The sequence below is a fragment of the Methylobacterium mesophilicum genome, assembly GCF_022179445.1.
In the GTDB taxonomy this organism is placed as follows: domain Bacteria; phylum Pseudomonadota; class Alphaproteobacteria; order Rhizobiales; family Beijerinckiaceae; genus Methylobacterium; species Methylobacterium mesophilicum.
In genome coordinates, this window is record NZ_BPQU01000007.1 from 110,776 (window position 1) to 165,962 (window position 55,187).

The following is a 55,187-nucleotide window of genomic DNA, read 5'->3' on the forward strand; positions in this document are numbered from 1 at the left end:
CTTCTGCCGATCGACCTACTCACCGCGGTGCTGGCCACCAGCCCGGGCGGGCTTGATTCCGTGGCGATCATCGCGGTTGGCTCGAAGGCGGACGTGTCTTTCGTGCTGGCGGTGCAGACCCTGCGCCTGTTCGTGGTGCTGCTGACCGGGCCGCTGCTGGCCAAGTGGATCAGCCGGTCGGTCCCGGAGGGCGCCGCCCGATGAACGCCCTCGTCCTCGCCTTCCTCAATTCCTGGCGCGGTCTGCGCCACGGCGCCCGCACCGAGCGGGCGGTGCGGCAGGAGCTGGTGCTGCTGGCGCTCGGCGTGCCGGTGGCCCTGCTGCTGGGCGCGACCCTCTGGGTCCGGGTCGCCCTGATGGTGAGCCTGCTGCTGATGCTGGCCGCCGAGTTCCTCAACACCGCCGTGGAGAAGCTCTGCGACCACGTCCACCCCGGCCACCACCCGATGATCGGCACCGTCAAGGACTTGGCCTCCGCCGGGACCTTCATGGCGCAGATGGCGGCCTTGCTGGTGTGGGTGGCGGCGCTCGTGGAGCGGGTGGGTTAGCAGGCGCGCGGTTCACCACGATCCGATGCGGTGGATGCGCCCAGCGGTGTCGATACGTATCACGCCGCCGGGCTTCCGCAGCGCCTCGTCCGCCGCTTTGAGGAGCTTTCGGAACAGCAAGCTTGTCTGGCTCGGCGGCAATGACGGCAACAGGATCAATCCGGGATGGGCCGGCATCCGCGCAGCGAGGGCCAGGAAATCGCCCGCGTTCACCGTAACAATGATGGCTCCGACCGCACACCCGAAGGCGAAGATCGCTGCATCTGTCGCCTGCCGTCCAAGCTCGGCCACCGCGACGGTGCGTTGTGCCGTGTGGCCCAAGCCTTCAGCGATGCCAACCAGGGATTTCGGGCAGCATTCGTCAAGAAGGAGGTACAACGCTGCGCGCCTTCCGGGGCGGGCGGCCCTGACGCGGGCTGACGCGGTCGAACAGGATCGCCGCGGAGACCTGATCGGACGTCAGGTCGAACTCCTCCGCCAACGACTCCGGGGAAGCGCCGTGCCTCACCATGTCGGCGACGTGCCGCGCCGGGATCCGTGTCCCGCGTAAAACGGGTTCGCCGCCCATGATCTCGGCGTTCTGTTCGATCGCCTCGTTGCGCAGCCGATCGAGGATTTGCAGCCGGTCCGCAAGTTCGGCTTCCACCGCATCGAGGGCGACACTGAGATGGCTGACCTGAGCTGTGTTCCGCCGCGCATCGTGCGCTGCGGCGATCGCATTGCGCAGGCGCTGCCGCAGGGCCGGGGTCAGATCGACACGCAAGTCGCGCACGGTGGCCAGATAAAGCAGATCCGCGCTGCCGATTTCGCGCACGGGCTTACCATGCCCTGAGACGATCCCGGCATCGATCTCACTGTTCACCCCACGCACGCTGGATTGCGTAACGAACGCGGCTTCCGGGACTGTCAGGGCAAGGCGGGCCAGAGGCATTGAAACGCATCCACACTCGTGGATGAATTTAAGGCGCGCCCGACAATGGCGCAACATCATTCGGATGCCCGTGCCACCCCTCGGACGGGGGCGCTAGGGCGAAAATGAGAATGTTTGCCATGCTGGATCGGAATAGAGACCGTTCGGCATGGCGACCATGAACGTATCGTTGCCCGATGCGCTGAAGGACTGAGTCGAGTCTTAGGCTGAGACTGGGCGCTTCAGCAGCGCCAGCGACGATGTCCGCGACCTGATCCGCCGCGAGCAGGAGCGCAGCGACGGCCCTGCACAGCTTCAGACGCCGATTGCCGAAGGGTTCGACAGCGGCCTCGGTGACCGGTCATTGGTAAAGTCCTGGCTGAGGCCTGGGAGCGCGTACGGGCTTCCGCAAATCTGTGACCATCCGGACGACGCGATAGGCGGATCGCGATCAGTTCGCGATCTACATGGCTGGCGCTGCCGCCTTCGGCAGCGACCGGGCCGAGCGGTCCTGTGCAGGGCTGAAGGCGCTGTTCGCCCTGCTCGCTGAGAATCCGCTGATGGCGCGCCTGCGGGCTGACATCGTGCGGCCGGTGCGGCTGTATCCGTATCGTGCACATGTCGTCGCGTCTGTCGAGCCAGCGGACAGCATCCTGATCGTCCGCGCCCTGCCGGGCCGCCAGGATTGGGCGTGGTATCTGACCTGACAAGACCCCCGCTCGCATCTCGCGGCGCGAAGGTCTATCTCCGGCCAACCGCGTCCCGCGACCCAAGTCCCAAAAGAAATGACCGACTACATCCGTAAGATCCTGACCGCCCGCGTCTACGACGTGGCGATCGAGAGCCCGCTCGATCCGATGCCGCGGATGACGCAGCGGCTCGGCCGGCCCGTGCTGCTCAAGCGCGAGGACCTGCAGCCGGTCTTCTCGTTCAAGCTGCGGGGCGCCTACAACAAGATGTCGGGGCTGACCCCGGACCAGATCGCCCGGGGCGTCGTCTGCGCTTCGGCGGGCAACCATGCGCAGGGCGTGGCGCTGGCTGCGGCCAAGCTCGGGGCCCGGGCGGTGATCGTGATGCCGCGCACCACCCCGTCGATCAAGGTCGATGCTTGCCGAGCCCGCGGCGCCGAGGTGCTGCTGCACGGCGACGCCTTCGACGAGGCCCTGGCCCAGGCCAAGATCCTGGAGGCCGAGCAGGGCCTGACCTTCCTGCACCCGTTCGACGATCCCGAGGTGATCGCCGGCCAGGGGACCATCGGCAAGGAGATCCTGGAGCAGCATACCGGGCCGATCGAGGCGATCTTCGTGCCGGTGGGCGGCGGCGGGCTGGCGGCCGGGATCGCGACCTTCGTGAAGTACCTGCGGCCGGGCACCAAGGTGATCGGCGTCGAGCCGGAGGATGCCGCCTGCATGGCGGCTGCGCTCGCCGCCGGCACCCGGGTCAGCCTGCCCTCGGTCGGGCTGTTCGCCGACGGCGTCGCCGTGCGCCAGGCCGGCGAGGAGACCTTCCGGCTCTGCCGGGAGCATCTCGACGAAGTCATCACGGTGGACACCGACGCCATGTGCGCGGCCGTCAAGGACATCTTCGACGATACGCGCGCCGTTTCCGAGCCGTCAGGCGCCCTGAGCCTGGCCGGGGCCAAGCTCTACGCCGAGCGCGAGGGCGGAAACGGCACCCTGATCGCGATCTCGTCGGGGGCGAACCTCAACTTCGACCGTCTGCGCCACATCGCCGAGCGGGCGGAGATCGGCGAGCAGCGCGAGGTCCTGCTCGGCGTCTCCATCCCGGAGCAGCCCGGCGCCTACCGGGCGTTCATAAGGGCGCTCGGGCCGCGGGCGATCACCGAGTTCAACTACCGCCACGCACCGGGCTCTGAGGCGCAGATCTTCGTGGGCATCAACATCGCCGGCGGCAAGCGCGAGAAGCAGGGGCTGATCGGCGACCTGCGTGAGGCCGGCTACCGCGTGCTCGACATGAGCGACAACGAGATGGCCAAGGTCCATGTCCGCTACATGGTCGGCGGCCGGGCGGTGGGCGTCGCGCACGAGCGGCTGTTCCGCTTCCAGTTCCCGGAGCGGCCGGGGGCACTGATGAAGTTCCTGGACGCGCTGGGGCCCGGCTTCGACATCACCCTGTTTCACTACCGCAACCACGGCGCCGATTACGGCCGGGTGCTCGCCGGCATCGCGGTGCCGCCGGCCGAGCGTGCCCGGTTCGATGCGGCGATCGAGGCGTTGGGCTACCCGGCCACCGACGAGACCGAGAACCCGGCCTACCGGCTGTTCCTCGACGGCGAGGCGGCCTGACCGTCAGCCGTCGACGGTATCGACCGAGACCACGTCCGCCGTCGCGCGCAGTTTCGTGGCGATCGCCTCGAAGCTCGTGCGCGACAGCCGGACGAAGGTGACGGTGACTTCGTCGAGATTCAGGTCGGAGGCCGGGCGGGTGGTGAACTGGCGAACCCGCGAGGCGCGCTCGCCCGTGACCTCATGGAGCGTGTCGATCGACATCGTGCCCCTGCGGACGGTCATGCGCAGGGTCTGCGACCGCATCCGCTCGCGCCAGCGCTCCTCGAACGGCTTGATCCCGGCCAGGATGCCGACCACCAGGGCCGTCGTGGCCAGAGCCGGCACGTAGAGCCCGCTGCCCACCGCCAGGCCAATGGCGGCCACGCCCCACAGGCTCGCCGCCGTGGTGAGCCCCTTCACGACCTCGCCGCGCAGCAGGATCGTGCCTGCCCCGAGGAAGCCGATGCCGGACACCACCTGCGCGGCCATGCGCGAGGGATCGAGCACGATGTCCTTGGTGCCGAGCACGTCGCTGAAGCCGAAGGCCGAGACGATCATGATCAGGCAGGAGCCGACGCAGACCAGCATGTGCGTCCGCAGGCCCGCCGCCCAGAGCAGCCGCTCGCGCTCCAGCCCGATGACGCTGCCGGCGAGCGCCGCCAAAGCGAGCCGGGCCACCATCTCCGCGTTGCTGATCAGAATCGCCTCCGTCTACCCGCCTCGCGCGGAAAGTTTCTGGAGAATCTGGCAGGGCGGATCAAGGCGGGTCCCGGGGTTCGATCGAGGTTCGATCGCGCACCCTGTCTTTCCGGACTCCGCTTCGCGGCGCCCCGGAATGACGACGCGGTTCGTTACGACGACATCGATCCTGCCGACCGCAAGGTTATTTCGCGATCTTCTCGCACTCAGGCGACCCCGAGCGCCGCCTTCTCGACTTCGTAGGCCGCCCGCACGGCGGCCGCACCGTAGGCCCGCTCCAGCCGCCGGACCGTGAAATGCGCCCGGGCGGTCGACTGGAAGTGGCTCATGAAGGCGGTGTTCACCGCGGCGCCGCCGAAGGCGCCCAGCACGGGGACGGCCTGAGCCGCGACCTTCTGCGAGACCACGAGGCCGAACCGGGCCGCGATCTGCGCCGTGAACCGGATCAGGGCAGGAGCCGACTGGTCGAGCAGGGTCTTGCTTCCGGCGTAGCGGGCCGCCTCCGCCAGGGTCTTGGCCAGGGCCGCCCGGACCGCGAAGTAGCCGCTCTCGGTCAGTGCCGAGCCCGCCTGGGTCTCGGCCGCGGTGCGACCGCCCAACGCGAAGACCTGTACGCAGGCGAGCGCACCTTCCGGCGTTTCCAGGTCCTCGCCCTCGTCGCGGGCGATCTCGGCGATGGAGCGCAGCATCAAGGTGGTCGAGACCGGCAGCTCGACGGCCAGGGTCGCCAGCCCGAACGCGCCGCCCAACGCCCCGGACAGGGCCGCGAACGCCTTGTGCTTGGTGTCGCCCGAGCCGAGCAGACGGGTCAGCCGGCTGTCCGCCTTGGCGACGCCCGCTTCGATCTCGGTCCCGGCCGCGGGCACGACGTCCCTGCGCGGCAGCGTCGCCAGGGCGACTCGCAGGGCCCCACGCATCGCCGCCTCGGTGGAGCGGCCGACCGCCTCCGTCACCGGGGCGGGCAGCGAGCGGCCGATGATGTCGAGCGGAGCGCCGGCCGCCGAGGACAGGCGGGCGGCGAGGCTCGGCCGCTCCAGCACCGCCACGGCCCGGCGCAGGGCGGCGAGGTCCGCATCGCTCAAAGCGATTTCGGGGATCGGCGCCGGCATCGTCGCGTCGGCGCGAGTGAGGTCGCTCGTGCTCATCCGTAAATTCCTGGATCTGATCGCATCACGCGGTGCCGGAAGCCCGCGCCGTGGAAGGAAGGTCGGGCGCCGGGATGCGGTTCCCCGCCTCCTCGGCCGCCCGCGCCGCGGCTTCGTCCTGTCGCTGCCCACGCCGTCCGACCGCGAGGCAGAGGATCAGCACCGGGATCCCGACCAGGGAGGTCATCACGAAGAAAGCCGGATAGCCGATCGCCGCCACGACGAAGCCGGACGAGCCCGCGATCAGCTTGCCCGGCAGGGCGTAGAGTGAGGAGAACAGCGCGTACTGCGTCGCCGCGTAGGCCGGGCTGGTGAGGCTCGACATGTAGGCGATCAGCACGATGCCGGCGAAGGAGCCGCAGAAGTTCTCGATCGAGATCGCCACCGTCAGGCGCCAGATCTCGGGGGCGCCGGCCGACAGCCAGGCGAAGGACAGGTGCGAGGATGCAGCCAGGAAGGCGCCGAGCAGCAATGTCGGGAACAGGCCGAGCCGCGCCAGGGCCCAGCCGCCGGCGAAGCCGCCCGCGATGCCGACCCAGATGCCGTACAGCTTGGTGACGGTGGCGATCTCTTTCAGATCGAAGCCCAGCGTCCGGTAGAGGGGGCTCGCCATCACGCCCGACAGGAAGTCCGGCAGGCGGTAGAGCGCGACCAGCAGCAGGATGCCCCACAGCGCCCCGCCGAAGCGGCCGTGCAGCTCGGTCAGCGGCTCCAGCACGGCCCGGCGCATCGACCAGAACCGGGAATGCCCGGTGGCGTCGGCCTGCACCCGCGCGGGCGCGTCGAAGGCCGGTGCCAGCAGCGCCGCGATCATCCCGACCAGCATCAGGGCCGCCATGATCAGGTAGGCCAGCGTCCAGCCCCCGGAGGACGCGATGAACAGGGCCCCGGCGCCGGCCGCGATCAGCCCGAGCCGGTAGCCGAGGTTCGAGGTCGCCGCCAGGATGCCCTGGAAGTCGCTTCCGGCGGCGTCGATGCGCCAGCCGTCTACCACCACGTCCTGGCTCGCCGCGCAGAACGCCACCAGGAAGGCCCCGAAGCCGAGCAGCGCCAGGTTGGTCTTCGGGTCCGAGAAGGCCATCAGGATCAGGCACAGGGCGACAGCCGCCTGCGTGGTCACCATCCAGGCCCGCCGCCGGCCGAGCAGCTTGCTCAAGCCCGGCACGTTCAAACGGTCGATCGCCGGGGCCCACAGGAACTTCAGCGAGTACGGCAGCGCGACGTAGCTGAACAGGCCGATCGCCCGCACGTCGATATCCGAAAAGGCGAGCCGGAGCGTGAAGGTCCCGAGCACCAACAGGAGCGGGAGCCCGGAGGAAAACCCGAGCGCCAGCATCAGCAGGATTCGGCGATCCTCGACGATGTCGCGCAGGTGAAAGCGGCGCGCAGCCTGTGGCGGGTTGGCCATGGCATGGAACTCCTGAGCCTTAATGGCCTTGATCCCGCGAAATCGTGGCAGCCTTGCGCCGTTCGGGTCTTGGCTGAATCGGGGGGCCGTGCGCCTAAATCATGGTCGATGCCTGCTTAACGTGGTCTCCACGTCCTGCATGCGCGGGGCGTGATCGGTGCCGCCGCATCGCAGAGCCAGGTCGATCGAGTGTGGAATGATGCGTTGAGTGCCCGCCCCGAGCCCAGTCCGCCCCATGCGATGCTGGTCGATGCCTTTGCCCGTTCGCCATCCCCGATGGTGATCACGGACGCGCGCGCGCCGGACAACCCGATCTCCTGGGTCAACGACGCGTTCGTCGAACTGAGCGGTTTCGCCGTCCACGAACTCGTCGGACGCAATTGCCGCATGTTGCAGGGGCCGGGAACCGACAAGGCGGAGGTCGCCCGGATCCGCGCCGCCGTCGAAGCCGGCGATTCGATCAACTCCGAGCTGTTGAACTACCGTAAGGACGGCACGCCCTACTGGAGCGCGATGACGATCACGCCGGTCCACGACGCGGCCGGCCTCGCGTATTTCTACGCGGCGCAATCCGACATGACCCACACCCGCGAGCGCGAGTTCACCATGCGGGTGAACAACGACGAGTTGGAGCGCTTGGTCGCGGCCCGCACCCACGATCTGAGCGCCGCCCTGGAGCAGAAGACCGCCCTGCTCCACGAGGTCGATCACCGGGTGAAGAACAATCTTCAGGTGATCTCCTCGCTGATGCTGCTCAAGGCCCGGCGTACTCCGGAGGGGGAGGCCCGGGACGCACTCCAGGGCATGGCCGAGCGGATCGGTGCGCTCTCGACCGCGCACCGGATGCTCTACTCCGAGGGCGACTGCACCCACTTCAACCTCGGCGACTTCGCGGCCGAGTTCCTGTCCGACGTGAATGCCGGTCTCGATCACGGGACGCGACGGGTCGAGGCCGAGGTCGAGCCGATCTCGGTGGCGGCGGCCATGGCGGCACCGCTCGCCCTGCTCATCCATGAATTGACCGCGAACGCCCTGCGCCATGCCTTCCCGGATGCGCGCGAGGGCCGCGTCTCGATCACCGCCCGCCGCACCGAGGCCGGGATGCGCCTGACGATCCGCGACGACGGCGTCGGCATCGCGGCGGCGGCCCCGAACCCCGCCGGCTTCGGTCGCAATCTCGTGGAGATGGTGGTGCGCCAGCTGCGGGGCACCATCGCCTGGGCCGATGCCGGACCCGGCACCCATGTCGAGATCGATATCCCGCTCCTGGCGCCGGCTTGAGTCTTCGGCTCAAAGGCTTCAAGCTCAGCGCCCCTGAACACCATCCCGAAAGCCGGTGCCGGCTCTCGGACCACGTCGAGCCTCGATGAAGAACCTGGAGCCTTCCCGGATCTGCGATCCGCAAGTGGGCCCTGCAACGGGATGGGGACAGCGCATGAGGGGCGGGAACGCCGGCACGGACGCTGCGCTCCGCATCCTCGTGGTCGAGGACGAGGTGCTGATCGCCCTCGAACTCGAATGCCTGCTGGACGATCTCGGGCACGTCACCGTCGGCATCGCCGGGAGTTCGACCGAAGCCATCGCGCTGGGGCGCTCGGCCACCCCGGACGTCGCCTTCGTGGATATCCACCTGGTCGACGGCCCCACCGGCGTCGAGGTTGCCCGGGCGCTCTCGGCGGATCCGCGGATCACTGTGGTGTTCATGACCGCCAATGCGAAGCGCATCCCGGACGACTTCGCGGGCGCCATCGGGGTGATCGCCAAGCCCTATTCGGAGCGTGTCGTCGCCAGCATCTTGGACTGGGTCGCCGACCGCAGGGCCGGCCGCGCGCCGGAGCATGGCGCGCCGGACGGCTTTCATTTCGCGCCGGCGCCGTAATTTTTTGGAGACCCCATTCTCCCGTCAAACGCCCTCATCGTGAGGTGCCGGAGCGAAGCGGAGGCCTCGAAGGTATCTTCCTGGGATCGCGCGGGCGGCTGGAGGGCTCCTCGTGGCTGCTGCGCAGCACCTCACGATGCGGAGGGGGGTGGTGGGAGACGCCGGTTACACCGCGATCACCGCTTCTCCGCCCGCTCGCGTTTGAGCCGATAGAGCGCGTCCAGCGCCTCCCGGGGCGTCAGCGCGTCCGGATCGATGGTGTCGAGCAGCGTGCCGATCGGATCCTCGGCCGGCGGCTCAGGCGGCGGTGGCGGGGCGAGCGCCGCGAACAGGGGCAGGTCGTCGATCTTGGCCCGGGCCGGACGCCCGCGCTCGGCCTTCTCCAGGCTCTTCAGGATCGCCCCGGCCCGGGTGACCACGCTGGCCGGCAGCCCGGCGAGCCGCGCCACCTGGAGGCCGTAGCTGCGCTCGGCGATGCCGGGCACCACCTCGTGCAGGAAGACCACGCCGTCGCGGTGCTCGGCCACCTTCAGGGTCGCGTTGTCGAGCCGTGCCAGCCGGTCGCCGAGCGCGGTCAGCTCGTGGAAATGCGTGGCGAACAACGCCCGGCAGGCATTGGCCTCGTGGAGATGCTCCAGGCAGGCCCAGGCGATCGACAGCCCGTCGAAGGTCGCGGTGCCGCGGCCGATCTCGTCCAGGATCACCAGGGAGCGCCGGCTCGCCTGATTGAGGATCGCGGCGGTCTCGACCATCTCGACCATGAAGGTCGATTGCCCGCGCGCCAGGTCGTCTGCGGCGCCCACCCGCGAGAACAGGCGGTCGACCCGCCCGATCCGCGCCGACGCCGCCGGGACGAACGCGCCCATCTGAGCCAGGACGGCGATCAGGGCGTTCTGGCGCAGGAAGGTCGACTTTCCGCCCATGTTCGGGCCGGTGATCAGACGGATCCGGCCGCGCGTCTCGCCCGACAGGTCGCAATCGTTGGCGATGAACGGTTCGCCCGCCCGACGCAGGGCGGCCTCAACCACCGGGTGACGACCGCCGACAATCGCGAAGGCCAGGGAATCGTCCACCTCGGGCCGCCGCCAGTCCAGCTCGACCGCGAGTTCCGCGTTGCTGGCCGCGACGTCGAGAGACGCCAGAGCTTCGGCGACGCGCGCAGTCTGCGAAGAGAGTTCGACGATACGGCCGGCCAATTCTTCGAAGATCGCGGATTCGAGCGCCAGCGCGCGGTCCGAAGCGCCGGAGATCCTACGCTCCAGGTCGCCCAGTTCGACGCTCGTGAAGCGCATGGCATCGACCATGGTCTGGCGATGCACGAACTCCCGCTGAAGGCCCTTGAGGCAGGCCTCCCCCACCGATTGCGGAACCTCGATGAAATAACCGAGCAGGTTGTTGTGCTTGATCCGCAGCGTCCGGCAACCGGTCTCCTCGGCGTAGCGGGCCTGGAGTGCCGCCACGACCTTGCGCGAGTCCTGGCCGAGCAGCCGGGCCTCGTCCACCTCCGCGGAAAACCCCGCCCTGACGAAGCCACCGTCCCGCCGGGACAGGGGCAGCTCGTCGGCCAACGCGGCCTGCAGCGACGTCGTCAGGGCCGGATCGGCCGCCGCCAGGGCCTCGGCGATCTCGGCGAGTTCCGTTGTGGCCGCGGCGGCCTGCGTCAACACCGCCCCGAGCCCGGCGGCGGCCGTCAGCCCGTCCCGGATCGCGGCGAGATCGCGGGGGCCGCTGCGCCCCAACCCGACCCGGGAGAGCGCCCGCGCCAGATCGGGGGCCCGGGCCAGCGTCTCGCGGATCGCCTTCCGGAGGCCGTGGTCCTCGGCAAGATACGCGACGGTCTCGTGCCGGCGCGCGATCCGCTCGAGGTCGGTGAGCGGCCCAGCCAGGCGCTCGGCCAGCAGGCGGGCGCCGTTGGCGGTGACGGTCCGATCGATCGTGTCGAGCAGGCTGCCGGTACGCTCGCCCGAGAGCGTTCGGGTCAGCTCCAGGTTGGCGCGGGTGGCGGCGTCGATGGCGAGCGTCGACCCGGCCTCCTCGCGGCTCGGCACCGAGAGGGGCGCCCGGGCGGCGAGTTGCGTGCGGGCGATGTACAGGAGACCGGTCCCGGCGGCCTGGATCTCGGCCCGGGTGAAGCTGCCGAAGCCGTCCAGGGTCGAGACGCCATATTGCTCGCGCACCCGTCGCTCGGCCGCGGCGGGCTCCAGTTCCGCCTGGGCCAGGGGGACGATCGCGGCCCGGCTCTCCTGCCAGATCCGCGCCAGCGCCTGATCCGCGTAGATCGCCTCCGACAGGACGATCTCCCGGGGATCGTGCCGGGCGATGGCGCCAGCGAGATCGCCACCCGAGACCTCGCTCAGGGAGAAGCGGCCGGTGGAGATGTCGATGGCGGCGAGGCCGTACGCCGTGGCCCCCTCCCCAGTCTTGCGTCGGCCGATCGCCAGCAGGAGGTTGGCGCTGGCCGGATCGAGCAGGCGATCCTCCGTGATCGTGCCCGGCGTGACGAGGCGGACCACCTCGCGGCGCACCACCGATTTCGGGCCGCGCCGCTTGGCTTCGGCGGGATCTTCGGTCTGCTCGCAGACCGCGACCCGGTTGCCCAGCGCGATCAGGCGGCTGAGGTAGTCGTCGGCGCGGTCGACCGGCACGCCGCACATCGGGATCTCGGCGCCACCGTGCCGGCCTCGCTTGGTCAGCACGATCCCGAGGGCCCGCGAGGCGATTTCGGCGTCGCCGAAGAACAGCTCGTAGAAATCCCCCATCCGGTAGAACAGGAGGCAGTCGGGGTTGGCCGCCTTGATCTCGATGTACTGCGCCATCATCGGCGTAGCGCCGGCCGGATCGAGGCTGGCGGCAGGCGGCGTGTCGGGGAGGCGGACGGCGGTACGAGCCATGGCGCCTCTTAGCAGAGTGCGTCTGCCGAATCAGGCCGTCCCGGGCGATGCGCCTGGGGAGAAGCCATCATCGCCGTGGATGCCGTCGCGCGGAACAAAAAACCCGGCGCTTCACGCGCCGGGCGGTGGTTCGGGTTGCGTGGACTAACTCAGTAGCGCGGGCCGTTCGTGGTGCTGCCCAGGTTCTGCTGATAGCCGCGCAGGGCCGGGTTCTTCGCGTTCGGATTACCGTGGCGCATCGTGTTCATGCGGCGCATCCGGCGATGGTGGCGCGTGGTGTGATGACGGTGCATCCGGTGATGATGCATCGCGACGGTGTCGATCATGTCATGCCCGGCCAAGCCCGATTGCGGCATCGCGGGGGCGGCCTGCACGGCCGCCGTCCCCGCGACCAGGCCGCCGAGGACCAAGCTGGCAGTCAGCAGTGAACGAAAAGACATTTGTAAAATACTCCATCCGACTTCAAGAAGGCACTGCACAATGTTTCGCGCCTCGGGAGGTTCCCGAGACTCATTCATAAAAAGTTGTGTGCAAACCAGGAACAGATCGGATTAACCCGACATCCAGTCCGTGTCGGGGAGAGTGTCGACTTTAAGAGATGATGAAATTACGCAGCTACAACTTCTAAGACGGAAGCATCGCTCAACCGAAGGGGTCGTGCACCGAGATTAGGCGTGGCAGGCACGATACCGCATCGGACGCATGGTTACCTGGCGAGTTGCCGTCAGCACACGGTCGTACCGGACAACGAGCGGGTTCGCCCCGGCGACCGTTCAAGCGAGAAACTGGTGCAACGCGGTGTTGACGGCCGCGGGCTCTTCGTGGGCGAGCCAGTGCGTGGCATTCGGGAACCACGCGATCCGCCCGTCCTCGCAGAGATCCAGGCTCGCCTCCGCGAGGCCGGATTGCAGGGCGGTGTCCTGTTTTCCCCAAAGGATCAGGGTCGGCACGCGGACCCGCGGCGGCGCCGTCCGCGGCAACTGCGCCAGGGCACGGTACCAGTTCAGCATGGCGGTCATCGCGCCCGGTTGCAGCCAGGCCTCGACATAGCGATCGAGGTCCGAAGGCGCGAAGGCCCCGGGCCGGCTCGTGCGGGTCAGCGCCTGCCGCAAGGCACGGCACCGATCCGCCGTCAGCAGCCGCTCGGGCAGCACGGGGATCTGGAACAGGCCGACATAGGAACTGCGCAGCCACTGACCCGGGTGGCGGCGGATGTACGACCCGACGATGCCCGGATGCGGCGCGTTGATGATCGCGAGCCGGTCGATCCGGTCGGGATACTGGCTTGCGACCCACCAGGCGACCAGCCCGCCCCAATCGTGGCCGACGAGGCGGATCGTCCGGAAGCCGCAGGCGTCGGCCAGGGCGATCGCGTCACCGGCCAGCCGATCGAGGTGGTAGGCGGCGATGCCGTGCGGCTTGTCGCTCAGGCCGTAGCCGCGCTGATCGGGCACAACGAGCCGCAACCCGGCCTCTGAGAGCGCTCCGATCTGATGGCGCCAGCCGTACCAGAACTCGGGGAACCCGTGCAGGAGGATGGTCGGCGGACCCCCCTGCGGGCCGGCCTCGGCCACGTGCAGAGTTACCTCCGGCAGGTCGATCCTGCGCAACGCAACGCCCACCACCTCGCTCATACGATCCCGTGCTCCGTCATGTCCGACGGCTCACGCGGCGTGTTGGCCGCGCATCCGTCCCGTCAGAAGCCTAGGGCGGAACAGGCGCCCGCCTCGGTCGCCAACTGATCCCTGAGCCGATCCGGAGATGTCCGCGTCCAGAGACAGAGCAGGACGAAGGCGGCACCGTGCAGCAAGGATCCCGAGGCGGGGACATAGGGCGAGCCGTCGCCATCCCGTAGGCTTGGCGCGCGCTCGGTATCGGCCCGATTGCGGGGTGTTGCAGAATGGGTGGTCATCGTCTTCAAGCCCAGAGCGTCTTCGTCTCAGGGAAGATCGTCGGCGGAGGCGTCTGGTTACCCCCTGCCCGTCGCCACGGTGCGCTGGCACACGCGCGACCGCTCTGCCCGATCCGGCGAACAATCAGCGCATCGGATCGAGCCACTGCGCCAGGTGTCCGGCCTCGATGTTCGCGCGGGTGTCCCGGTAACCGAGTTCGGCGGATTCCCGGAAGCTCGACCATGCGCGCAGGTCGATGCCGGCGAGCGGCGGCCTGAGCAGGGCCGTGGCATGGGCCGCCGCCATCATGGTCTGCGCGTCGCTCGATACGGTGGCCGCCCGCAGCAGGAGCGGCGCCAGGCTCGGCATCGCCGCCGGCGAGCCGATCAGCCGGCGCAGGAGCCGGCCGCGCCAGCCCCGGATGGGCATGTCCTGGAACGCGCGGTCGCTGCCGACATCGACGGCCAGGACCGGGCCGCGCTCCAGTTCGGCGGCGACGTCCGCGGGCACGTTGTTCATCATGCCCCCGTCGACCAGCACGCCCGCGTCGCACAGCACCGGGGGCAGCAGCCCCGGGATCGCGATGCTCGCCCGCAGCGCCTTGGGCAGGTCGCCGGCGCGGTGGATCATCGCCCGCCCGGTCGTCAGGTTCGACGACACGCAGAAGAACGGCAGCCACAGGTCCTCGATCCGCGCGCCGCCGTAGCGCTCGGCGAGACCCGCATCGACCTTGGCGCCCCGGGTCAGGGCGTGGATGGGCAGCGTGTAATCGTTGATCAGACTGCGGCCGGCGAACGAGGCCTCGGTCTGCGCCTCGATCTCGGCGAGGCTCCACCCCATGGCGAGGCTGGCGGCGATGATCGCCCCCATGCTGGTCCCGCCCACGAAGTCCGGCAGGCAGCCGGCTTCCTCCAAGGCCCGGAGCACGCCGAGATGGGCGAAGGCGCGCGCGCCGCCGCCGCCGAGCACCAGTCCCCGCCCGACCCCGCTGGCCAGCCGCGCCAGCCGCCGGATATCGTGGTTCCGGCCGGGGCGGACCTGCACCCGCATCGCGACCGGCAGGCCGGCGACGTCCGGGTGCAAGGCCTTCGGGCGCGATGCCTCGGGATCCTGGCGCACCACCAGGTCCATGCGGATCCAGTCCGACCGCACCCGTTCCAGATAGGCGGTCACGCCAGGGCGCGGCGGCGCGCCGGGCTGGGCGAGCAACAGAACATGGTCGCCGAGGCGCTGGCTCAGCCGCGACCACGCGTCGCCGATGTCCCGTGCGACGAAGACCGTCCGCGCATGCCGGGCCTCGAAGGCGTGGACCCATGCCTCGTCGGCCCCATCCGGCAACCGGCTCAGGCAAGCGGTCTCCCCCGGCAGGATCGCATCGAGGGCGGCGGCGAAGTCGTGGGCGAGCGGTTCCGGATCCGGGCCGTCCGTCACCGCCAGCACCACGAAGGTGCGCGGCGCGTGATGCACCGAATGGCCCTCGTAGAGCGTGCGCAGGCGCTCGGCGAGCATGCGGGCGAAGTAGAGGAGCGTGTGCGGATGCTCCGTGATCACGGTCTCGAAGGCGGCGCGGGTCAGGCACAGGAACTGCGAATCTCGCAGCGCCATCACGGTGGCCGCACGCGGCGCCTCGGACAGGAGCGCCATCTCGCCGAAGGTCTCGGGCGGGCGCAGCCGGGCGATCCGGGTGAAGATCCCGTGGCGGTCGCGGGTCGAGACGCCGACCGCGCCGGAAACCAGGGTATAGAGTGCGTCGCCGGCATCGCCCTGCCCGAACAGGGTCCGGCCGGCCGGCACCGCCATCGAGACCATGCGGGCCCGGACGGCCGAGACCGCCGCCGCGTCGAGGCCGGCCAGGAACGGGATCTCGGGTGCGCTCATCCCTGCTCCGTCGCGGCTGCGTTCGCACCCGCTTCCCGATAAGCCCGCATCCCGCCGCTCCCAATCCCGCGTCCCGCCACGATCCACCATAGCGTGTTGCCGGTCGCTACGGTCCCCATGCAACTGAAACGGATCGCCCTTCGCGCCGCCGCGGCGGTCCGGTACAGCCAGGGCAACGTCATGGAACAGGGAGGCGGCGATGTCGGTGGCTGGTCGGATCGCGATCGTGACCGGAGCGGGGACGGGGGTCGGCAAGGCTTCGGCCCTGGCGCTCGCCGGATCCGGGTGGACCGTCGTGCTCTCCGGGCGGCGGCAGGCGCCGCTCGACGAAGTCGCGGCGCAGATCGAGCCCGGCCGCGCCCTCGTGGTGCCCACCGATGTGACCGACCCGGATTCGATCGCCAACCTGTTCGCGCAGACCAAGGACCGGTTCGGCCGTCTCGACCTGCTGTTCAACAATGCCGGGATCGGTGCGCCGGCGGTGCCGCTGGAGGATCTGCCGCTCGAGACCTGGCGCCAGGTGATCGACACCAACCTCACGGCGTTGTTCCTGTGCACCCAGCACGCTTTCCGGATCATGCGCGACCAGGATCCCCGGGGCGGCCGGATCATCAACAACGGCTCGATCTCGGCCCATGCCCCGCGGCCGAACTCGATCGCTTACACGGCGACGAAGCACGCCGTCACCGGCCTGACCAAGGCGACCTCGCTGGACGGGCGCGCCCACGACATCGCCTGCGGCCAGATCGATATCGGCAACGCCGACACCCCGATGGGCGGCAAGATGAAGGCCGGCGTCGCGCAGGCCGACGGCTCCACGCGGCCTGAGGCGGTGATGGACCCTGACCATGTCGGCGACGCGGTGCTGATGATGGCGAACCTCCCCCTGGAGGCGAACGTCCAGTTCATGACCGTGATGGCGACCAAGATGCCGTTCGTCGGCCGCGGCTGAAGTCCCGGGCCGGCGCCCGACGGCCCGGCCCGACCCGCACGGCACAACCGCCTCCGACAGCATCCACGCTTTTTCCGTGTGCTCGGCGCGGCGGCGATTGACGCCCGGATTTATAACTCATACAAATCGCTCAACAAAAACGGCCGGGGTGCGAACTCGGCCGCGCACGGGGCGAGGGCCCTCGTAAGCCGTGCGCTGCAATCGTCAGCTCTATCGCCGGACGATCGAGCCGGCAGTACCGGCGTGGAAGACTAACGATCGTCCCGCAGCTCCGGGATCGGGTCGCCAAGGACGTTCTTGCGTAGAACCGGCCGTATCGCGCCGGTCTGTCGATGACGTCCACCAATCAAGAAAAGCATTCGCACACTGCGACGGGTGCCGATTCGGCGCGCGGGACGACGATACGACCGGGGGGACTTGATGATCACCAAGCAGTCATTCTTGAGGCTTGCGCTCGCCGCCACGCTGCTGGCCGGCGTCGCCGTGCCGGAGGCGCTCGCCGCCAGCGGCGACCTGATCGGCGTCGCCATGCCGACCAAGTCGTCCCAGCGCTGGATCGACGACGGCAACAACATCGTGAAGCAGCTGTCCGCCAAGGGCTACAAGCCGGACCTGCAATACGCCGACGACGACATCCCGAATCAGCTCGCCCAGATCGAGAACATGCTCACCAAGGGGGCGAAGGTCCTGGTGGTCGCATCCATCGACGGGACGACGCTCAGCGATGTGCTGTCGAAGGCCAAGGAGGCCGGCGTCAAGGTCATCGCCTACGACCGCTTGATCAAGGGAACCCCGAACGTCGACTTCTACGCCACCTTCGACAACTTCCAGGTGGGCGTGCAGCAGGCCAACTCGATCGTCGACGCGCTCGGGCTCAAGGACGGCAAGGGGCCGTTCAACATCGAGCTGTTCGGCGGCTCGCCGGACGACAACAACGCCTACTTCTTCTACGACGGCGCCCTGTCGGTGCTGAAGCCGTATCTCGACGCGAAGAAGCTGGTCGTGCGCTCCGGCCAGGCTGGAATGGACAAGGTCTCGACCCTGCGCTGGGACCCGGCCACCGCGCAGGCGCGCATGGATAACCTGCTCTCGGCCTATTACGGCAGCGCCAAGCTCGACGCGGTCCTGTCGCCCTACGACGGCATCTCGATCGGCATCATCTCGTCGCTCAAGGGCGTCGGCTACGGCTCCGGCAGCCTGAAGATGCCGGTGGTCAGCGGCCAGGATGCCGAGCTGCAATCGGTCAAGTCCATCATCGCCGGCGAGCAATACTCGACCGTGTTCAAGGATACGCGCGACCTGGCCAAGGTGACGGTGGCGATGATCGACGACATCGAGAACGGCCGGCAGCCGGAGGTGAACGACACCAAGACCTACAACAACGGCAAGAAGATCGTCCCGTCCTTCCTGCTGAAACCGGTCGTCGTCACCAAGGACAACTGGAAGCCGGCCCTGGTGGACACGGGCTACTACACGCTCGACCAGCTGAAGTAACCGCGACGGGGCCCCGTTCCGGTCCCGATCGATCCTGGCCGATGCCGGCACCCCGGCATCGGCTGCCGATATCTGAACGACGAGCCGGAATTGGTCGCATGCAGCCCGTCCTCGAAATGCGAGGGATTACGAAGACATTTCCCGGCGTCAAGGCGCTCTCCGACGTCAACCTGACGATCCGGCCCGCCGAAATTCATGCCCTGGTCGGGGAGAACGGTGCCGGCAAGTCGACGCTCATGAAGGTCCTGAGCGGCGTCTACCCGCACGGAACCTACGAGGGCGAGATCCATTACGAGGGCCGCCTCAGCGCGTTTCGGGACATCTCGGACAGCGAGCGCGTCGGGATCGTCATCATCCATCAGGAACTCGCGCTGGTTCCGTTCCTGTCGATCGCCGAGAACATCTTCCTCGGCAACGAGCCGGCCCGGTTCGGAATCATCGACCGGGACCGGATGTTCACCCGGGCGGTCGAGCTCCTGAGGACGGTGGGGCTGGAGGAGAACCCCGATACGCTGGTCACCCATCTCGGGGTCGGCAAGCAGCAGCTGGTGGAGATCGCCAAGGCGCTCTCGAAGAAGGTCAAGCTGCTCATCCTCGACGAGCCGACCGCGAGCCTGAGCGAGAAGGACAGCGACGCGCTCCTGCGCCTGCTCGTCAGCTTCCGGGAGCAGGGCATCGCGTCGATCCTGATCTCCCACAAGCTCAACGAGATCTCCAAGGTCGCCGACCGGATCACCGTTCTGCGCGACGGTACCACGGTCGAGACGCTGGATTGTCGCGACGGCACCGTCGACGAGGACCGGATCATCCGGGGCATGGTCGGCCGCGAGATGGCGAACCGGTATCCGGCCCGCGAGCCGCGGCTCGGCGACGTGATGCTGGAGGTGCGCGACTGGACGGTGCACCACGCCGTCCACGCCGACCGGGCCGTGGTGCGCAACGTCAACCTCACCGTCCGCAAGGGCGAGATCGTCGGGATCGCCGGGCTGATGGGCTCGGGCCGCACCGAACTCGCCATGAGCCTGTTCGGCCGCGCCTACGGCCAGGGCATCTCGGGCCGCGTCCGGATCGAGGGCCGGGACGTCGACGTCTCGACCATCGGCAAGGCGATCGCGGCGGGCATCGCCTACGTCACCGAGGACCGCAAGCAGCTCGGCCTCGTGCTCGACGAGACCATCACCAAGAACACGACGCTGGCGAACCTGCCGGGCGTGTCCACGGCCTCGGTGATCGACGAGGACAGGGAACGCGGCGTCGCCACCGATTACCGCACCAAGATGCGGATCCGCTCCTTCGGGGTCGCGCAGCAGACCGTGAACCTGTCCGGCGGCAACCAGCAGAAGGTCGTGCTGAGCAAGTGGCTGTTCACGCACCCCAAGGTGCTGATCCTGGACGAGCCGACACGGGGCATCGACGTTGGCGCCAAGTACGAAATCTACGCGATCATCAACGAGTTGGCCGAGGGCGGCCGGGGCGTCCTGATGATCTCGTCGGAGATGCCGGAACTGCTCGGCATGTGCGACCGCATCTACGTGATGAACGAGGGGCGCTTCGTGGGCGAGTTCCAGCGCTCGGAGGCGAGCCAGGAGGCGATCATGCGCGCGATCATGCGCTCGAAGGAACTGAACGGATGACCGAGACCTCTGCGGCCAAGACGATGCCCCCCGGTCCCGATTCCGTCCCGGACGCCAAGCCCGCTCCCGACGCGCGCGCCAAGCGCGGCTTCCTGGGAACCTCGCAGTTCCGGGATTACGGGCTGGTGATCGCCCTGCTGCTGATCACGCTGTTCTTCGAGTACACGACGAACGGCGTGCTGTTCCAGCCGCTCAACCTGACCAACCTGATCCTGCAGAACAGCTACGTCGTCGTGATGGCGCTGGGCATGCTGCTGGTCATCGTGGCCGGCCATATCGACCTGTCGATCGGCTCGATCGTCGGCTTCGTCGGCGCCCTGGCGGCCCTGCTCATGGTCCATTACGGCATCGACCCCTTCACCGCGACCATCGTGTGCCTCGCGGTCGGCGCCGCCATCGGCGGCCTCCAGGGCGCGTTCGTGGCGTATTTCGGGATCCCGAGCTTCATCGTCACCCTCGCCGGCATGCTGGTGTTCCGCGGTCTGACGCTCGCACTGTTGCAGGGCGCCTCGATCGGGCCGTTCCCGGAGGTGTTCCAGCTCCTCGCCAAGGGTTTCCTGGTCAACTTCGCCGGGCCCTGGACCGCCATGCTGATGGGGCTCGTGCTCGCGCTCCTCCTGCTCGGCATGAACTGGCAGCGCCGCGCCGTGCAGGTCCGCCACGGCAGCCAGCCCGACAGCCTCGCCTCGTTCATCGCCCGCAACGGCATCGTCACCGCGGTGATCCTGGCCTTCGCGTACCAGATGAGTTCGTATCGCGGCCTGCCGAACGTGTTGCTCGTCATGTTCGTGCTGGTGATGATCTACCGCTTCGTCACCACCCGCACGACGATCGGGCGGCGAATCTATGCGTTGGGCGGGAACATCAAGGCCGCGCGCCTGTCGGGCATCAAGACCGAGCGGCTCACCTTCCTGACCTTCGCCAACATGGGCGCGCTGGCCGGGCTCGCCGGCATGATCTTCGCCGCGCGCCTCAACACCGCGACTCCGAAGGCCGGCGTCGGGTTCGAACTCGACGTGATCGCGGCCTGCTTCATCGGCGGCGCGTCGGCGGCCGGCGGCATCGGCAAGGTCTCGGGGGTCGTCATCGGGGCGTTCATTATCGGCGTGATGAACAACGGCATGTCGATCCTCGGGATCGGCATCGACTACCAGCAGGTCATCAAGGGTATCGTGCTGCTCGCAGCGGTCTGCCTCGACGTCTACAACAAGAAGAACCGGGCCTGACGCCAGTAGACGGCCGGTCCGTCGCCGCCGATCTACGAGATCGGTTTGGGCTGCCGGTCGTCTCTGCGCTGCCGCTGGCTCCCCAACTCTGGGAGCTCGGAGGCGGGCTGCACGATCTTCGTCATGAGCAGCCGATGCGGCTGCGGACCCGGTAGAAGCGGAATCGGCCGAGCCTCGGGCGCCGGCGGTGGCGGGACAGGTGCCCGATGCTTCGGCGTCTTCGGTGCCGGCATCGCCGAGAAGCCGACACACAGCACCAGGCACGACAGGCCGGTCATGACGTCCTCCACGGACGGATCCGGCTGGGTCATCATGTAACCGAGCCCGCCGAGCCCCGAACCGGCGGCCAGGATGCGGGATAAGGACGGATAGGCGGGCATGCCCGACACTTGGGGCTGCACCCTTGCGGGCCGGTCAAACCGATCCGCTCAATTGACGCAAATCCGGCCCTGCCCTGGGCCTATGTCCTGCGCCGATCCGCTCAGGTCTTGCGCGCGACCGTGAAGCGGGCGGCGTCCCGCAGGGTCCGGGCGCCCTCGCCCCAGAGCGCCACGGCATCCTCGCAGACGCCGACCAGGCGGTCGCACTCCGCCCGGGCGCCGTCGAGGCCCAGCCGATCCACCAGGGTCGCCTTGCCGGCATCCTTGTCCTTGCCGGTCGCCTTGCCCATCGCCTCGGGTGAGGCTTCCCGGTCGAGGATGTCGTCGGCGATCTGGAAGGCCTGGCCCAGAGCCAGACCGTAGCGCAGGAGCGCCGACCGTTGTGCTTCGTCGGCTCCACCGACGATCGCGCCGGCTTCCACCGAGAAGGCCAGGATCGCGCCGGTCTTCATCGCCTGCATCCGCAGGGTGTCGTCCACGTCCATGTTGGCGGCGCCGAAGCGCCCTTCGGCGGTGAGGTCGAGGAGCTGGCCGCCGACCATCCCGCCGAGGCCGGAGGCGCGGGCGAGCCCGAGCACGAGGTCGGCGCGGATCCGCGCATCCGGCTGCCAGGTCGGGTCGGCGACGATCTCGAAGGCGAGCGTCTGCAGCGCGTCGCCCACCAGGATGGCGGTCGCCTCGTCGTAGGCCTTGTGCACCGTCGGCTTGCCGCGGCGCATGTCGTCGTCGTCCATGGCCGGAAGGTCGTCGTGCACGAGGCTGTAGCAATGCACCAGCTCGACCCCGGCGCCGGCCGCGAGGGCCGCGGCCTCCGAACCGCCGAGCATCCGGGCGGTCTCGATGGCGAGGAACGGGCGCAGGCGCTTGCCGCCGCCCAGCACCGCGTGGCGCATCGCCTCCATCAGGCGCGGCGGCCGGGCGATCTCGCCGGAGCCGACCTCGGGGCCGAGGCGCTCGACCAGGAAGGTCTCGACCGTCTCGGCGACCTGCGTCAGCCTGTGGGAAAACCCGGCGGCGGGAGTGGCCGTCTTGACCGAACCGGTCTGAGCCTGCGTTGAGGGTATCGAGGTCATCGGGCGCTGCGTCCGGTCTTGGCCTGGCGAAATCAATCGGGCGTCGCTTTGCGCGGAGATGAAATCAAGATCAACCGACCCGGACCCAGGCGGATCGCGGCGGAACGCGCTCGCCCAAGGCGGTCCCGCCGTGTGCGCCGGATCGTGGGAGCGCTCCTGCTGCTCCCCGCCGTCGGATTCATCTCCACGCTCACGCTGGCGCTCGTCTATAGCGCGGTGACGCCGCCGTCGACTCTGATGCTCGGACGCTGGTTGACGCTACAGCCCGTCAGCCGGGACGCGGTATCGCTCGCTGCGATCGCGCCGGCGCTGCCGCAGGCGGTGATCGCCTCGGAGGACCAGCGTTTCTGCCTCGATTACGGTGTCGATTTCGGCGCGATCCGCGAGGTCGTGGAGGACGAGGATTCGCCGAGCCGGGGCGCCTCGACCATCGCCATGCAGACGGTGAAGAACGTCTTCCTGTGGCCGGGCCGGTCCTACATCCGCAAGGCGTTCGAGATCCCACTCGCGCTGGCGCTGGACGCCCTCTGGGGCAAACGGCGGATGATGGAGATCTATCTCAACATCGCCGAATGGGGCGACGGCATCTACGGCGCCCAGGCGGCGAGCCGCCACTGGTTCGGCAAGGACGCGAGCCGGCTGAGCCGGGGCGAAGCGGCCCTCCTGGCCGCCGTGCTGCCGAACCCGATCACCCGCAGCGCCGGCCGCCCCTCCCCCGGCGTGCGCCGGCGCGCCGCGCAGATCCAAGCCATGATGGGCCAGATCGAAGGGCTTACGGGCTGCCTGCGGCGATAATTTTTTTACGATCCGGTGCTCGCTGGCTGCTCGCTGGCGCTCTTGATCGACGCGAGGGTACGGCGGCGCACGAGACCGCTGACCGGGCGGATCAGGAGCCAGTAGGGCGTGAATTTCAGCCGCGCCGCGCGGCTCGCGCAGGACACCCGCGTCTCGGTGACGAGCCGGGTCCGGCCTTCGGGATCGCACCGCGCCGTGAAGGCCAAGGCGAGCTTGGCGACGTGGGCTGCATCGAACGCGAGGAACGCCGCACCGTCGGCGATGGGCTCCAGGCCGAAATCCGGGCGCCAGAACCGGCCGATCAAGCCGTAGACGATCTCGCTCTCGCTCCGGGCGAGCAGCGTGAAGTCGTGGAATCCGAACGGCGCCCGCTGAGCCTCCGGCTCGCCGAAGAGGCGCATCGGCAGCTCCCGTAGGCCGATCATGAGCCGAAAGAACCGGTCCGAGTCCGGCCGATAGGCGACGACGCTGTCGAGGATCGCGGCGGGTTCGGCAGCCACCAGGCAGGCATGCGTCTCGCTGAACTGGTAGGTCGGCTGGTATCGGTCGAGGAGGCGCATGGCGGGGTTAGGCGGCCGGTCCAATCGGCGCCGTCAGCCAATTTTCCGACCTTACCCCGGGCATGCGGCTGAACTCCCGCATGTTGTTGGTCACAACGATCAGTCCCTCACTGCGAGCGTGAGCGCCGATCTGCATGTCGTGGATACCGCACGGTGTTCCGGCCCGCTCAAGTTCGGCGCGAACCTGCCCATAATGGGCCGCTGCCTTATCGGTGAAGAGCAGCACTTCCAGCCGCGCTACGAAGCGAGTGATATTCGTTAGATTCTCGGCGCGGCGCACCGATTTTTCCGCCCCATAATGCAATTCGCCCAACGTAATGCTAGAAATGCAAAGCTGCTCCGCGAGCGCATTGAATTTTTCACGGATTGCGGCCGGATGCCTCTTTATGACGTAGATGCAGATGTTTGTATCAAGCATGTACGTCAACATCAGAACAACTCGCGCGTCTCTGCTGCTGGCTGCACGCGTTCGTTCATGAAATCTTCGCTCGCGCACGGCTCATTCAAAAAAAAATCGTCCCATCTCTGCCCCTGTGGAACGATCACACGGCTGCGGCCGATCTTCAAGACGTCGACCTGATGCACGTCGGCGGGGAAAGCGACCGCCTTGGGCAGCCGCACCGCTTGGCTACGATTGCTGGAAAACACCGTGGAACTGGCCATGCGCAACCTCCTGGAGATATCTCAATCGAAATATGGGATATCCAGCTGGGATATACGTATGACCAATCACGTGGAGGCACAAGGCCGTTCCGGACGGTAGCAGCCTCCGAATCGGCTCTGTAAGAGGGGCGCCAGAACCACGACATCCGGGATCGACTGACCATGAACGACGCCGTCTACGACCTCACCCTCGAGCGCATCGCCTTGATCCGCCGGATGGTGGTCGCCTGGAACGGCGCCGAGCCCGGGGCGCCGATGATCCACCCGGAGGCGCCCTACGGCAGCCACGACCGGGACGGCGACATCGCCAACGTCACGGGGGACGACGACGGCGCCGAGGAGGAGCACCGGGCGCTGGAGGACGGGATCGCCGTGTTCTCGCAGAACGCCAAGCTTAAGCCCGGTCGCTACCAGTACCACAACCCGCTCGCCAAGCTGGATTGCGCGGCGATCACCGACGTGTTCCGGGATGCCGCCACCGGCGAGACGCCGGAGCACATCACGTTCGCGGTGACGGACGCGCATCTCGCGCTGATCCCGCAGCTCAACCACGTCTGGGACGCAGGGCACGGCGTGCCGCGCATCGACCTGGACCGGCCCTATGGCGGGACCGGGCCGTACACGCTGGCCATGGGGCGGCATATCGGCGGCGCCACCGACGAGCACAGCCTGGCCCGGCTCCACCGCGAGATGCAGCCGGCCTTCCAGATCTTCCTGCGCTACGCCGATCTCGGGCCCGGCCTGTTCCGCCGGAACGCAGCCTCGGTCTGGGAACCCGCCTGAGCGCGGGCCCCCGGGGGACGCTCAGGCGTCCCGCTTCTTGCGCTGCGCCAGGGTGCGCAGCCGCAGGGCGTTGAGCTTGATGAAGCCCGCCGCGTCGCGGTGATCGTAGGCGACGGCGCCCTCCTCGAAGGTCACGAGGTCCTGGTCGTAGAGCGAGTGCGGGCTCTCGCGGCCGATCACGTGGACGCCGCCCTTGTAGAGCTTCAGCCGCACCGTCCCAGTGACCTTCTCCTGGCTCTTGTCGATCAGCGCCTGGATCATCTCGCGCTCGGGCGAGAACCAGAAGCCGTTGTAGATCAGCTCCGCGTATTGCGGCATCAGCTGGTCCTTGAGGTGGGCCGCGCCGCGGTCCAACGTGATCGATTCGATCGCCCGGTGGGCCGGCAGCAGGATCGTGCCGCCCGGCGTCTCGTACATGCCGCGGCTCTTCATGCCGACGAAGCGGTTCTCCACGAGGTCGAGCCGGCCGATGCCGTTGTCGTGGCCGAGCTGGTTGAGCTTGGCCAGCAGGCTCGCGGGCGACAGGGCTTCGCCGTCGATCGAAACTGCGTCGCCCTTCTCGAACCCGATGGTGACGATGGTGGGGGTGTCCGGCGCCTGCTCCGGGGAGATCGTCCGGGAGAAGACGTAGTCGGGCACCTCGACGGCCGGATCCTCCAGCACCTTGCCCTCGGAGGAGGCGTGCAGCAGGTTGGCGTCCACCGAGAACGGGCTCTCGCCGCGCTTGTCCTTGGCGATCGGGATCTGGTGCTGCTCGGCGAAGGCGATCAGTTGCTCGCGGGAGCGCAGGTCCCATTCGCGCCAGGGGGCGATCACGGTGACATCGGGCTTCAGCGCGTAGTAGCCGAGTTCGAACCGGACCTGGTCGTTGCCCTTGCCGGTGGCACCGTGGCAGACCGCGTCGGCTCCGAGCCGCTCGGCGATCTCGATCTGCTTCTTGGCGATCAGCGGCCGCGCGATCGAGGTGCCGAGCAGATACACGCCTTCGTAGACCGCGTTGGCCCGGAACATCGGGAACACGTAATCCCGCACGAACTCCTCGCGCAGGTCCTCGATGAAGATGTTCTCGGGTTTGATGCCGAGCAGCTCCGCCTTGCGGCGGGCCGGCTCCAGTTCCTCTCCCTGGCCGAGATCGGCCGTGAAGGTGATGACTTCGCAGCCGTAGGTGGTCTGCAGCCACTTCAGGATGATGGACGTGTCGAGGCCGCCGGAATAGGCCAGCACCACCTTCTTCACGGGGCTCTTCGCGGGATCGGACATGCTGGTTCCGGAACTGGTGCAGGGTGTCGGCGGCTTATCGCGGGCATCATCGGCCTGCAACCGGCGTGCCGCCTCGCGCGTAGCCTGTTCCGGACGATCGACAGCGTTTCGCCTCATGACGGCCTTGCGGCCGTGTGAGGCACGGCGCGGCGCGGGCATTGCCTGATCCCCGCCGCACGAGAGCATCGGAGAAGCGAAATCTATGGCGCGCCAGCCAACCTTGGAGTTCTGGTACGAATTCGCCTCCTCGTATTCCTATCTGGCGGCGATGCGGATCGAGGCGGCCGCCGCCGATGCGGGCGTGACCGTGCGCTGGCGACCGTTCCTGGTCGGGCCGCTCTTCGCGGCGCAGGGCTGGACGACCTCGCCGTTCAACCTCTACCCGGCCAAGGGCAAGAACATGTGGCGGGACGTGGAGCGCGAGGCCGCCCGACTCGGCTTGCCGCCGCTCACCCGGCCGGCCCAGTTTCCGCAGAACAGCCTTAGCGCGGTGCGGGCGGCGGTCTACGGGCACGACCAGGATTGGCTTGTGCCGTTCTCGAAGGCGGTCTTCACCGCGAGCTTCGCCGAAGGACGCTCCATCGCCGAGCCGTCCGCCGTGGTCGAGATCCTTGATTCGCTCGGTCTCGACGGCACACAGACGGTGCGCGCTGCCGCCGGCGAGGCCAACAAGACCCGGCTCCGGGTCAGCGTCGAGGAGGCGCGGTCTCGCGGCATCTACGGCGCCCCGACCTTCCTGGCCGACGACGGCGAGCTGTTCTGGGGCAACGACCGGCTGGAGCAGGCCCTGGCCTGGGCGGTCGGCGACCGCCCGGCCGGGATCCGGTAGGGTGGCGTTCACCAACCGGCATCATCTGTCGGCGCAAGTTCCTGTTCCGGCCCCACTCCGGCCGAACGATCCCCTCTGTCCCGGACGGATTCCATGGCGCTGTCCCGTCGTCACCTCATCGCCGCCGCGGCCGGCGCGTCCCTGGGCGCCGGGCTCGGGCGTGCGGCCGCGCAATCCTACGGCCAGCGCGTCGCGGTGACGGGCGATGATGGCCGGCCGGTCGCGAACTCGATCCTGCCTGGTGAGATCACCGGGCAGATCCCGGGCCTGCGCGGGGTCACCTATGCGGGACCGCGCGAGGCGCAGACCACGCTGTACGAGTTCTTCGACTTCAACTGCCCGTACTGCCGCAAGGCCGCGGCCGATGTGATGGCGCTGCACGAATCGGATCCGGACCTGCGCATCGGCCTCGTCAACAACCCGATCCTGTCGCCGCAATCCGCACAGGCCGCCAAGGTGATGCTGGCGGTTCAGCGCAAGCTCGGCGCTGCGGCCGCCTGGGGATTCTACCGGACGCTGCTGAGCAAGCCCGGCCGCATCGACGGGCCCGGCGCCCTCACGGCCGCGGCCGCGCTCGGCATCGCGCAGGCGGACATCGAGGAAATCGCCGACAGCGAGGAGGTCCGGCTGGCGCTCAAGAGCCAGATGCGGATGGCGGCCGATCTCGGCCTCTACGCGACGCCCTCGTACGTCCTGGGCAACAGCGGCATCCTCGGTCACCCCGGCGCCAACGCCATGGCGAAGATGATCGCCAGCACCCGGCGGTGCGATCGCCTCGCCTGCTGAGGCCGGCTGCGTCACACTTCCGCCGCCGTGGCGCGCAGAGCCGCGCCGGTCCGTGTTGCGTGCGGCCATGCTGGCATGCTAGGCGGTCGCCGCGCCACAAGGGCTGGTTCTCGACCCTTCCCTCCGCTGGCGCGATCCCACGTCCCGAACGGTATCCGCACCGTGCTCCCGGCCGGAGCGCGCGGATCGGGCGGGCAACAGAGAAGAGAGCGACGGGTGGCGCAGAACGGTTCCGAGGCTGGTCCCCTGGTCGCAGGCGTGGCGGGCCGGTACGCTTCCGCCCTCTTCGAGCTCGCGCGTGACGAGCGCCAGGTCGACGCAGTCGCCGAAGCACTCAATCAATTCGATGCCCTGCTGAAGGAGAGCGCGGACCTGCGCCGCCTCGTCCGCAGCCCGGCCTTCACCCCCAGCGAGCAGGTCGCCGCCATCGGGGCCGTCCTCGATCGCGCCGGGATCGGCGGACTGGCCGGCAACTTCATCCGGCTTGCGGCCTCGAACCGGCGCCTCTTCGCCCTGCCGGGCATGATCCGCGCCTTCCGGTCGCTGGTCCAGGACTCGAAGGGCGTCGTGCGCGCCGAGGTGCGGGTGGCCGAACGGCCGTCCGACGCGCTGATCGAGGAAATCAAGGCGTCCCTTCGCGACATCGCCAAGTCCGATGTGGACGTCGATCTGGTCATCGATCCGAGCCTGATCGGCGGCCTCGTCGTCCGGATGGGCTCGCGCATGATCGACGCGTCCCTGAAGACCAAGCTCAACGGTATCCGCCTCGCGATGCGGGCCGCGCGGTAAGCGCGCCCTCATCCGATCCGAACATGCACTGACGATTTAGCGACAGAGGCCGAGTATGGACATCCGCGCCGCCGAGATCTCCGCGATCCTGAAGGACCAGATCAAGAACTTCGGCGAAGAGGCCGAGGTTTCCGAGGTTGGGCAGGTCCTGTCCGTCGGTGACGGCATCGCCCGTGCCTACGGTCTCGACAACGTCCAGGCCGGTGAAATGGTCGAGTTCGAGTCGGGTGTGCGCGGCATGGCGCTCAACCTCGAGCAGGACAACGTCGGCATCGTGATCTTCGGCTCCGACCGTGAGATCAAGGAAGGCCAGACCGTCAAGCGCACCGGCGCCATCGTGGACGTGCCGGTCGGCAAGGGCCTGCTCGGCCGCGTGGTTGACGGCCTCGGCAACCCGATCGACGGCAAGGGCCCGATCGAGTCGACCGAACGGCGCCGCGTCGACGTGAAGGCGCCGGGCATCATCCCGCGCAAGTCGGTGCACGAGCCGATGGCCACGGGCCTGAAGGCGATCGACGCCCTCATCCCGGTGGGCCGCGGCCAGCGCGAGCTGATCATCGGCGATCGCCAGACCGGCAAGACCGCCATCGCCCTCGACACCATCCTGAACCAGAAGCCCGGCCACGCCGCCGGCGGTGACGAGAAGGCCAAGCTCTTCTGCATCTACGTCGCCATCGGGCAGAAGCGCTCGACGGTCGCCCAGTTCGTGAAGGTGCTCGAGGACCAGGGCGCCCTGGAATACTCGATCGTCATCGCCGCCACCGCCTCGGACGCCGCGCCGATGCAGTTCATCGCGCCGTTCGCCGGCTGCGCCATGGGCGAGTATTTCCGCGACAACGGCATGCACGCCGTGATCGTGTATGACGATCTGTCCAAGCAGGCCGTGGCCTACCGGCAGATGTCGCTGCTGCTGCGCCGTCCGCCGGGCCGCGAGGCGTATCCGGGCGACGTGTTCTACCTCCACAGCCGCCTGCTCGAGCGCGCCGCCAAGATGGGCGACGCCGCCGGCAACGGCTCGCTGACCGCGCTGCCGGTCATCGAGACCCAGGCCAACGACGTCTCGGCCTACATCCCGACCAACGTGATCTCGATCACCGACGGCCAGATCTTCCTCGAGACCGACCTGTTCTACCAGGGCATCCGCCCGGCGGTGAACGTCGGCCTCTCGGTGTCGCGGGTGGGCTCCTCGGCCCAGACCAAGGCGATGAAGAAGGTCGCCGGCAAGATCAAGGGCGAGCTGGCGCAGTACCGCGAGATGGCGGCCTTCGCGCAGTTCGGCTCCGACCTCGACGCCTCGACCCAGCAGCTCCTGAACCGCGGCTCGCGGCTCACCGAGCTCCTGAAGCAGCCGCAGTTCTCGCCGCTGAAGATGGAAGAGCAGGTCGCTGTGATCTACGCCGGCGTGAACGGCTACCTGGACAAGCTGCCGGTGAACAAGATCCGCGCCTTCGAGGACAGCCTGCTCAGCACGCTGCGCACGAAGCACCAGGATCTGCTCGGCGCCATCGCCACCTCGAAGGACCTGTCGGACGAGAGCGCCGGCAAGCTGAAGAGCGTGGTCGAGGGCGTGGCGAAGTCGATCGGCGCCTGATCCGACACGAACCTTGCGACCTCCCCGCCTGCGGTGGGGAGGGCTGGGGTTGGACGCCGGTGCTGACCGCACTTTCGGGCCCTTGACCCGGCACCACCCCCACCTTCGGCTCCTCCCCACATGGGGGAGGAGAGGCCCTGGAACGGATCTGGACGCGGCCCGATGGCGAGTTTGAAGGACCTGCGCAACCGCATCACCTCGGTGAAGGCGACGCAGAAGATCACCAAGGCCATGCAGATGGTCGCCGCCGCCAAGCTGCGCCGGGCGCAGCTGGCCGCCGAGGCCGGCCGTCCCTTCGCGGAGAAGATGGCTCAGGTGCTCGGCAACCTCGCGGGCAACCTCGTCGGCGGCGTGGGCGCCCCGAAGCTGCTCTCCGGCACCGGCGCCGATCAGACCCACCTGCTGGTCGTCTGCACCGGCGACCGCGGCCTGTGCGGGGCGTTCAACTCCTCGATCGTCCGCCTGGCGGTCCGGGAACACATCGTGAAGCTCACCGCCGCCGGCAAGACCGTCAAGATCATGACGGTCGGCAAGAAGGGCAACGACCAGCTGCGGCGCCTGTATCGCGACCAGATCGTCGAGAGCATGGATATCCGCGGCAACCGCCCGGTGGATTACGAGTTCGCCGCCGGGATCGCCAACAAGATCCTGACACGCTTCGAGGCCGGCGAGTTCGACGTCGCGACCCTGTTCTACTCCGAATTCCGGTCGGTGATCTCGCAGATCCCGACCGCGCAGGGGCTTATCCCGGCTGAGCTGCCGGCGGTCGACACCACTGCGAAGGCCGGCATCGGCAATGCCGCGCTGGAATTCGAGCCGTCCGAGGAGGCGATCCTGGAGACGCTTCTGCCGAAGAACCTCACCGTGCAGGTCTATCGGGCACTCCTGGAGAACGCCGCGTCCGAGCAGGGGGCGCGCATGAGCGCCATGGACTCGGCCACCCGCAACGCCGGCGAGATGATCAAGAAGCAGACGCTGATCTACAACCGCACGCGTCAGGCCATGATCACCAAAGAACTCATCGAGATCATCTCGGGCGCGGAAGCTCTCTGAGGCACCGCGACCTGAACGCACAGCTTGAAGGGTAGGTTTACAATGGCGAACACCGCAATCCCCGGCGCCGGCTCCAACAAGACCGGCAAGATCATCCAGGTCATCGGCCCCGTGGTCGACGTGCAGTTCAGCGACGGCCACCTGCCGGAGATCCTGAACGCCCTGGAGACCAAGAACAACGGCGCCCGGCTCGTCCTCGAGGTCGCCCAGCAGCTCGGCGAGAGCACCGTCCGCTGCGTCGCCATGGACACGTCCGAGGGCCTCACCCGCGGCCAGGAGTGCACGGATACCGGCGAGCCGATCAAGGTGCCGGTGGGTATGAACACGCTGGGCCGGATCATGAACGTCATCGGCGAGCCGATCGACGAGGCCGGCCCGGTGGTGTGTGACACCTACCGCGCCATCCACCAGCCGGCCCCGTCCTACGCCGACCAGTCGACCGAGGCGCAGATCCTCGTGACCGGCATCAAGGTCGTCGACCTGCTCGCCCCTTACGCGAAGGGCGGAAAGATCGGCCTGTTCGGCGGCGCCGGCGTCGGTAAGACTGTGCTGATCATGGAACTGATCAACAACATCGCCAAAGTGCACTCGGGTTATTCGGTGTTTGCCGGCGTCGGCGAGCGCACCCGTGAGGGCAACGACCTTTACCACGAGATGATCGAGTCCAAGGTGAACCTGGACCCGAAGGAGAATGGCGGCTCGGCCGCTGGCTCGAAGTGCGCCCTGGTCTACGGCCAGATGAACGAGTCGCCCGGCGCCCGCTCGCGCGTCGCGCTCACCGGCCTGACCATCGCGGAGCAGTTCCGCGACGAGGGCCAGGACGTGCTGTTCTTCGTGGACAACATCTTCCGCTTCACGCAGGCCGGTTCCGAGGTGTCGGCGCTTCTGGGCCGCATCCCGTCGGCCGTGGGCTATCAGCCGACGCTCGCCACGGACATGGGCGCGCTGCAGGAGCGCATCACCACCACCAACAAGGGTTCGATCACCTCGGTTCAGGCGATCTACGTGCCGGCCGACGATCTGACCGACCCGGCGCCCGCCGCCTCGTTCGCGCACCTTGACGCCACCACGGTGCTCTCGCGCTCGATCGCCGAGAAGGGCATCTACCCGGCCGTGGATCCGCTCGACTCGACCTCGCGCATGCTGTCGCCGGCCATCCTCGGCGAGGAGCACTACGACGTCGCCCGCCGGGTGCAGCAGACCCTGCAGCGCTACAAGGCCCTCCAGGACATCATCGCGATCCTGGGCATGGACGAGCTGTCCGAGGAGGATAAGCTCACCGTCGCCCGCGCCCGCAAGATCGAGCGCTTCTTCTCGCAGCCCTTCTCGGTGGCCGAGGTGTTCACCGGTTCGCCGGGCGTGCAGGTGCAGCTGGAAGACACCATCAAGGGCTTCAAGGGCCTGGTGAACGGCGACTACGACGACCTGCCGGAGGCCGCCTTCTACATGGTCGGCACGATCGAGCAGGCCCAGGAGAAGGCCAAGAAGCTGAAGGCCGCGTAAGGCCCCCATCCCCTCCCCCTCGTGGGGAGGGGCCGGGGTGGGATGGCCGTGGCGAGGCTCGCCGGTGCCGTCCGAACCACCCCACCTCCACCTTCGCCACACGATGGGGCGAAGAGCGTGTTGCGGTTCCGGGATCGTCCTGAGATGGCCACCTTCCACTTCGATTTCGTCGGCCCCGAGCGGACGCTGTATTCCGGCGAGGTGACGGCCGTTCAGCTGCCCGGCACCGAGGGCGAGATGACCGTGATGCCGGGCCACGCCCCGGTCCTGACCTCCCTGCGGGTCGGCGTCATCGTGATCACCGAGAGCCAGGGCAGCGGCAAGCGAATCTACGTCCGCGGCGGCTTCGCCGATATCGGCCCGACCGCTGTGACGGTGCTCGCCGAGCGCGCCGCGCCGATCGAGGAGCTGACCCACGACTCCCTCGACCGGGATATCGAGGCGGCCGAGTTGCAGCGCGACGCCACCGAGGATCTCCAGAAGCGCGAGGAGCTGAACGGCCAGATCGTCCAGCTCCAGGAGACCAAGGCGCTCCTCAAGCTCTGAGAGAGGGCGCGCGGGCGCTCGCCAGCGCGCGTTCCAGCAGTTCGGCCCGCGCCGCAGCATCTGTCGGGCAGCCGCGCTCCAGCCAGAGCGCCCGGGCCGCGGCCAATCCGCGGCCGATGGCCGGACCGGCCGAGAGGCCCGCCACCACGAGATCCGCCCCCGCGAGCGGGAAGTGCGGCGCACCACCCGCCTCGCTCATCGCGTCCAGCGCTTGCCGCGCCTGATCCGTCAGGACGGGCCGAGGCTCGCCCGCCAAGATCGTCAGCGTTTCCCGCAGGAGCGGCAGCCCATGCTCGGCCACGAGCGCCCGAGCCGTGAGCGGATCGATGTCGGCGCGACCGTGAAGGTCCGCCAGCGCGTCTGCATAGCCGCTGAGCAATGCGTGCTCCTGCTTCGACAGGCGCAGCCGGTCGCGCAGCCGGTCCGCATCGTGCCGCCCGCTGACCGAGAGCGCCGCCAGGCGCATCGCCGGCGAGAGCGCTGCGGCAACCGCCCGATTCAGGCGCCCGAGTTCGGCGGCACCGCCGGTAATCCGTTGCAGCAGCCCGGTGGCGCTCAGGATCGCGACCATTTGGGTGCCGCCGCGGGCAGCCAACAGCTTCAGCAACTCGGCCCGGACGCGCTCGCGGGACAGCCGGTCCAGGGCGTCCCGGGCGGCGACGCAGGCGGCGAGCGCCGCATCATCGGGCGGGCCGGCGCCGAACCGGGCGTGGAAGCGGAAGAAGCGCAGGATCCGTAGGGCATCCTCGCGGATCCGGGTCCCGGGATCGCCGATGAAGCGTACCCGCCCGGCCTCCAGGTCGGCGAGACCGCCGACGGTATCGTGCAGGCGCCCGTCGGCTCCCAGTGAGAGCGCGTTGACGGTGAAGTCGCGCCGCTCGGCATCCCGGGCGAAATCGGCGCCGAACCGCACCACCGCATGGCGGCCATCGGTCTCGACATCCTCGCGCAGGGTCGTCACCTCGATGGGGCCGTCCTCGGTGACCAGGGTGATCGTGCCGTGCTCGATCCCGGTGGGTACGGCCTTGAGGCCTTGCGCCTTCCGGGCGGCGTCCATCACGGCGTCTGGCAGCAGCGTGGTCGCGAGGTCGATGTCGGCGGACGGGCTGCCCAGCAGCGCGTCGCGCACGCAACCGCCGACCAAACGCGTCTCGGCGTGCGGCACATCGAGGGCCGCGAGTGCCCGCCGCACGCCCGGCTGGCCCAGCAGGGCCGCGAGCGCACCGTGGTCGAGGGCGGCCTGGCTCACTTGAAGCCGCCCGGCACGAGGCGGCCGTTCTCCATATGGGTCGGCACGTAGCCGCCGGCCCTACGCTCCGAGAACAGGCCCTCGTAGACCAGCGTCCCGATGACGATGGCGAGGCCGGCGAGCACCAGGCGGACGAGGTGCGGGTCCCAGTGCACCCGGCGCAGCGGATTGCGGCCCACGAGCACCAGATAGACCATGAACAGCACGAACGGGATGAGGAAGAGGCCGAACTCTTCGATGAGGCGGCGCAGCATGATGGTCGGTAGCCTTATCCCGCAGGGTGGGGGCCGGTTTCCGGGTAGAGGCGCTCCCGGAGGTTGTTCAGGATCCCGGCGGTGACGCCCCAGATCAGCCGGTCCTCGAAGGTCAGGGCATAGTACCGGCGGGTGCGTCCCTGCCAGACCCGCGCCTGCAGAACGTACCGCTCCCGGTTCATCAGCACCGGCAACGGCACCTCGAACACGTCCGCGACCTCGGTGGGGTTCGGCGTGAAGGCGGCGTCGGACGGAACCACGCCGATCACCGGCGTGACGAGGAACCCGGTGCCCGACAGGTAGGGGTCGAGATAGCCGAGCAGGCGGACTGATTCGGGCGCGAGCCCGATCTCCTCGTGGGCCTCCCGCAGGGCGGCGTCCGCGGGTCCGGGATCGGCCGGGTCGATCTTGCCGCCGGGCAGCGCGACCTGCCCAGAATGGTCACGCAGGTTGGCCGCCCGCTGGGTCAGGACCAGCCTCAGGCCGTCCCTCCGGAACACCACCGGCACCAGCACTGCGGCCCGCCGGTGCGGCGGCGGCGGGATCACCGCGCTCCCGTCCGGGTCGAGACTATGGTCTCCCCGGGGATTCGAGGTCGGATCGTCCGGGCCCGGTGGGTCCGGGGATAGGTGGGACGCGGCGCGGGCGAGGAATTCGGCGAGCGGGTCGCTCACGCGGCCTCGGCCGGGGCGATCCTGTGGAAGGTGCCGCCGGCCCAGAGGCCGAGCCACGGCTGCCCGTCGATCACGCGCTCCTCGGCGAGGTCCACCAGATCGTAGGTGAGCGCGCGGGTCACCAGGGCCGAAAGTCCGCGCCGGACATGAAGATAGGGCTTCAGAGCCCCATCCGGGTCCTGCTCGAAGCGCAGGGCATGCTCGGAGTCGACGCTCACGAGATCGTCGACATTGGTCCGGAACGAGATCCGCCGGTCCTGCCCGATACCGTCCACCGCCATCTCGACGGCTACGAAGGCGGCGTCGTCGACGGTGATGCCGACGCTCTCCACGGGGGTGACCAGCACCGTCCGCCCATCCGGCTCGCGCCGCAGGATGGAGGCGAACAGCTTCACCATCTTCTCCCGGCGGATCGGCGAGCCGTTGTGATGCCAGGTGCCGTCCGCGGCGATGCGGATATCGATGGGGCCGCAATAGGGCGGGTTCCATGTCTCGACCGGCGGTAGCCCACGCTTAGGCAGGTCGCCCAAGGCGGCGCCGAGGCGGCTCAAGGTCGGGTCGGGGGCGGGTTCCTCACTCATGCCCGTTACAGATAGCGCCTTGGGGGCCTGGCAACCACGGTTGCTTTTCCGCCTTTCGCCGCCGTCCGTCGCCTTCGTCGTTCGGGCGAGCGCCAGGACCCATTGGGCCGAGGGCTGTTGACTCCTCGTCCGCGTCCCGACGCCTGCCGGAGCGCGGGCTTCAGGATCAGGTGGCGAATGGGAAATCCGGCTTCAATCAATTCCGCGTCTGCGTTGTGTTGGCCCTTCCACGCATTCAGGCCGGCCCGGCCCCCTGCGTGTTCACATAGACCGCATACAGCGACTGGCTCGCCGTCATGAACAGGCGATTCCGCTTCGGGCCGCCGAAGGTGAGGTTGCCGCAGGCCTCCGGCAGGCGGATGCGGCCGATCAGTTGGCCCTGCGGCGACCACACGGTGACGCCGTTGTAGCCGACCGCCCGGCCCGCGTTGCTCGCGACCCAGAGGTTGCCGTCGACATCGGCCCGCATGCCGTCCGGTCCGCACTTCACGCCGTCCACGACGCAATCGGAGAACAGCCGCTGGTTCGACAGCTTGGGGCCGTCCCCGACATCGAAGGCGTAGATCTCGCCCTTGCCGCCGGCTCCGGTATCGCCGGGGCCCTTCCCGGTGGAGGACAGGTAGAGTGTCTTGCGGTCTGGCGAGAAGCAAAGTCCGTTCGGATTCGGCACCTGCGCGTCCGTCAGGACCTGGTCGATCCGGCCGGTCGGGTCGATGCGGTAGAGTGCGTTGGGGAGTGCGCGTTTGCCCACGGCGATCCCGGCCGGCTGGCCGAGCCGCGGATTGATCCGGCCCTGCGGGTTCGAGGGGCCGCCCGCCTCGTCCGGCATCCCCTCGTACAGGAGACCGCCATAGGGCGGATCCGTGAACCAGTACGATCCGTCGGCGTGCTGCTCGACGTCGTTGGGTGAATTGAACGGCTTGCCGTCGAAGCGGTCGGCCAGGATCGTGGCCGAGCCGTCGAGCTCATAGCGTACCACCCGCCGGGTGACGTGCTCGCAGGAGATCTGGCGGCCCTGGCGATCGAAGGTGTTGCCGTTCGAGTTGTTGCTGCGGCTGCGGAAGACGCCCACATGCCCGTCCTCCTCGAGCCAACGCATCTGGCGGTCGTTCGGGATGTCGCTCCAGATCAGGAAGCGGCCGAGGCTGTTCCAGGCCGGCCCCTCCGCCCAGAGTGCGCCGGTCCAGAGGCGGCGGATGGCGCTGTTTGGGACCACGTAGGGGCCGAAGGCCGGATCGACCGTGATGACGTCGGGATCGTTGAAATAGGTGGTCGGGGCTGCACTGGGACGAAAGTCGCGGGGCGGGTTGGTCACGGTGCTGGGCGGCTCCGGCTGGCCGAGAGCCGCCGTGGTCGAGGCCAGGGCCGCGCCAGCACCGACGAGCATCGCGCGACGGGACGGCAGCGCGAGTCCAGTTCCGGCCGCGTCATTCTGCGGTTGTGACATGGCAATCCTCCCCGTATGCCGACCGATCGTCGATCTAACTCTTGCCGATCTCGGCAGTATGACTGGGACCGTGGTTCGATCAACCGGGCTTGCGTCGCAGGATCTTCCAAACGCCGTCCGCTGTCGCCACGAGGCGCGTGCCCTGGCGAACCTCTCCGCGCATGAACACCAGGGAGCCGGTGCGTTTCACCACCCCGGGATGCACGGTGAGCCAGTCGCCGAGGCGGCCGACATCGACGAACTTCATCTCGAGCTGGATCGTGACGCAGTTGGCGCCGTCGGCGGCCCGCATCGCTGTCTCGCCCAGGGCGCGGTCGGCAAAGCTCATCAGCATGCCGCCATGGACCACGCCGATCAGGTTGGCGTGCTTCTGCTCCGCACGGAACGCGTAGGCGCCGTCCGCGGCGCGGATATGGAGGGGGCCGACGTGGGCGATGAAGCCCGCATCCTCCACCAACGCCCAGCCCTCGGATGCAGGATCGATGGGTGTCGGGTCAATCGCCATCGGGTCTCGTCCATCTCGTCGTTGACGGGCATCGGGCTTGCCGAAGCTCACGTGCCGCGGGGCTTGGCGCGCCGGGTCGGCGCCTCGGCCAGCGGGTCTTCCGGCCAGGGATGGCGCAGGTAGCGCCCGCGCATCTCAGCGCGCACCGCCGCCCAGGAACCGCGCCAGAAGCCCGGCAGATCCCGGGTGATCTGAATCGGGCGATGTGCCGGCGACAACAGGTGCAGCACGAGGGGCCGGCCGCCCGCGGTGGGATGGCGGTCCAGGCCGAACAATTCCTGCACCCGGACCGCCAGCACAGGCTCGGCCTCGGTGTAGTCGATCGGGATGCGCGAGCCGGTCGGCACCTCGACATGGGTCGGCGCCTCCGAATCCAGGCGGCTGCGAAGTTGCCAGGGCAGCAGGCCCTGGAGGGCGCCGCCGAGGTCGTCCGGGGTGATCGCCGCGAGGGAATTGCGTCCGACGAGCGCCGGCGCCAGCCAAGCTGCGGCACTCGCCCCGAGGGCGGCGTCGGAGAGATCCGGCCACGTCGTATCGCCCTCGGCGGCATGTAGGAACTGCACCCGGGCCCGCCATTGCGACAGGGCCGGCGTCCAGGGCAGGCGGTCGAGTCCGAGGCCGACAAGGCCGCGGGCGAGAATCTCGGCGGACGCGATCTCGGCCGGGACAGTCAGCGGCCGCTCGCCGAGGCTGACCGCACCCAGGCGCCGGACCGCTCTGGCGCGCAGAGCGGCGGCCTGCGGATCGAAGGTGACCTCGGTGCGCGCCTCGATCCGGTCGGCGAACAGCCGCTCGATCGCGTCGGCACCGATGGCCGCCGCCGCCAGGATGCGGGCGTTGCCGGCGGCGCCGGCCAAGTCGGCGATGACCACGAAGGTCTCCCGGGCGAGCGGACTCGCCGGGTCGAGTCGGCCGGCGCGGCCGCTGGCCATCACGAACTCGCCCTCCCGTCCCCGGGCGCGGGCGACCCGGTCCGGATAGGCCAGGGCGAGCAGCAGGCCGGCGGTGCTATAAGCGTCCGTCTGCGGCCCGCCCGCGATCCGAGCCCAGTTCTGGGCCAGGCGGCGCATATCCGCGGCCCGGGCGCCGCGGTCCCTGCGGAAGCGCTCGACCCGCTCGTCGAGGTCGATGCCGTCGCCGCCCAGCCCACGCTCGACCAGAACCGCCGCGAGATCCGCGGCGGCGCGGGCGTGGCCGGTTCCGGCCGCCACCGTCACCATCCGGGCGAGCCGGGGCGGCAGCGGCAGGGCGCGCAATCGCGTGCCGACCTCGGTCAGGCGACCGTCGGCGTCGAGCGCCCCGAGGGCGGCCAGCATGGTGCGGGCCTCCGTGAGCGCCGGGGCGGGCGGCGGATCCAGGAAGGCAAGCGTGCCCGGGTCGGTCACGCCCCAGGCGGCACAGTCGAGCAGCATTCCGGCGAGGTCCGCGGACAGGATCTCCGGACGGGTGAACGGTTCCAGCGCATTGGTGCCGGCCTCCGACCACAGCCGCCAGCACAGACCCGGCTCGGTCCGCCCGGCCCGCCCCCGGCGCTGGTCCACCGAGGCCCGCGACGCCCGGGCGGTGACCAGCCGGGTCAGGCCGAGCCCCGGCTCGTAGACCGGCACGCGGGCCAAGCCGGAATCGACCACGATCCGGACGCCCTCGATGGTCAGCGAGGTCTCGGCGATGCTGGTGGCCAGCACGACCTTCCGGGTACCGGCCGGCGCCGGCGCGACGGCGCGGTCCTGCTCGGCCGGGGTGAGCGCTCCGTAGAGCGGGGCGAGCTGGACTTCCGGCCCGACCTTGTCGGCCAGGAGGTCGTGGGTGCGGCGGATCTCGGCTTGTCCCGGCAGGAACACCAGCACCGAACCCGGGTCGGCCCGGAGCGCGCGCAGCGTGACCTCGGCCACCGAATCCTCGATCCGCCGGTTCGGGTCGCGCTCGGCGTACCGGGTCTCCACCGGGAAAGCCCGGCCCTCGGACGCGACCACGGGGGCGTCGCCGAGCAGCCGCGCGACGCGGGCGCCATCCAGGGTCGCGGACATGACCAGGATCCGCAGATCCTCACGCAAACCGCCCTGCGCGTCGCACGCGAAGGCCAAGCCCAGATCGGCGTCGAGGGACCGCTCGTGGAACTCGTCGAACAGCACCGCGCCGATGCCCGCGAGTTCCGGGTCTTCGAGGATCATGCGGGTGAACACGCCCTCGGTCACGACCTCGATCCGGGTCCGCGCCGAAATCTTCGAACCGAGCCGCACCCGCAGGCCGACCCGTTCGCCGACCGGCTCGCCCAGGGTCTGCGCCATCCGGGCGGCGGCGGCTCGGGCCGCCAGGCGGCGCGGCTCCAGGAGGATGATCTTGCGTCCCTCAAGCCAGGGGGCGTCGAGCAGGTCGAGGGGGACGCGCGTGGTCTTGCCGGCGCCGGGGGGCGCCACCAGGACGGCGGCATTCCGGGCGGATAGCACCCGACGCAGTTCGGGGAGTGCGGCCTCGATCGGCAGCGCGGAGGTTGGACCGGCCATCGCCTCCGCTGATGGCCCGGTCCGGCGCGGGGCGCAACCGCCCGGCGCTCACACGTGACGCCGAGGCGCGATCGACACCGATCGGCCGCCCCCTGCCCTGGCCGGCGCCGCAGGCAGGGGTGAACGTACGCGCAACGATCCGGGAGTGAAACGATGCGCATCCGCCCCGCCGCCCGCGCCCTGGCGCTCGCGGCCCTGTTCCCCACCCTCTCGATCGCGGCCGAGGAGCGCCTGCCGACCATTCCGCCGCAGGCTTATACGCCTGAGCAGAGGCAGGCCGCCGAGGCGTTCGAGCAGGCCCGCGGCAAGCCGCCGTTCGGCCCTTTCCAGCCGCTGATGCACTCGCCCGAGGTGATGACCTTCGCCCGCGCGATGGGCGACTACCTGCGCTTCAAACCGAAGATCGGCACGACGCTGTCGGAACTGGTGATCCTGCTCACGGCCCGGCGCTGGACGCAGGATTACGAGTGGTATGTCCACGCACCCATCGCCGAGAAGGCCGGCATCGCCCCGGAGATCGTCGCGGCGATCCGCGATGGGCGCCGGCCGGCCCGGATGAGCGAGGACGAGACGATCGTGTACGACTTCACGACCGAACTGCAGGATACCCGGCGCGTCTCGGATGCGACCTACGCCCAGGCCGAGGCTCGGTTCGGGAACCCTGGTATTGTCGATCTGGCCGCCATCTCGGGTTACTACACCTTGCTCGCCATGGATCTGAACACGGCGCGCTACCCGATTCCCCAGGACGGCGAGCGCCTCCCGCGCCTTCCGGAATGAACAGGGTTCTCCACAGCGCCCGGGCATCCTGATCCCCGTTATCCACAGGGTTTGCCCAGGCTCATGACCGTGCTCCTCTTGGCGTTGACGAAGCGTTAACCCTTATGAATTGTTCTCTCTTCGTTCCAGGGCGTGACGAAGGAGCCCCGATGCTGTCCCAGGCGCTTGCCGCACAGAAGGACCATGCCTGCCCGGTCGACGCGATCAGCCGCGCCTATCTCGGCTTTGCCGGCGGCGATGCCGGCATCGCGCTCCGCTGCGCCATCGCCGACGCCCTGTCCGACCTGATGGATGCCGAGCGCCGGACGCGCGAGCGCAGCCGCCTGATCTCGCGCGGCTACGTCCGAGAGGCGCCGATGATCACCGCGGAGGCTGAAAGCTGAACGTTGGCTGCAGCCGGACTTCAGCGCCGATGCAGCGACGCCGAGGCATTCTGTCCTCCGTGATCGGGATCGCCCCGGTGATCCCGCGCTTCATTCGGAGTCAGATCATGAAACGGATCGCTGTGCTTTCGGCCGCCGCGCTGATCGGCGCGGGGACCCTCGCATCCACGGCCGCCGAGGCGCGCGGCGGTGGTGCCGTCGTGGCCGGGATCATCGGTGGCTTGGCGGCCGGCGCCCTGATCGGTGCGGCTGCCCAGGCCGCGCCGGGGTACGGCCACGCGTACGGCATCCAGGAGGAGGGCTACGGGCCGATCCCCGTGGTGGTCCGGCCGCGCCCGATCTACCGCGCCTACGACGCCGTCGAGCCGGTCTACGCCACGCGGCGCGTTGTCACCTACGAGCGCGTCCCGGTGGGCTACGGTCACCGCCGCTGGCGAGACGAGGCGGATTGCGACGACGAAGGCGGCTACGGTCGGTACGACCGCGGCTGGTGAGGATGGGACGGTGCGACGATCCCGGCGGGCGACCCTGACGGTGATGTCGGGATCGTTTCGTGTGCAATGGCATCGGAATGGTCTCGTCCCGCTCGGTCGGCCGTCTACGATGGCGCTTGGTCCGGAAACGCGACGCAGGGCACTACTGCGCCGCGGTCGCGTACCCGATCGCGGGCGGGTCGGGTACGATCACCGACTCAATCCGGACTGATCCAAACGGCATCGGCGATTCCATGCTTGTCCATGAAGGCGAGACGCGCACCCGCGATGCCGACCTGACCCTGTCCTGGTCCCTGGCGGCTGTGGCCGGCGCCCTGAACACGGCGGGCTTCTACGCGGTCGGATTCTACGCCTCGAACATGACCGGCAACGTTTCGGCGATCTCGGACCGAGCCGGGACCGGCGACCTGATCCTCGCCGCCCAGGCGCTTCTCCTCGTCGTGCTCTTCGTGCTGGGCGCCGCGACCTCGACCCTGCTGATTCGCCGGCGCCGGCGCCACGCCCCCTCCGGGGCTTACGCCTACGGCATCCGGGCCGAAGCCCTCCTGCTTGCGGCGATCGGTCTGATCGCACTCCCACTGGCCGAGCCGGCGCGGGGCGAGGCTCTGGTGTTCGGCCTCAGCTTCGTCCTGGGCCTGCAGAACGCCGTGGTGACGAAGATCACGGATGCCCGGGTGCGGACCACACACGTCACGGGAATGATCACCGATATCGGGATCGAACTCGCGCGCTGGCTGGACCGCAGGGCCGGCGACCCGTTGGCGAAACGCCATGACCCCGACAAGCTGCGGCTCCACCTGATGACGGTTGGCGCGTTCTCCGGCGGGGGCCTCCTGGGCGTGGTCGCGTACCGCGCGATCGGCGTCGGGCTGCTGTTCGCCGCCGCCGCGATCCTGGCGCTCCTGGCGGCCCCCGCGATCGGCCCGCGCCGTTCGGCACCGGCCGAGTGAGCGCGTTGTCGCACGGCCCTCAGGCGGTGATGTCGAGCAGTTGGCCGCTCATGCGGTCGGCGGTGCGCGCCACCGCGGCGTTCAGCGCGAAGGATGTCCGCGACCCGATCAGATCCGCGACGGTGCTCGACAGATCGACCTGCGCGGCGGGCGGCAGCGCGGCATCCCCGGCCGGCACCCCGATTTCCGCGATGCGCTGCGCGGCATTCCCGAGGCGGTCGGTGGCCCGGGTCATGCCGGCGGTCGCGGTCTGAAGCGCGTCGATCATCGTGGGCTCTCCTCCCGCGGAGCATCGCACGAACTCGAGAGACAAGGGTTTCGCGGATCGATCAAATGCAAGGTATGGCGCCGATCTCATCCGCGCGGATTCAGCGGTCGATCGGCCGATACCGATTCGTGTGGGGGCGTCCGACCTGAGCCGGACCGGCGTGTCACCATCCGCAATTGGGCATGGGCGGCTGCGGCTTGGCCAAGGCGGCCTTCTCGATCGCAACCACCGGTCCCCAGGCGTATTTCTGCGCGTGCGGCGTGACGTTGGCGAACAGGCAGCCGAGCTGGAAGTGGCTGGCGCCCATTTCGCCCGAGAAGCCCATGCAGTCCAGGAAGGTCCAGGTTTTCGGGGCCGGGATCATCGAGCGCCAGCGCGGCATCGCTACGGGCGCGCAGACCTTCACCGCCCCGGTGCCGTCATCGGCGTTCAGGGCGCTCTCGGGCGTCTGCCCCCGGGCCGGCACGGAGGTCAGGCTCGCCGCGAGCAGGACGGACAGGATGGCGCGGCGTGATCCGGGCCGGGTCGACAGGAATGCGTTCATCGGTCAGTGCATCGTCCGCCAGAGGGTCGCGAGGATCGCGAAGCCGATCACATTGTACAGGATCGCCCAGATCCAGACGCCCAACACGGCCCCGCTCGGTTGCCGGGGCCGCTGGCGACCGAGGCGCAGGCGATCCCGATCCTCGGGCGTCGGCCAGATCGCGCTCTTGGGCGCTCTCAGCAGCCGAGTCAGGGCGTCGGGCAGATCGGTGCCGGGCGGTCGTTCGCCGTTCATGACGGCCTCGGATGCGGGCGATGGGACAAGCCGGCGGGTGCGGCCGGGGCTCGACCTTCTAGAGGCAGCCGGCCTGCGCCGGCAATGCGCCCGGTCGCGCCGCCTACAATACGGTCCCGGGCGCCTCAGGATAATACTGGTATGCCCAGGTCTCTGAGAGAAGGCGGTCCCCACTCTTGAGTTGCAGCCGCATCTCGATCGGCTGCGGCCCTTCGGCGTAGACCTTCAGGAAGACCCGCCAGGGGCTTGGCTTGCCGTAGGGCGCCCAGGTCGCCCCGACCTCCTCGGCGCTGCCCCGGGACAGCGTCAGGGCCACCTGCGCCTTCTCCGGGTCGAGACCGGCCAGGGCCGCACCCTCGAACTCCAGGACGAACTGGCGCACGAGGTTCGCCCGGCCCGGCCGCCGGTCCGCGTCGGACAGCCAGGACGCCTTGGTCGCCCGGGTCGCGACGCAGCGGGCGAGATCGGTGGCGACCGGCTCGGTCACCGGCCAGTGCAGGCGATAGGCAAAGCTGCGCTCGGCACCCGCGGCGGGTGGGTCGGCCGGGACCCACATGGCGCCGATATTGTCGTCGGTCTCCTGGTGCGTCGGAATCTCGATCAGCTGCACGCTGCCCTTTCCCCAATCGCCCTGCGGCTCGACCCAGATGTGGGGGCGGTTCTCCTCGAAGCCGTCGTCGATGTAGGTGTCGAACGCCCGGTCGCGCTGGAGCAGCCCGAAGCCCTTCGGCGACGCATCCGCGAAGGCGCTGACGCTGAGGCGCGGCGGGTTGTTGAGCGGGCGCCAAATCATCTCGCCGGCGCCGGTCTGCATCAGCAGGCCATCGGAATCGTGCACCTCGGGCCGCCAGTCGCTGGCGAGGAACCGGCTCATCCCCTCCGAATACCAGAGCATCGAGGTCAGGGGCGCAACGCCGAACCGCTCGACCGCCTTGCGGATATACAGAGTGCAGGCGACGTCGATCACCACGTGCGGCTCCTTCCGGGCGGTGAACCGGTAGGCCCCGGTCAGGCTCTGACCTTCGAGGAGCGCCAGCACCGAAACCGCCCCGTCCGCGGCGGGGGAGACGTAGAAGCGCGTGAAGACCGGGAATTCTTCCGTTTTCCCCGGCCCCGCTGCCGTATCGATGGCGATGCCCCGAGCGGAGGCTCCGTACTGCGCGCCGTCACCGGCGGCGCGGAAATAGGAGGCGCCGAGGAATGCCAGCCAGTCGCCGTCGTCACCGGGCCGGCCTGCCGCGACCTTCTGGAAGCGAACGCCGGCAAAGCCCGAGCCGTCGGGCAGGTCCTTGCCGGGATTGCCGGGCGGGTAGGCGAAGAGATCGCGGGAATACAGCACTTCCCGGGCTTGGCCGCCTTCCAGCGCAAAGATCTTCACCGGGTGACGGAAGAAGTTGCCGAGGTGGAAGAAGGTGACCGGGTACGGGCTCTCCGGGAACAGTGCGTGCGCTGGCGGGTAGCGGATCTCCTGAAGCGGTCCGTAGGTCAGCGCGTCGAGGGTCGGCGACGGGGGGGTCTCGGGGGGCAGCATGTAGGGACGATCGCGCAGCGTGCGCGCCAGATCCTTCAGGCGTTCGAAATCCATCGGCTCCGGCGGCGCCAGGCGCGGACCGCCTGGTGCGGCCTCGGCGGATCGCGCCAGCGGCGAGAGGGCCAGCAGGCCTACGGCGGTCAGGGCGCGTCGCGTGATCAAGCTGAAACCTCCGGGAATCGCCCCTCCGACGACCCGCCGCGTCCTCTAGTCACGCTGGAATGAGCGCGCCATTGACGGCTCAGCCGGCTGAGGTTCAGCTTCGCGGGCCGCAGGCGTTGGTCGGACCGTTGGTCTCCCACAGCGCCGCGCCGCCACCGGGAGCGCACTGGCCCGGCAGGGCCAGCGTGATCAGCTTGGACAGCGTGCGGTCCTCGTCCTCCCCGTAGCCGATCTCGCCGACCATGCGGCCGGTCTTGTCGAACAGGCCGACTGTGGCGGAATGCTCCATCGTGTAGTCGCCGCCCGGGACCGGGACGCGCTTGTAGGCGACGTGGTAGGCGTCGGCCATGCGGGCGACCTGGTCGGGCGTGCCGACGAAACCGCGAATCCTGGGATCGAACGCGGTGAGATAATCCCGCAGGCTGTCGGGCGTGTCCCGCTCCGGGTCGAGGGTGACGAAAACCACGTTCAGCCGGTCTGCGTCACGCCCCATGCGGCCGAGCGCACCGGACAGGGTGGACAGCGTCGTGGGGCAGACCTCCGGGCAATGGGTGAAGCCGAAGAACAGGGCCGAGGGCTTGCCGCGCAGGTCCGCCTGGCTCACCGGGCGCCCGTCGAGATCCGCCATCGCGAAGGCGCCACCGACGCGGCGCGGATGGCTGAACTGCGATCCCTGTTGCAGGACGATCGCCCCCGTTCCCGTGGCGACCAGGGTGACGATGGCGGCGGAGGCGATGAGGGCGACGGGATTCGGTGCCATGCTCGAACCTGCGACGGGTGCGTCGATCGTTGCAATATGGGGTACGCCAGGCCGTGCGCGAAGCCGCTGCGGCGAGGGGGACGCCACAGCGGACCGGGAACCTGCCTCGGGAACCCCGGTTTGCGATACAGGAGCGGCCGACGCATCCGACGCCCGAGCCGCTGAGGCCGCAGCGTGAGAATCGTTGCCGTCGCAATGACTTGAGCGGGTCCCTCGATGCCGGCCTGCTCGGGCACCTGGCAGGGGAGCCGCCCGACATGGCCCAGCAGATCCCGGTCGATCCCAAAGCCCGCGCCGATGATCCGGCCCGTGATGCCGAGCGGGACGATTTCACCCACGCCGTCACGGGCGACGTGGCATATCGGCGGCTCGTGCTGGTCAACACCGTGTTCGTCGGCGCCCCCGGGTCTGGCGACCGCGGTTGGGTGCTGGTGGATGCGGGCGTGATGGGCGCGAAGGGCTCGATCAAGGCCGCCGCGGAAGCACGGTTCGGTGCGGGCGCACGGCCTGCCGCGATCGTGCTGACACACGGCCATTTCGACCATGTCGGCGTGCTGGAGGATCTCGCCGCGGAGTGGGACGTCCCGATCTTCGCGCATGCGCTGGAGCGCCCGTATCTCGACGGCAGCGCCTCCTACCCCACCCCGGATCCGAGCGTCGGCGGCGGATTGTTGGGCCGCCTGTCGCCGCTGTTCCCGACGCGGCCGGTCGACGTGTCCGATCGGTTGCAGGATCTGCCGGCTGACGGGTCCGTTCCACCGATGGCTGGCTGGCGCTGGATCCACACGCCCGGCCACGCGCCGGGTCACGTCTCGTTCTGGCGGGAGGCCGACCGCACCCTGATCGTCGGCGATGCCTTCGTCACCACGGCGCAGGAATCGGCCTATGCGGTGGCGATGCAGGAGCCGGAGCTGCATGGGCCGCCCATGTACCTGACCCTCGACTGGAAAGCTGCGCGCCACTCCGTCCGGGCGCTCGCCGCCCTCGAACCCGAGCGGGTCATCACGGGTCACGGCCGTCCTTTGCAGGGAGCCGAGATGCGGCGGGCGCTCCACGCCCTGGCCGACACGTTCGACAATGTCGCCGTTCCCAAGAACGGGCGCTACGTGGACGAGCCGGCCCGAGCCGCTGACGGTTCGGCCTACGCTCCGCCGGACTGATCGCCCGAACGCGCGAGAACAGCGACGTCGCGGACCCGGATGCTTAAGGATGTTGCCCCGCGTGCTCGTATTCGCGATGGGCGAAGCCGATATGGTCGGAGTGGCCGGACTTGAACCGACGACCCCCTGTCCCCCAGACAGGTGCGCTACCGGGCTGCGCTACACTCCGACGCCACATGGGCACGGCGCTCTTAGCCGCCGCGCTGCGCCCGCGCAAGCCCTCGATGCCGGATCGGCGACCCTGGCCGTCTCCCGCCGGGGCGGTTACGGGAAGCCTCCGCTCCGCGTCTCATCGCGCCCAACGCTCGCGCCACGCTGTCGAGGACCATGACGGACCGACCGATTGCCTTCGATCTCACGCGCCTCGTCACACGGCTGCGCCATGCCAGCCCGTCGGGGATCGACCGGGTCGATCTCGCCTACGCACGCTTCTATCTGGGGCAGCCCGGACCGGCCGTGGGCGTGGTCTCTACCGCCTACGGACCGCGGGTACTCGACCGGGAGCGCGCCTTCGCCATCGTCGAGGCGGTGGCGGCGGGTTGGGTCGAGGACCGGGACGCGCTCTCGGATCCGGTCTATCGCGGTCTCGCAGCGCGGCTCGGCGCGCCGCTGGCCTCCGCCCCGCCTGCGCAGGCCACCCCGGTCGAGGGTGTGCAGCGCCGTCGGATCCAGGCCCGGACCGCGGCCGACATCGCCGCGCGCGGCCGGTCGCTCGCCGCCCTGCCCCGCGACGCGCTTTACCTGCACACATCGCACCTGCGCCTCGACAACCCGCGCCGATTCGATTGGCTCTACGACCGGCGCGACGTGCGCGCGGCGTTCTTCGTCCACGACCTCATCCCGATCACCCATCCGGAATACGGGCGTGCCGGCGAGGCCGACCGGCACCGGCTCCGGATGCGCACGATCGGCCGGCACGCCGCCGCGATCCTGGTCAACTCCGCCGATACCGGCGCCCGCACCCTCGACCATCTGACCGCCGAGGGTTTTGGCCGGCCGCCCGTGGCGGTGGGCCATCTCGGCGTCGAGCCCGCCTTCGGGCGCGCGGGGCCGCGCCTCCAGCCCGACCGGCCGACCTTCCTGGTCTGCGGCACGATCGAATCCCGCAAGAACCACCTGCTGTTGTTCCAGCTCTGGCGACGCCTCGCCGAGCGGTACGGCGCCGCGACGCCTCGCCTGGTCGTCGTCGGGCGCCGGGGCTGGGAGGCCGAAAGCGCGATCGACATGCTGGAACGCTGCCCCGGCGTGCGCGCCCACGCGGTCGAGGTGACGGGGCTTTCCACGCACGGCCTCGCGGCTTTGACCCGCAGCTGCACCGCGCTGCTGATGCCCTCGTTCACCGAAGGCTACGGCATCCCGATCGTCGAGGCGGCGGCCTCCGGTCTTCCGGTGGTGGCCTCGGATATTCCCGTGCACAGGGAGATTGCCGAAGGCTTCGCGCTGTTCCGCGATCCCCTCGATGGGCCTGGCTGGGCCGACGCCATCGCGGAACTCGCCCGGCCGGACGCCACCCTGCGCGCGGAGCTCGCCGGGCGCCTCGACGGCTACGTGCCGCCGACCTGGGACGCACATTTCGCGGCGGTCGGCCCGACGCTCGCGGCGCTCTGACGGGACCGGGCCGATCGCCGCGAGTTGCGCGGCCCCGCCCTGACGAATAAGGGAAAGCGTCAGTCCATAGGGCTGGCACAGGGTGGACGGAACGGAGATCCGCCAATGCAGGTGGTCGACCTCGATCGTGAAACGGTCAAACGCGGGTTGAGCGACGGCACGATGCTGGTCATCGATGTGCGCGAAGACCACGAATACGAGGCCGGGCACATCCCCGGCGCCGTCCTGCATCCGCTGTCCACGTTCGATCCTCAGGCCGTGGCCGCCCTGATCGCGGCCGATGGCCGCCGGCCGGTCCTGTCGTGCGGGTCGGGCGTCCGCTCGGTTCACGCGCTGATGGCCGCCCAGAAGGCGGGCGTCGACATCTCCGAGCACTACAAGGGCGGCTTCAAGGATTGGTACGCCGCAGGCGAAGCAATCGAGTAGCCCGCCGAAACAATCCGGCCGTCCCGGGCCGCGATGTGCGCTCTCGCACAATGAGCAATCGGGCGCGTAGGGTACGGCGCGTCTGACAAGGACACATCGTCAAGCTCGGTTCGACCGACGGGTCGGCCAACGGACAGCAGGACCCGATGCGCAGCCGGCTTTCCAGCCTCTTCCCCGTGCTCTCCGGTCTCGCGGCCGGTTTCCTGTTCGCGGGGCCGCTCGCCCAGACCGCGTACGCCCAGGCGCCCGGCGGTCCGCCGCCGAAGGTCACCGTGGCCAAGCCGGTGGTGCGCGAGATCGTCGAGCAGGACCAGTACACCGGCCGCTTCGACGCGATCGATTACGTCGAGGTCCGGGCCCGGGTCACCGGCTACCTGGAAAAGATCAACTTCATGGACGGCCAGACCGTGAAGAAGGGCGACCTGCTGTTCGTGATCGACCGGCGGCCCTACAAGGCGGCCCTCGAGCAGGCCCAGGCCGCCCTGGCCTCCGCCAAGGCGCGCCAGTCGTTCTCGCAGACCGATCTCGAGCGCGCCCAGACCCTGTCGCGGAGCGGCAACATCTCCGAGCAGGTCACCGATCAGCGCCGGCAGGCCTCGCTGACCGCCCAGGCCGACGTGGACAGCGCCCAGGCGGCGCTCAACAACGCGCAGCTCAACTACGATTTCAGCGAGGTGAAGGCCCCGGTCAACGGCCGGATCAGCCGCCGGCTGGTCACCGAGGGCAACATCGTCAGCGCCGACCAGACCATGCTGACGACGATCGTGTCGCTCGACCCGATCTGGTTCAGCTTCACGGTCGATGAGAAGTCGTTCCTCAAGTACCAGAGCAGCCTCGGCATCGGCATGGGCCAGACCCAGCAGGGCAAGGGCGTGCCGATCATGATCGCGCTGTCGGGCGAGGCGAAGCCGACCCGCAAGGGCACCCTCGACTTCGTCGACAACCGCGTCGACAACGCCACCGGCACGATCCTGCTGCGCGCCACCGTCCCGAACGCCGACCAGTTCATCAAGCCCGGCCTGTTCGGCATCGTCGCGATGCCGGCGACCAAGCCGTTCCAGGGCGTGATGATTCCCGACGAGGCGGTCGCCGCCAACCAGGACAAGCGCATCGTCTACGTGATCGGGCCGGAGAACGTGGTCCAGCAGAAGGACGTGGTGCTGGGCCCCAAGGTCGATGGCTACCGGGTGATCCGCAGCGGCCTGAAGGGCGACGAGACCATCGTGGTCAACGGCGTCGCCCGCATCCGTCCGGGGGCCAAGGTCACCCCGGAGACGGTCGAGTTGCCCCCGAGCAAGACGTGAGCCTGACCGGCTCGACACGACTGCATTCGTGCGCGCCGCGCCGCGTGCGCCGCACCGACGACGCAGGGCCCCGACCGGGTGACCGGCGGGCCTCAGAGGTTTGACCGATGCGTTTCGCCCACTTCTTCGTCGACAGGCCGATCTTCGCGTCCGTCACGTCGATCATCTTCCTGATTCTCGGCTTCGTGGCCTACGAGAGCCTGCCGGTCTCGCAATATCCCGAGATCGTGCCGCCGACCGTGACCGTGCGTGCCTCCTATCCGGGCGCCAACGCCGAGACCGTGGCCGCCACGATCGCGACGCCGATCGAGCAGGAGGTCAACGGCGTCGACAACATGCTCTACATGACGTCGTTGTCCACCAACGACGGCAACATGCTGCTGACGGTGACCTTCAAGGTCGGCACCAACCTCGATATCGCCAACGTGCTGGTGCAGAACCGGCTTTCGGTTGCGCAGCCGCGCCTGCCGCCGGACGTGCGCAACCTCGGCGTGACGGTGCGCAAGGCCTCGCCCGACCTGATGCTGGTCGTGCACCTGCTCTCGCCGAACAAGACCTACGACCAGAACTACCTGGCCAACTACATCTACCTGAACATCCGTGACGAACTGCTGCGCCTCGACGGCGTCGGCGACATCACGGTGTTCGGCGGTAACGAGTACGCCGAGCGCATCTGGGTCGATCCGAACAAGCTCGCCGCCTACGGCCTCTCGGTCACCGACGTCACCACGGCCCTGCAGGAGCAGAACGTGCAGGTGGCGGCCGGCCAGCTCAACGGCCCGCCCGCCGCCAAGGGCGAGGCGTTCCAGCTCGTGGTCCAGTCTCAGGCGCGCTTCAAGACCCCTGAACAATTCGCCGAGGTGATCATCAAGGCCCAGGACGGGCGCCTCGTCCGGGTCAAGGACATCGCCCGCGTGGAGATGGGCCAGAAGGACTACACCACCAACTCGTACCTCAACGACACGCCCGCGGTCGGCATCGGCGCGTTCCAGCGGCCCGGCACCAACGCCCTGGAGGCGGCAAGCTCGGTCAAGCAGGTGATGGAGGTCGTCAAGAAGAACTTCCCGCCGGACGTCGAGTACCGCATCGCCTACAACCCGACCGAGTTCATCGAGGAGTCGATCCAGGAGGTCTACAAGACGCTGTTCGAGGCGGTCGGCCTCGTGGTCATCGTGGTGCTGGTGTTCCTGCAGAGCTGGCGCACGGCGCTGATCCCGGTGATCGCGATTCCCGTGTCGCTGATCGGCACCTTCGCGGCGATGGCGGCCTTCGGCTTCTCGCTCAACAACCTGACCCTGTTCGGGCTGGTGCTGGCCATCGGTATCGTGGTCGATGACGCCATCGTCGTGGTGGAGAACGTCGAGCGCAACATGGCCGAAGGGCTTTCGCCCGGCGATGCCGCCCACAAGACCATGGACGAGGTCGGCGGCGCCGTCATCGCCATCGCGCTCGTGCTGGCGGCGGTGTTCGTGCCCACGGCGTTCATCCCGGGCATCTCGGGCCAGTTCTACAAGCAGTTCGCGCTCACGATCGCGGCCTCGACCCTGATCTCCGCGTTCAACTCGCTGACCTTGTCCCCGGCGCTGTGTAAGCTGCTGCTCGTGCCGCATCACGCGCGCAAGGAGCCGAAGTTCTTCCTGACCCGGTTCGTGAACTGGCTCGCCAACGGCTTCAACCGCGCCTTCGACGCCACGTCGAACGCCTACGGCCGCTCGATCCGTGTCTTAACCGGCGGGATCGTCGGGCTCGGGGCGATGCTGCTGGTCTACGCCGCGGTGATCGCCGGCACCCTGCACCTGGCGCAGACGACGCCGACGGGCTTCATCCCGGACCAGGACCAGGGCTACCTGATCGGCGTCGTCCAGCTTCCCTCCGGCTCGTCGCTCGACCGCACCACGGACGTGATGCTGCGCGCCGCCAAGCAGGCCCGGACGGTCAAAGGCATCGCCAACGCCGTCATCATCGCGGGCTTCGACGGGGCGACCTTCACCAACACCACAAATGCCGGCGTGATGTTCCTGACGCTCACCGGGGCCAAGGAACGCGCCGGCGAGGGGCGCAGCGCCGCGGTGCTCACCGGCGAGGTGCTCAAGGCGACGTCCGACATCCAGGAAGCCCGGGTGATCGTGATCCCGCCGCCGCCGGTCCGCGGCCTCGGCAACGGCGGCGGTTTCAAGCTGCAGATCGAGAGCCGCCAATCCTCGGAGATCGGGCCGCTTATGGCCGCGGCCGGCGAGGTGATCGCCCAGGCGAACCAGAGCGCCGACGTGCAGCGCGTGTTCACGACCTTCGACAACGCGACGCCGCAGCTCTTCCTCGACATCGACCGCACCATCGCGCGGATGCTGAACGTGCCGCTCGCCAACGTGTTCTCGTCGGTCCAGGCGGATCTCGGCGGCACCTACGTGAACGACTTCAACACCCTGGGCCGCATCTACCAGGTCCGTCTGCAGGGCGATGCCGCCTACCGCTCGTCGATCCAGGACATCTCGCAGATCAAGGTTCGCTCCTCGACGGGGGCGCTGGTGCCGATGGGCACCCTCGCCTCGGTGCGCGACGTGACCGGCCCGCAGATCGTCCAGCGCTTCAACCTGTACTACTCGGTCCCGATCCAGGGCGTGGCCAAGCCCGGCGTCTCGACCGGTCAGGCGCTGACCGCCATGGAAGAGATCGCCAAGAAGGCGCTTCCCGACGGCTATTCCTACGACTGGACCGAGATCGCCTACCAGCAGAAGGCCGCCAGCGGGACCGCCGGCGCCGTCTTCGCGCTGGGCGTGCTCCTCGTCTTCCTGGTGCTGGCCGCGCAGTACGAATCGTGGGCCCTGCCGCTGGCGATCCTGCTGGTGGTGCCGACCGGCGTGCTCGCGGCACTCGCCGGGGTGCAGTTCCGGGGGCAGGACAACAACATCCTGACCCAGATCGGCCTGATCGTGCTGATCGGCCTCGCGGCCAAGAACGCGATCCTGATCGTCGAGTTCGCGCACGATATCGAACTGCGTGAGCGCCGGGGCCCGGTCGAGGCGGCGGTGGAAGCCTGCCGGCTGCGCCTGCGCCCGATCCTGATGACCGCCTTCGCGTTCATCCTCGGCACCCTGCCGCTGGTGATCGCCACCGGCCCCGGCGCCGAGATGCGCCAGGCCCTGGGCACCGCGGTGTTCTTCGGGATGATCGGGGCGACCTTCTTCGGCCTGTTCCTCACCCCGGTCTTCTACGTCGTGATCCGCCACTTCTCGCTCTGGCTCGGTCGCCTGCGGGGCAAGTCCTCGCACGGTGACCACGGAGGGGCGGCCCCCGCCCACGGCTGAGGCGTCCCGCCGGCCGTCCGATCCAGAGAGCCGCGCATTCCAAAGCCGCGCCCGACCCTGACCGGCGGGCGCGGCTTCTTTTGCGAGGGTCCGCAAACTTCGGTGTATGAGCGTGCCATGCACCTCCTCGGCCGTCTGATTCTCGGAGCCTTCGCCCTCCTCCTGGCCGTCCCGGCCGGCGCGGGGATCCTCGTGCTGGCGCTGCTGATCGACCCGACGGCGAATGCCTGGCTCACTGGCGGTGCGCTCGCCGGCGTCGACATGGCCCTGTCGGACCTTTCGGCTGGCCTGCCGCCCGAGGCGCTGGTTCTCCTGGTCGCCGGTCTCGCTCAGGCGTTGTTCGTCCTCCTGTTCGTGCCACCGGCCCTGGTTGGGTTCGCGGGCGAGGTGTTCGGGCGCCGCGGCCTGCTCTGGTACGGCGCCGGAACCGGAATACTGACCGCCGCCCTCCCCTGGCTCGCCCGCGGCGGCGTACGTCCGGCGGCGGCCGGCGCGGATCCAGGGCTTCTCGCCGCGGAAGCGCGCCTGACGCTGATCCTGTTCGTCGTCGGTGCGAGCGCCGGCCTCGTTTACTGGCTGGTTGCCGGGCGCGGCGCGGGGTTCTCCCGG

The 55,187-nt window shown here is 69.1% G+C and carries 56 protein-coding genes and 1 tRNA gene (2 of these 57 only partly in view); 29 read left to right on the forward strand and 28 right to left on the reverse strand.

Going from position 1 to position 55,187, the window contains the following annotated elements:
* Positions 1-204 carry the 3' portion of an AbrB family transcriptional regulator gene (locus tag MFF40_RS10135; RefSeq protein WP_147854337.1) on the forward strand. Its footprint begins 855 nt before the window's first position, so only the last 204 of its 1,059 coding nucleotides appear in the window; its start codon lies beyond the left edge, outside the window; it ends in the stop codon at positions 202-204.
* Positions 201-548, forward strand: coding sequence for a diacylglycerol kinase (locus MFF40_RS10140; protein WP_147854338.1), 348 nt, complete (start codon positions 201-203; stop codon positions 546-548). The genes MFF40_RS10135 and MFF40_RS10140 overlap by 4 nt, the downstream gene beginning before the upstream one ends.
* A gap of 12 nt (positions 549-560) precedes the next feature.
* On the opposite strand, the gene MFF40_RS10145 is transcribed toward MFF40_RS10140, so the two are convergent.
* Positions 561-926, reverse strand: a complete 366-nt coding sequence (locus tag MFF40_RS10145) for a DUF5615 family PIN-like protein (RefSeq protein WP_147854339.1) — start codon at positions 924-926, stop codon at positions 561-563.
* Entirely contained in the window at positions 910-1,479 is a 570-nt protein-coding gene (locus MFF40_RS10150; RefSeq protein WP_187277682.1) for a DUF433 domain-containing protein, read from the reverse strand. The genes MFF40_RS10145 and MFF40_RS10150 overlap by 17 nt, the downstream gene beginning before the upstream one ends.
* 446 nt (positions 1,480-1,925) lie before the next feature.
* Between MFF40_RS10150 and MFF40_RS10160 the strand changes: the two genes are divergently transcribed.
* Positions 1,926-2,165 (forward strand): type II toxin-antitoxin system RelE/ParE family toxin, encoded by a 240-nt coding sequence (locus MFF40_RS10160; protein ID WP_147854341.1) that lies wholly within the window; start codon positions 1,926-1,928, stop codon positions 2,163-2,165.
* Between the two features lie 78 nt (positions 2,166-2,243).
* Complete coding sequence (gene ilvA, locus MFF40_RS10165) at positions 2,244-3,764, forward strand: threonine ammonia-lyase, biosynthetic (protein WP_147897477.1); 1,521 nt, start codon at positions 2,244-2,246, stop codon at positions 3,762-3,764.
* A gap of 3 nt (positions 3,765-3,767) precedes the next feature.
* Here the strand turns inward: ilvA and MFF40_RS10170 are convergent, their stop codons facing one another.
* The 3 genes from MFF40_RS10170 to MFF40_RS10180 form a co-directional block, all read right to left on the reverse strand.
* Positions 3,768-4,427: an MgtC/SapB family protein gene (locus tag MFF40_RS10170; RefSeq protein WP_147897478.1), complete on the reverse strand. Its 660-nt coding sequence runs from the start codon at positions 4,425-4,427 to the stop codon at positions 3,768-3,770.
* Between the two features lie 224 nt (positions 4,428-4,651).
* The gene (locus MFF40_RS10175) at positions 4,652-5,590 is read right to left on the reverse strand and encodes an EcsC family protein (RefSeq protein ID WP_238260299.1); all 939 of its coding nucleotides are present in this window, start codon (positions 5,588-5,590) and stop codon (positions 4,652-4,654) included.
* A 25-nt stretch (positions 5,591-5,615) separates the two neighbouring features.
* Positions 5,616-6,998: an AmpG family muropeptide MFS transporter gene (locus tag MFF40_RS10180; RefSeq protein ID WP_147856174.1), complete on the reverse strand. Its 1,383-nt coding sequence runs from the start codon at positions 6,996-6,998 to the stop codon at positions 5,616-5,618.
* 240 nt (positions 6,999-7,238) lie between these two features.
* Between MFF40_RS10180 and MFF40_RS10185 the strand changes: the two genes are divergently transcribed.
* Positions 7,239-8,279 (forward strand): histidine kinase dimerization/phosphoacceptor domain -containing protein, encoded by a 1,041-nt coding sequence (locus MFF40_RS10185; RefSeq protein WP_147856177.1) that lies wholly within the window; start codon positions 7,239-7,241, stop codon positions 8,277-8,279.
* Positions 8,280-8,433: 154 nt separating this feature from the next.
* Positions 8,434-8,877, forward strand: a complete 444-nt coding sequence (locus MFF40_RS10190; protein WP_147897480.1) for a response regulator — start codon at positions 8,434-8,436, stop codon at positions 8,875-8,877.
* Between the two features lie 176 nt (positions 8,878-9,053).
* Here MFF40_RS10190 and mutS read toward each other — a convergent pair whose 3' ends face one another.
* The 4 genes from mutS to MFF40_RS10210 form a co-directional block, all read right to left on the reverse strand.
* Positions 9,054-11,768, reverse strand: coding sequence for a DNA mismatch repair protein MutS (gene mutS, locus MFF40_RS10195; protein ID WP_147897481.1), 2,715 nt, complete (start codon positions 11,766-11,768; stop codon positions 9,054-9,056).
* 149 nt (positions 11,769-11,917) lie between these two features.
* Positions 11,918-12,208 carry a hypothetical protein gene (locus MFF40_RS10200; protein ID WP_147897482.1) on the reverse strand — a complete coding sequence of 97 codons (291 nt, stop codon included), beginning with the start codon at positions 12,206-12,208 and terminating at the stop codon, positions 11,918-11,920.
* Positions 12,209-12,541: 333 nt separating this feature from the next.
* Positions 12,542-13,402 carry an alpha/beta fold hydrolase gene (locus MFF40_RS10205; protein ID WP_238260300.1) on the reverse strand — a complete coding sequence of 287 codons (861 nt, stop codon included), beginning with the start codon at positions 13,400-13,402 and terminating at the stop codon, positions 12,542-12,544.
* A 402-nt stretch (positions 13,403-13,804) separates the two neighbouring features.
* Positions 13,805-15,538 carry a patatin-like phospholipase family protein gene (locus MFF40_RS10210; RefSeq protein ID WP_147897485.1) on the reverse strand — a complete coding sequence of 578 codons (1,734 nt, stop codon included), beginning with the start codon at positions 15,536-15,538 and terminating at the stop codon, positions 13,805-13,807.
* Between the two features lie 199 nt (positions 15,539-15,737).
* On the opposite strand from MFF40_RS10210, the gene MFF40_RS10215 reads away from it, so the two are divergent.
* The 4 genes from MFF40_RS10215 (at position 15,738) to mmsB (ending at position 20,844) form a co-directional block, all read left to right on the forward strand.
* The gene (locus tag MFF40_RS10215) at positions 15,738-16,490 is read left to right on the forward strand and encodes an SDR family oxidoreductase (RefSeq protein ID WP_147897486.1); all 753 of its coding nucleotides are present in this window, start codon (positions 15,738-15,740) and stop codon (positions 16,488-16,490) included.
* 420 nt (positions 16,491-16,910) lie between these two features.
* Positions 16,911-17,984 carry a multiple monosaccharide ABC transporter substrate-binding protein gene (gene chvE, locus MFF40_RS10220; RefSeq protein ID WP_238260301.1) on the forward strand — a complete coding sequence of 358 codons (1,074 nt, stop codon included), beginning with the start codon at positions 16,911-16,913 and terminating at the stop codon, positions 17,982-17,984.
* Positions 17,985-18,082: 98 nt separating this feature from the next.
* A complete protein-coding gene (gene mmsA, locus MFF40_RS10225; RefSeq protein WP_147897488.1) occupies positions 18,083-19,618 on the forward strand; it encodes a multiple monosaccharide ABC transporter ATP-binding protein in 1,536 nt (511 codons plus the stop codon).
* A gap of 23 nt (positions 19,619-19,641) precedes the next feature.
* Positions 19,642-20,844 (forward strand): multiple monosaccharide ABC transporter permease, encoded by a 1,203-nt coding sequence (gene mmsB, locus MFF40_RS10230; RefSeq protein WP_378994306.1) that lies wholly within the window; start codon positions 19,642-19,644, stop codon positions 20,842-20,844.
* Positions 20,845-20,876: 32 nt separating this feature from the next.
* Here the strand turns inward: mmsB and MFF40_RS10235 are convergent, their stop codons facing one another.
* Complete coding sequence (locus tag MFF40_RS10235; RefSeq protein ID WP_147897490.1) at positions 20,877-21,224, reverse strand: hypothetical protein; 348 nt, start codon at positions 21,222-21,224, stop codon at positions 20,877-20,879.
* Positions 21,225-21,325: 101 nt separating this feature from the next.
* Entirely contained in the window at positions 21,326-22,297 is a 972-nt protein-coding gene (locus tag MFF40_RS10240; protein WP_238260303.1) for a polyprenyl synthetase family protein, read from the reverse strand.
* Positions 22,298-22,429: 132 nt separating this feature from the next.
* Between MFF40_RS10240 and mtgA the strand changes: the two genes are divergently transcribed.
* Entirely contained in the window at positions 22,430-23,092 is a 663-nt protein-coding gene (gene mtgA / locus MFF40_RS10245) for a monofunctional biosynthetic peptidoglycan transglycosylase (protein WP_147897491.1), read from the forward strand.
* A 5-nt stretch (positions 23,093-23,097) separates the two neighbouring features.
* Here the strand turns inward: mtgA and MFF40_RS10250 are convergent, their stop codons facing one another.
* The 3 genes from MFF40_RS10250 to vapB are packed head-to-tail and all read right to left on the reverse strand — an operon-like array spanning position 23,098 to position 24,315.
* The gene (locus tag MFF40_RS10250; RefSeq protein WP_147897492.1) at positions 23,098-23,652 is read right to left on the reverse strand and encodes a hypothetical protein; all 555 of its coding nucleotides are present in this window, start codon (positions 23,650-23,652) and stop codon (positions 23,098-23,100) included.
* A 7-nt stretch (positions 23,653-23,659) separates the two neighbouring features.
* Positions 23,660-24,082 carry a type II toxin-antitoxin system tRNA(fMet)-specific endonuclease VapC gene (vapC, locus tag MFF40_RS10255; RefSeq protein WP_147897493.1) on the reverse strand — a complete coding sequence of 141 codons (423 nt, stop codon included), beginning with the start codon at positions 24,080-24,082 and terminating at the stop codon, positions 23,660-23,662.
* Positions 24,082-24,315 carry a type II toxin-antitoxin system VapB family antitoxin gene (gene vapB, locus MFF40_RS10260; protein ID WP_147854048.1) on the reverse strand — a complete coding sequence of 78 codons (234 nt, stop codon included), beginning with the start codon at positions 24,313-24,315 and terminating at the stop codon, positions 24,082-24,084. Before vapB ends, vapC begins: the two co-directional genes overlap by 1 nt.
* Before the next feature lie 162 nt (positions 24,316-24,477).
* On the opposite strand from vapB, the gene MFF40_RS10265 reads away from it, so the two are divergent.
* Positions 24,478-25,098, forward strand: coding sequence for a hypothetical protein (locus MFF40_RS10265; protein ID WP_147897494.1), 621 nt, complete (start codon positions 24,478-24,480; stop codon positions 25,096-25,098).
* 21 nt (positions 25,099-25,119) lie between these two features.
* Here the strand turns inward: MFF40_RS10265 and MFF40_RS10270 are convergent, their stop codons facing one another.
* A complete protein-coding gene (locus tag MFF40_RS10270) occupies positions 25,120-26,358 on the reverse strand; it encodes an argininosuccinate synthase (RefSeq protein WP_147897495.1) in 1,239 nt (412 codons plus the stop codon).
* 202 nt (positions 26,359-26,560) lie between these two features.
* Here MFF40_RS10270 and MFF40_RS10275 point away from each other — a divergent pair, with 202 nt between their 5' ends.
* From MFF40_RS10275 to MFF40_RS10305, 7 genes are all read left to right on the forward strand, one after another.
* Complete coding sequence (locus MFF40_RS10275; protein WP_147897496.1) at positions 26,561-27,187, forward strand: 2-hydroxychromene-2-carboxylate isomerase; 627 nt, start codon at positions 26,561-26,563, stop codon at positions 27,185-27,187.
* 93 nt (positions 27,188-27,280) lie between these two features.
* Positions 27,281-27,973, forward strand: coding sequence for a DsbA family protein (locus tag MFF40_RS10280; RefSeq protein WP_147854044.1), 693 nt, complete (start codon positions 27,281-27,283; stop codon positions 27,971-27,973).
* Positions 27,974-28,189: 216 nt separating this feature from the next.
* Positions 28,190-28,762 (forward strand): F0F1 ATP synthase subunit delta, encoded by a 573-nt coding sequence (locus MFF40_RS10285; RefSeq protein ID WP_147854043.1) that lies wholly within the window; start codon positions 28,190-28,192, stop codon positions 28,760-28,762.
* 55 nt (positions 28,763-28,817) lie between these two features.
* Positions 28,818-30,353: a F0F1 ATP synthase subunit alpha gene (gene atpA, locus MFF40_RS10290; RefSeq protein ID WP_147854042.1), complete on the forward strand. Its 1,536-nt coding sequence runs from the start codon at positions 28,818-28,820 to the stop codon at positions 30,351-30,353.
* A gap of 162 nt (positions 30,354-30,515) precedes the next feature.
* A complete protein-coding gene (locus tag MFF40_RS10295) occupies positions 30,516-31,406 on the forward strand; it encodes a F0F1 ATP synthase subunit gamma (RefSeq protein WP_147897498.1) in 891 nt (296 codons plus the stop codon).
* Between the two features lie 42 nt (positions 31,407-31,448).
* Positions 31,449-32,909, forward strand: coding sequence for a F0F1 ATP synthase subunit beta (atpD, locus tag MFF40_RS10300; protein WP_147897499.1), 1,461 nt, complete (start codon positions 31,449-31,451; stop codon positions 32,907-32,909).
* 144 nt (positions 32,910-33,053) lie between these two features.
* Entirely contained in the window at positions 33,054-33,455 is a 402-nt protein-coding gene (locus MFF40_RS10305; protein ID WP_147854039.1) for a F0F1 ATP synthase subunit epsilon, read from the forward strand.
* Here the strand turns inward: MFF40_RS10305 and MFF40_RS10310 are convergent.
* From MFF40_RS10310 to hrpB, 7 genes are all read right to left on the reverse strand, one after another.
* Positions 33,445-34,704 carry a CCA tRNA nucleotidyltransferase gene (locus MFF40_RS10310; protein ID WP_147897500.1) on the reverse strand — a complete coding sequence of 420 codons (1,260 nt, stop codon included), beginning with the start codon at positions 34,702-34,704 and terminating at the stop codon, positions 33,445-33,447. The two genes, MFF40_RS10305 and MFF40_RS10310, sit on opposite strands and share 11 nt — an antisense overlap.
* Entirely contained in the window at positions 34,701-34,958 is a 258-nt protein-coding gene (locus tag MFF40_RS10315) for a DUF6111 family protein (protein WP_238260304.1), read from the reverse strand. Before MFF40_RS10315 ends, MFF40_RS10310 begins: the two co-directional genes overlap by 4 nt.
* A gap of 14 nt (positions 34,959-34,972) precedes the next feature.
* A complete protein-coding gene (locus MFF40_RS10320; protein ID WP_147897502.1) occupies positions 34,973-35,632 on the reverse strand; it encodes a CoA pyrophosphatase in 660 nt (219 codons plus the stop codon).
* Entirely contained in the window at positions 35,629-36,213 is a 585-nt protein-coding gene (locus tag MFF40_RS10325; RefSeq protein ID WP_147897503.1) for a DUF1285 domain-containing protein, read from the reverse strand. Before MFF40_RS10325 ends, MFF40_RS10320 begins: the two co-directional genes overlap by 4 nt.
* Positions 36,214-36,448: 235 nt before the next feature.
* On the reverse strand, positions 36,449-37,660 hold the full coding sequence (locus MFF40_RS10330) for an SMP-30/gluconolactonase/LRE family protein (RefSeq protein WP_147897504.1): 1,212 nt from the start codon (positions 37,658-37,660) through the stop codon (positions 36,449-36,451).
* A 79-nt stretch (positions 37,661-37,739) separates the two neighbouring features.
* On the reverse strand, positions 37,740-38,165 hold the full coding sequence (locus tag MFF40_RS10335; RefSeq protein WP_147854033.1) for a PaaI family thioesterase: 426 nt from the start codon (positions 38,163-38,165) through the stop codon (positions 37,740-37,742).
* Positions 38,166-38,212: 47 nt separating this feature from the next.
* Positions 38,213-40,669, reverse strand: coding sequence for an ATP-dependent helicase HrpB (gene hrpB, locus MFF40_RS10340; protein ID WP_238260305.1), 2,457 nt, complete (start codon positions 40,667-40,669; stop codon positions 38,213-38,215).
* A 153-nt stretch (positions 40,670-40,822) separates the two neighbouring features.
* Between hrpB and MFF40_RS10345 the strand changes: the two genes are divergently transcribed.
* From MFF40_RS10345 to MFF40_RS10360, 4 genes are all read left to right on the forward strand, one after another.
* Complete coding sequence (locus MFF40_RS10345; protein ID WP_147897506.1) at positions 40,823-41,449, forward strand: carboxymuconolactone decarboxylase family protein; 627 nt, start codon at positions 40,823-40,825, stop codon at positions 41,447-41,449.
* Between the two features lie 149 nt (positions 41,450-41,598).
* Positions 41,599-41,832, forward strand: a complete 234-nt coding sequence (locus MFF40_RS10350; RefSeq protein WP_147854958.1) for a hypothetical protein — start codon at positions 41,599-41,601, stop codon at positions 41,830-41,832.
* Positions 41,833-41,939: 107 nt separating this feature from the next.
* Entirely contained in the window at positions 41,940-42,326 is a 387-nt protein-coding gene (locus MFF40_RS10355; RefSeq protein ID WP_238260306.1) for a hypothetical protein, read from the forward strand.
* A gap of 233 nt (positions 42,327-42,559) precedes the next feature.
* A complete protein-coding gene (locus MFF40_RS10360; RefSeq protein WP_238260307.1) occupies positions 42,560-43,276 on the forward strand; it encodes a YoaK family protein in 717 nt (238 codons plus the stop codon).
* 19 nt (positions 43,277-43,295) lie between these two features.
* Here the strand turns inward: MFF40_RS10360 and MFF40_RS10365 are convergent, their stop codons facing one another.
* From MFF40_RS10365 to MFF40_RS10385, 5 genes are all read right to left on the reverse strand, one after another.
* Positions 43,296-43,544, reverse strand: a complete 249-nt coding sequence (locus MFF40_RS10365) for a flagellar protein (protein ID WP_147897508.1) — start codon at positions 43,542-43,544, stop codon at positions 43,296-43,298.
* A 163-nt stretch (positions 43,545-43,707) separates the two neighbouring features.
* Complete coding sequence (locus MFF40_RS10370) at positions 43,708-44,088, reverse strand: hypothetical protein (RefSeq protein WP_147897509.1); 381 nt, start codon at positions 44,086-44,088, stop codon at positions 43,708-43,710.
* Positions 44,089-44,091: 3 nt separating this feature from the next.
* On the reverse strand, positions 44,092-44,322 hold the full coding sequence (locus MFF40_RS10375) for a hypothetical protein (RefSeq protein ID WP_147854962.1): 231 nt from the start codon (positions 44,320-44,322) through the stop codon (positions 44,092-44,094).
* Positions 44,323-44,425: 103 nt separating this feature from the next.
* A complete protein-coding gene (locus tag MFF40_RS10380; RefSeq protein ID WP_147897510.1) occupies positions 44,426-46,015 on the reverse strand; it encodes an OpgD/OpgG family glucan biosynthesis protein in 1,590 nt (529 codons plus the stop codon).
* A gap of 94 nt (positions 46,016-46,109) precedes the next feature.
* On the reverse strand, positions 46,110-46,775 hold the full coding sequence (locus tag MFF40_RS10385) for an SCO family protein (protein WP_147897511.1): 666 nt from the start codon (positions 46,773-46,775) through the stop codon (positions 46,110-46,112).
* A gap of 257 nt (positions 46,776-47,032) precedes the next feature.
* On the opposite strand from MFF40_RS10385, the gene MFF40_RS10390 reads away from it, so the two are divergent.
* Positions 47,033-47,935: an MBL fold metallo-hydrolase gene (locus MFF40_RS10390; RefSeq protein WP_238260331.1), complete on the forward strand. Its 903-nt coding sequence runs from the start codon at positions 47,033-47,035 to the stop codon at positions 47,933-47,935.
* 92 nt (positions 47,936-48,027) lie between these two features.
* Here the strand turns inward: MFF40_RS10390 and MFF40_RS10395 are convergent.
* Positions 48,028-48,104 (reverse strand) — tRNA-Pro (locus MFF40_RS10395).
* Positions 48,105-48,262: 158 nt separating this feature from the next.
* Between MFF40_RS10395 and MFF40_RS10400 the strand changes: the two genes are divergently transcribed.
* The 5 genes from MFF40_RS10400 to MFF40_RS10420 form a co-directional block, all read left to right on the forward strand.
* A complete protein-coding gene (locus tag MFF40_RS10400; protein ID WP_147898453.1) occupies positions 48,263-49,543 on the forward strand; it encodes a glycosyltransferase family 4 protein in 1,281 nt (426 codons plus the stop codon).
* Positions 49,544-49,648: 105 nt separating this feature from the next.
* Positions 49,649-49,969 carry a rhodanese-like domain-containing protein gene (locus tag MFF40_RS10405; protein WP_147853725.1) on the forward strand — a complete coding sequence of 107 codons (321 nt, stop codon included), beginning with the start codon at positions 49,649-49,651 and terminating at the stop codon, positions 49,967-49,969.
* Between the two features lie 146 nt (positions 49,970-50,115).
* On the forward strand, positions 50,116-51,273 hold the full coding sequence (locus MFF40_RS10410; RefSeq protein ID WP_147898452.1) for an efflux RND transporter periplasmic adaptor subunit: 1,158 nt from the start codon (positions 50,116-50,118) through the stop codon (positions 51,271-51,273).
* A 107-nt stretch (positions 51,274-51,380) separates the two neighbouring features.
* Positions 51,381-54,578 carry an efflux RND transporter permease subunit gene (locus MFF40_RS10415; RefSeq protein WP_147853723.1) on the forward strand — a complete coding sequence of 1,066 codons (3,198 nt, stop codon included), beginning with the start codon at positions 51,381-51,383 and terminating at the stop codon, positions 54,576-54,578.
* 117 nt (positions 54,579-54,695) lie between these two features.
* Positions 54,696-55,187: the 5' portion of a hypothetical protein gene (locus MFF40_RS10420; RefSeq protein WP_147898451.1), read on the forward strand. 27 nt of this gene lie beyond the right edge of the window; 492 of the gene's 519 nt are visible here — the first part of the coding sequence; its start codon is at positions 54,696-54,698; the stop codon falls past the right edge of the window.

Excerpts from the sequence above, each read along its gene's own strand:
- MFF40_RS10365 (WP_147897508.1), bottom strand. The coding sequence starts at position 43,544 with ATGATCGACGCGCTTCAGACCGCGACCGCCGGCATGACCCGGGCCACC.
- MFF40_RS10210 (WP_147897485.1), bottom strand. The coding sequence starts at position 15,538 with ATGAGCGCACCCGAGATCCCGTTCCTGGCCGGCCTCGACGCGGCGGCG.
- MFF40_RS10295 (WP_147897498.1), top strand. The coding sequence starts at position 30,516 with ATGGCGAGTTTGAAGGACCTGCGCAACCGCATCACCTCGGTGAAGGCG.
- MFF40_RS10315 (WP_238260304.1), bottom strand. The coding sequence starts at position 34,958 with ATGCTGCGCCGCCTCATCGAAGAGTTCGGCCTCTTCCTCATCCCGTTC.
- MFF40_RS10280 (WP_147854044.1), top strand. The coding sequence starts at position 27,281 with ATGGCGCTGTCCCGTCGTCACCTCATCGCCGCCGCGGCCGGCGCGTCC.
- MFF40_RS10390 (WP_238260331.1), top strand. The coding sequence starts at position 47,033 with ATGGCCCAGCAGATCCCGGTCGATCCCAAAGCCCGCGCCGATGATCCG.
- MFF40_RS10405 (WP_147853725.1), top strand. The coding sequence starts at position 49,649 with ATGCAGGTGGTCGACCTCGATCGTGAAACGGTCAAACGCGGGTTGAGC.
- MFF40_RS10335 (WP_147854033.1), bottom strand. The coding sequence starts at position 38,165 with ATGGCGATTGACCCGACACCCATCGATCCTGCATCCGAGGGCTGGGCG.
- ilvA (WP_147897477.1), top strand. The coding sequence starts at position 2,244 with ATGACCGACTACATCCGTAAGATCCTGACCGCCCGCGTCTACGACGTG.
- MFF40_RS10330 (WP_147897504.1), bottom strand. The coding sequence starts at position 37,660 with ATGTCACAACCGCAGAATGACGCGGCCGGAACTGGACTCGCGCTGCCG.
- MFF40_RS10250 (WP_147897492.1), bottom strand. The coding sequence starts at position 23,652 with ATGCGCCTCCTCGACCGATACCAGCCGACCTACCAGTTCAGCGAGACG.
- hrpB (WP_238260305.1), bottom strand. The coding sequence starts at position 40,669 with ATGGCCGGTCCAACCTCCGCGCTGCCGATCGAGGCCGCACTCCCCGAA.
- mmsA (WP_147897488.1), top strand. The coding sequence starts at position 18,083 with ATGCAGCCCGTCCTCGAAATGCGAGGGATTACGAAGACATTTCCCGGC.
- vapB (WP_147854048.1), bottom strand. The coding sequence starts at position 24,315 with ATGGCCAGTTCCACGGTGTTTTCCAGCAATCGTAGCCAAGCGGTGCGG.
- MFF40_RS10205 (WP_238260300.1), bottom strand. The coding sequence starts at position 13,402 with ATGAGCGAGGTGGTGGGCGTTGCGTTGCGCAGGATCGACCTGCCGGAG.
- MFF40_RS10345 (WP_147897506.1), top strand. The coding sequence starts at position 40,823 with ATGCGCATCCGCCCCGCCGCCCGCGCCCTGGCGCTCGCGGCCCTGTTC.
- MFF40_RS10265 (WP_147897494.1), top strand. The coding sequence starts at position 24,478 with ATGAACGACGCCGTCTACGACCTCACCCTCGAGCGCATCGCCTTGATC.
- MFF40_RS10355 (WP_238260306.1), top strand. The coding sequence starts at position 41,940 with ATGAAACGGATCGCTGTGCTTTCGGCCGCCGCGCTGATCGGCGCGGGG.
- chvE (WP_238260301.1), top strand. The coding sequence starts at position 16,911 with ATGATCACCAAGCAGTCATTCTTGAGGCTTGCGCTCGCCGCCACGCTG.
- MFF40_RS10370 (WP_147897509.1), bottom strand. The coding sequence starts at position 44,088 with ATGAACGCATTCCTGTCGACCCGGCCCGGATCACGCCGCGCCATCCTG.
- MFF40_RS10200 (WP_147897482.1), bottom strand. The coding sequence starts at position 12,208 with ATGTCTTTTCGTTCACTGCTGACTGCCAGCTTGGTCCTCGGCGGCCTG.
- MFF40_RS10400 (WP_147898453.1), top strand. The coding sequence starts at position 48,263 with ATGACGGACCGACCGATTGCCTTCGATCTCACGCGCCTCGTCACACGG.
- MFF40_RS10240 (WP_238260303.1), bottom strand. The coding sequence starts at position 22,297 with ATGACCTCGATACCCTCAACGCAGGCTCAGACCGGTTCGGTCAAGACG.
- MFF40_RS10325 (WP_147897503.1), bottom strand. The coding sequence starts at position 36,213 with ATGAGTGAGGAACCCGCCCCCGACCCGACCTTGAGCCGCCTCGGCGCC.
- atpD (WP_147897499.1), top strand. The coding sequence starts at position 31,449 with ATGGCGAACACCGCAATCCCCGGCGCCGGCTCCAACAAGACCGGCAAG.
- MFF40_RS10235 (WP_147897490.1), bottom strand. The coding sequence starts at position 21,224 with ATGCCCGCCTATCCGTCCTTATCCCGCATCCTGGCCGCCGGTTCGGGG.
- atpA (WP_147854042.1), top strand. The coding sequence starts at position 28,818 with ATGGACATCCGCGCCGCCGAGATCTCCGCGATCCTGAAGGACCAGATC.
- MFF40_RS10190 (WP_147897480.1), top strand. The coding sequence starts at position 8,434 with ATGAGGGGCGGGAACGCCGGCACGGACGCTGCGCTCCGCATCCTCGTG.
- mutS (WP_147897481.1), bottom strand. The coding sequence starts at position 11,768 with ATGGCTCGTACCGCCGTCCGCCTCCCCGACACGCCGCCTGCCGCCAGC.
- MFF40_RS10160 (WP_147854341.1), top strand. The coding sequence starts at position 1,926 with ATGGCTGGCGCTGCCGCCTTCGGCAGCGACCGGGCCGAGCGGTCCTGT.
- MFF40_RS10175 (WP_238260299.1), bottom strand. The coding sequence starts at position 5,590 with ATGAGCACGAGCGACCTCACTCGCGCCGACGCGACGATGCCGGCGCCG.
- MFF40_RS10360 (WP_238260307.1), top strand. The coding sequence starts at position 42,560 with ATGCTTGTCCATGAAGGCGAGACGCGCACCCGCGATGCCGACCTGACC.
- MFF40_RS10350 (WP_147854958.1), top strand. The coding sequence starts at position 41,599 with ATGCTGTCCCAGGCGCTTGCCGCACAGAAGGACCATGCCTGCCCGGTC.
- MFF40_RS10150 (WP_187277682.1), bottom strand. The coding sequence starts at position 1,479 with ATGCCTCTGGCCCGCCTTGCCCTGACAGTCCCGGAAGCCGCGTTCGTT.
- mmsB (WP_378994306.1), top strand. The coding sequence starts at position 19,642 with ATGCCCCCCGGTCCCGATTCCGTCCCGGACGCCAAGCCCGCTCCCGAC.
- MFF40_RS10415 (WP_147853723.1), top strand. The coding sequence starts at position 51,381 with ATGCGTTTCGCCCACTTCTTCGTCGACAGGCCGATCTTCGCGTCCGTC.
- MFF40_RS10170 (WP_147897478.1), bottom strand. The coding sequence starts at position 4,427 with ATGGTGGCCCGGCTCGCTTTGGCGGCGCTCGCCGGCAGCGTCATCGGG.
- MFF40_RS10375 (WP_147854962.1), bottom strand. The coding sequence starts at position 44,322 with ATGAACGGCGAACGACCGCCCGGCACCGATCTGCCCGACGCCCTGACT.
- vapC (WP_147897493.1), bottom strand. The coding sequence starts at position 24,082 with ATGTTGACGTACATGCTTGATACAAACATCTGCATCTACGTCATAAAG.
- MFF40_RS10275 (WP_147897496.1), top strand. The coding sequence starts at position 26,561 with ATGGCGCGCCAGCCAACCTTGGAGTTCTGGTACGAATTCGCCTCCTCG.
- MFF40_RS10140 (WP_147854338.1), top strand. The coding sequence starts at position 201 with ATGAACGCCCTCGTCCTCGCCTTCCTCAATTCCTGGCGCGGTCTGCGC.
- MFF40_RS10270 (WP_147897495.1), bottom strand. The coding sequence starts at position 26,358 with ATGTCCGATCCCGCGAAGAGCCCCGTGAAGAAGGTGGTGCTGGCCTAT.
- MFF40_RS10305 (WP_147854039.1), top strand. The coding sequence starts at position 33,054 with ATGGCCACCTTCCACTTCGATTTCGTCGGCCCCGAGCGGACGCTGTAT.
- MFF40_RS10410 (WP_147898452.1), top strand. The coding sequence starts at position 50,116 with ATGCGCAGCCGGCTTTCCAGCCTCTTCCCCGTGCTCTCCGGTCTCGCG.
- MFF40_RS10185 (WP_147856177.1), top strand. The coding sequence starts at position 7,239 with ATGCTGGTCGATGCCTTTGCCCGTTCGCCATCCCCGATGGTGATCACG.
- MFF40_RS10385 (WP_147897511.1), bottom strand. The coding sequence starts at position 46,775 with ATGGCACCGAATCCCGTCGCCCTCATCGCCTCCGCCGCCATCGTCACC.
- MFF40_RS10215 (WP_147897486.1), top strand. The coding sequence starts at position 15,738 with ATGTCGGTGGCTGGTCGGATCGCGATCGTGACCGGAGCGGGGACGGGG.
- MFF40_RS10180 (WP_147856174.1), bottom strand. The coding sequence starts at position 6,998 with ATGGCCAACCCGCCACAGGCTGCGCGCCGCTTTCACCTGCGCGACATC.